Raw genomic sequence first — 57,671 nt, 5'->3', positions numbered from 1 at the left:
TCTTGCTCCATCTGACGAAGTTCTTTCGCCAGTTGATCCATATGCGTAGTATGCCCAGAAATTGCCTGATCGATCTCGACCATTTGGCCTTCCAGCTCTTCCGCTTGACGGTTTCGGCCGAGCAGGTTGGAGCTGTTCTTTTTCAGAGCGCCCCCTGTCATGGAGCCGCCTGCGTTGACAATATCCCCTTCGAGCGTGACCACGCGATAGCGATAGCTTAACGTGCGGGCAACCCGGTTGGCCTGCTCAAGCGTTTCTGTGACGATGACATTGCCAAGCATCGACTCCAGAATCGGGCGATACGTCTCTTCAAAGGAAACGAGTTCACTTGCGATCCCTACGACGCCTGACTCTTTTGCCAGCTGTCGTTTGTCCTCAGCCGAGAGCTGACGAGGCCGAATGACATCCAATGGCAAAAACGTCGCTCGACCTGCATTGTGCTTTTTCAAGTGGGCAATGGCAGCACGTCCGGCACTTTCATTGTCCACCACAACGTTTTGCAGGGCACCTCCGAGCGCAACCTCCAATGCTGTTTCGTACTGCTGTGGTACGACGACCAGCTCAGCTACTGCACCATGAATCCCTGCAAAGCCGCGTTCGCGTGCCTTCAAGATTTCTTTTACCCCTTGTTGAAACCCGGCGAACTCCGATTGCATTTCTTTCAATAGATCCAGACGGGATTTGGCTGCTTCCTTCTTTTGCTCCCAGCCGCGCAGCTCGCGACGTGCCGTCTCCAAACGGGCTTGTCCCTCGCGAACTTTGTCCATCAACGACTTGTAGCCTGCGACAGTCTCTTGAATCGTCTGATCGATTGTCTCCAGCTGTTCTTTAAAAGCGGAGAGCTTGGACAGACGCTGCTGCTCTTCCTGATCCAGCTGCTCTTTTCCTGCAAGCTGACGGTCGAGGCGCGCTTGGCTCGTTTGCACCAGCTGCTGCTGATGGCGCATTTCATTGCGAAGATTGGCCATTTCATTCAGCTTTTCGAAATAATCGCCTTTCAAGCGCTCTACGTCGTCGGTCAGCGATTGGACCATGGAGAAAAACTGTCCCTCTGCCTCTTGCAGAGAGCTATTGGCTTCTGTCATACGGCGGCTGGCTTCCTGTGCGCGTTCCTGTTCCTCCGCCAGCTCCGCTTCCACGGCGTGCTGCTTTTCCGTGATCCGGTGCATTTGCTCCATCGTCTGCTGCCGGTTGGCATTCAGGTTGCGCATCCGCTCCCGCAATACTTCACGTTGGCCTTCTACCTTCTCCGCTTCTTCGCTTACCGTCAAAAGCACTTGCTGCAGCTCTTCGATAGACTGATCAATTTGCGTCACGTGAAAGCGAGCTTGCTCAAGCTCTGCTTCCTGCTGCGATGCCGCTGTAGATTGACCGACCAGCTGCTCCTGCAGCTCCTGCACACGTTGGGTAGCTGCTTCCCATTTGGCATGGGCCGCTTCGATTTGTTGCACGTAGAGGGCTACCTCGTGCTCCACCAGCTTGCGATGAAGCTCTTTGTACGTCCGGGCTGTCTCGGCTTGCTCCTGCAAAGGTCCGATTTGCTCGGAAATTTCACTGACTATGTCATGAATACGGACGAGGTTTTGCTCGGTTTCATCCAGCTTCTTTTCCGCTTCACGCTTTCTCGTTTTATACTTCACGATTCCGGCCGCTTCTTCAAAAATACCGCGTCGGTCTTCGGATTTTGTACTGAGGATTTCCTCGATCTTCCCTTGCCCGATAATCGAATACGCTTCTTTTCCCAAGCCGGTATCCATGAACAGCTCCATAATGTCCTTCAGACGGCAGGATCTGTTGTTTATGTAATACTCACTGTCGCCGGAGCGATATACTCTGCGGGTCACCGACACCTCGGAGTACTCTACATCGAGGGAACGGTCCGTATTATCCAACGTAAGGGTCACTTCGGCAAAATTGACGGGCTTGCGCGTGTCACTGCCGGCAAAAATGATATCCTCCATCTTTGCTCCGCGAAGCGACTTGGCACTCTGCTCACCCAACACCCAACGGATAGAGTCAGAGACATTGCTTTTTCCGCTACCATTTGGGCCAACTACCGCCGTTACTCCAGGTACAAATTCCAGCTCCGTCCGGTCGGCAAAGGACTTAAACCCTGCCAGTTCCAGGCGTTTTAAATACATACTGACGGTCCTCCTTCACAGCCTCTTTCGAATGAAGGCATGAAACAAGTCCTCCCTTTCATGAAGGCAAGCGACTTGCTCGAAAAGAAGCTCCTGCAAACAGACAGGAGCTTACCTACAATCAGCTACTTCGTCATATCGACATAAGTGTACCATAGAAGAGTTCGTCTCGCAGTAATTTCCCATTGTTTACAGGGGGGGAATAGAGAAAGCCGCACCACCCGATTCGAGTTGGTGCAGCCTTCTGTTCACAGCGTATTATTTATCTCCCAGCTTAACCAATGCACGTGCAGCAGCTTGCTGTTCCGCTTCCTTCTTGGAGCGTCCCGAGCCAACTCCCAACGAACGATTGTTTAACAGTACCTCTGATACAAACTCTCTGTTATGAGCCGGTCCTTTTTCTTCTACGATGCGATATTGGATGTCTCCCAGATTGTCTTGTTGAACAAATTCCTGCAACTGGCTCTTGAAGTCGGTTACCTGGGCAAACTCTCCCTTATCTACCCGAGGATAGACGTATTTCTCCATAAAGGTAAATACTGCATCCACGCCTTGATCCAAATAAAGGGCGCCAACAAATGCTTCAAATACGTCCGCTAGCAAGGCAGGTCGCTGACGTCCACCCGTCAACTCTTCCCCTTTTCCCAGCAGAACGAGATCGCCGAAATTCAGCAGTTCAGCAAACTTCACCAGAGACGGTTCACAGACAATGGCAGCACGAAGCTTTGTCATTTCCCCTTCACTCATCTTGGGGAACGTCTTGTATAAAAACTGGGAAACGGTCAGCTCGAGGACTGCATCTCCCAAAAACTCCAGCCGTTCATTGTCTTGTATCCGCTTTCCGCGTTGCTCGTTCACGTAGGAAGAATGGGTGAATGCCTGCCGCAGCACGCTCTCATCGTGAAAGCGTACGCCTATTCTCTCTTGCAGCTCTGCGAAACTCATCACCCTCACCACCATTCCAGGAGACTTCCTACTCATTCTATCAGTAGGACTCATTTATGCTTCGTATCGTTTCAAGACCACTGTCGCGTTGTGGCCACCGAACCCAAACGTGTTGGAAACTGCCACATTGACATTTGCTTTTCGTGCGTGATTTGGCACGTAATCCAGATCACATTCCGGATCCTGATTTTCCAGGTTGATGGTAGGCGGCAAAATCTGATCGCGCAGGGCAAACGCAGACGCGATCGCTTCGATCCCGCCAGTCGCGCCAAGCAAGTGACCCGTCATGGATTTGGTCGAGCTGACAGCCAGCTTGTAGGCATGCTCTCCAAATACGGCTTTGATCGCTTGCGTCTCCGCGATGTCGCCTTGGTCCGTGGACGTACCGTGCGCATTGATGTAATCGACTTCTGTCGGATCGATGCCTGCGTCCTTCAACGCATTCGTCATGCAACGGGCTGCGCCCTCACCACCAGGAGATGGGGATGTAATATGATGCGCGTCTGCACTCATGCCATACCCGATGACTTCAGCGAGGATCGTTGCTCCGCGCTTTTTCGCGTGCTCCAGCTCTTCGAGGATCACCACACCTGCGCCCTCGCCCATGACAAAACCATCACGGTCTACGTCAAACGGACGGCTTGCTTTTTGCGGCTCGTCGTTGCGGGTCGACATGGCTTTCGCCGAGCAAAAACCAGCAAACGCCATTGGACGTACGGTTGCTTCTGCTCCACCTGCAATCATCACATCGGCATGGTCAAACTGGATCAAGCGAAGTGCATCGCCAATCGCGTTCGTACCGGTCGCACACGCGGTAATGGCGCTAGAAGTTGGGCCTTTCGCACCGTATTGGATGGAAACGGCACCCGATGCCATGTTGGCAATCAACATAGGAATGAAGAAAGGACTTACGCGACGTGGACCTTTTTCCAGCAGTACGGAATGCTGCTCCTCCCACGTGGACAGACCCCCAATACCGGATCCGATGTATACACCCACTCGCTCTGCATTTTCAGCTGTGATCTCCAGCTTGGCATCTTCAATCGCCATTTTTGCAGCAGCTAATCCGAATTGAACGAATCGGTCTGTACGTCGAACTTCTTTTTTATCCATGTATAGCTCAGGGTTAAAATCTTTCACTTCCCCCGCGATTTGCGTTGGATAGTCAGAGGCGTCAAATGCAGTCAGGCGATCAATCCCTGATTTCCCTTCCAACAAACTGTTCCAGAAGGTCTGCGCATCGTTCCCCACTGGGGAGATGACTCCGACGCCAGTAATCACCACTCTTCGTTTCATTAACGATCACCTCTATATGAAAGTCAGCATTCTGCTACTATTTTACTTCAAGTGATGGTTTGTTCTTTCCACAAAACCGTTGCAGTTATGTACAGTTGGTAATGAAGGAGAAGTCCCGTACGCTTACGGGACTTCCAACTGATGGATCTACTTGTGAGATTCTATGTATTTAACAACCTCACCTACAGAAGTGATCTTTTCAGCATCTTCGTCAGAAATCTCTAAATCAAACTCATCTTCGAGTTCCATTACGAGTTCTACCACATCCAGGGAGTCAGCGCCCAGGTCTTCTTTGAAAGAAGCTTCCAAAGTAATCTTGGACTCATCTACACCCAGACGATCGACGATGATTTTCTTCACACGTTCCAATGTATCTGCCATCTTGCTTCACCCCCTCTCCCGTATTATAGTGGATGAGCTTCCAAAAAACCAGTTCAGAGATAACAGCTGCCATCTGCGATAAACCTCGTCTGAAAGTCACCCCAAATGCTTATGGCTACATGTACATACCGCCGTCTACATGAAGGGTTTGGCCCGTCATATAGTTGGCCGCATCGGATGCCAGGAACAGGACGACGGAAGCGATGTCGTCTGTCTGCCCCAATCTTCCCAAAGGAATCTGCCCCATCATGGATGCTTTCACGTCTTCAGAAAGGACAGAAGTCATTTCGGTATCGATAAAACCTGGTGCTACCGCATTCACTGTGATGCCGCGGGTAGCCAGCTCACGTGCAGCTGTCTTCGTCAAACCGATCACGCCTGCTTTTGCCGCGACGTAGTTTGCCTGACCAGGATTGCCGAGAACGCCCACGACGGAGGTGATGTTGATAATTTTACCGGAGCGCTGCTTCATCATGGGACGAGTAGCCGCTTTCAGGCAATTGAACACGCCCTTCAGGTTGGTGGCAATCACGTCGTCCCACTCGTCTTCCTTCATGCGCATCAAGAGATTGTCGCGTGTAATCCCCGCGTTGTTTACGAGAATATCAATCGCTCCGAAATGATCCAGAGCCGCTTTGAACATTTCATTGACTTCTTCTGTCTGCGAAACGTTAGCGCGTACCATGATGGCATCGCGGCCTTTTTCTTTGATCAAAGCGACCGTTTCTGCTGCAGCTGCCTCGCTGCCTGCGTAGTTTACTACCACATTGGCACCGGCTTCAGCCAGCTTCAACGCGATGGCACGACCAATCCCGCGAGATGCTCCTGTAACCAAAGCTGTTTTTCCTGCTAGCATCATAACCCTCCGTTCAAAAGCTCCGTCAACGATTCCATATCCTGCACGGAGATAATTTTCGTATCGGCTGGAGCAATCTTTTTCACCAAGCCTGCCAAAACTTTACCCGGTCCAATTTCCACAAAGGTCGTCACGCCTTGCTCTACCATCCACTGCACGGAGTCTTCCCACAGAACAGGAGCAGAAACCTGCTTCACGAGACTGTCTACGATCGACGCAGCTTCTGTTACTGGACGTGCAGATACATTGGCAACCACGGGAATTTTTGCATCGGCCACAGAGACCTCTGCTAGTACCGCGTGCAGTTTGTCAGCAGCTGGCTGCATCAGGCTGGAGTGGAAAGGACCACTCACGTTGAGCGGAAGAACGCGTTTGGCTCCCGCTTCTTTTGCTTTCTCGCCAGCAAGCTTGACACCCTCCGCAGAACCGGAGATCACGATCTGTCCCGCGCAGTTCATATTTGCCAGCTGTACGGGATGACCCGATGCCGTCACTTCTTCACATACAGCAGAAAGAGCAGCACGATCCATGTTCAGTACGGCAGACATGGCCCCCTGTCCAGCAGGAACGGCTTCCTCCATGAATTGACCGCGAGCGCGAACGGTTTTGACTGCATCCGAAAAGCGGAGCGCATTTGCCGCCACCAGCGCGGAGTATTCACCCAGGCTGTGACCTGCAACAAAGTCAGGCTGAAAATCGGGCTGCTTTTCCTGAAAAGCTGCCAAAACGGCAACGCTCATCGTCAAAATCGCCGGCTGTGTATTTGCCGTCAAACGCAGCTCCTCTTCCGGACCTTCAAAGCATAGCCCAGACAAGGAAAATCCGAGTGCCTCATCTGCTTGCTGAAAAACGCTGCGAGCTGCTTCCGATTGTTCAGACAGTGCCTGGCCCATGCCTACGAACTGCGAGCCTTGCCCCGGAAAAACAAACGCTACCTTCCCCATTACTTCTCGCTCCCTTCAGCAGGGGTTGTGGACCATTTCAACAAGGTTGCTCCCCATGTCAAACCGCCACCAAACCCAACCAGAACCAAGTGGTCGCCTTCTTTTACGCGACCTGTTTGAACTGCTTCATCCAAAGCAACTGGAATAGAAGCCGAAGACATGTTTCCGAAGCGATCCAGGTTGATGACTACTTTATCCTCACTCAAGCCGAAGCGCTGTACTGCAGAGTCAATGATGCGTTTGTTGGCTTGATGCGGCACCAACAGATCGATGTCGTCCTTCGTCAAGCCTGCTTTCGTCAAGACAGCCTCTGTCGCAGAATTCATGACACGCACAGCAAATTTGAATACCTCTCCACCCGCCATCGACAAGTAGTGCAGGTTGTTTTCAACGGATTCACTGGAGGCAGGAATACGAGATCCGCCAGCTGGCTGGCAAAGCAGTGGGCCTCCCGATCCATCAGCACCAAGCTCAAAGGATTGGAAGCCATAGCCGTCTTGTACTTCCCCGATTACAGCTGCGCCCGCCCCGTCTCCGAAGAGCACGCAGGTATTGCGGTCTTTGTAGTTCGTAATTTTGGAAAGGCTCTCGACACCCACAACGAGAACGTATTTATAAAGTCCATTGGAGATAAACTGGGTCGCTGTCGTAACGCCGTACAAAAAGCCTGTGCAAGCTGCGGACAAATCCATCGCTGCCGCACGTTTCGCACCCAGCTTTTCTTGCAAAATGCACGCAGTCGAAGGGAACATCGTGTCCGGAGTTACCGTTGCCACGATAATCAGGTCCAGCTGTTCCGGGCTTAGCTTCGCTCTTTCCAATGCCTTCTTCGCTGCTTCATAGGCAAGGTCGGAAGAAGCTTGATCTGCAGAGCTGATGCGGCGTTCGCGAATACCGGTGCGAGAGACGATCCATTCGTCTGACGTATCCACCATTTTTTCCAGATCAAAGTTGGACAACACCCGATCAGGGGTGTATGAACCTGTTGCCAAAATACCTACTGAACGTTTGCCATTCATCTGCCTCACTCGCTTTCTCCCGTCATATTTTTCTGTAGTTCCTTCTGAATAATTTCGTTTACATCTTGCTTGACGAAGGTAGCTGCACTAGCGATTGCATTCTTCACGGCTTTGGCATCCGAGGAACCGTGAGCCTTGATCACAGGGCTGCGCAAACCGAGCAGCGGTGCTCCTCCGTATTCCGCATAATCCATCCGTTTCCGAAAGCGCATCAATCCTGGCTTCAGAATTGCCGCACCTACCTTATTAATCAGGCTGGAAGTAAACTCCTGCTTGAGCTGTGAAAAGATTGTAGCAGCCGCTCCCTCGACAGCTTTCAGCAAAACGTTCCCTACAAATCCATCGCAGACAAGGACATCGCACGCCCCTTCCAGGACATCGCGAGCCTCCACATTCCCTACAAAGTTCAAGTCGGCATCGGTCAGCAGAGGGAAGACGGCTTTTGTCAGTTCATTTCCTTTGCCTTCTTCGGTCCCTACGTTGAGCAAGCCAACGGTCGGTTTTTCAAAGCCTAGAACGCGCTCCGCGTACAAGCTCCCCATCACTGCGTATTGCAGCAAATGATGAGGTTTTGCGTCCATGTTGGCTCCTACGTCCAGCGTAAGAGTGACACGGCCTTTGATATTCGGAATAAAAGTAGCAAGAGCTGGACGCTCGATTCCTTCCATGCGACCTGCATACAAAAGTCCGGCCGTCATAAGTGCGCCCGTATTACCTGCTGAGATTGCAGCGTCGACCAGATTTTCACGAGCCATCTGCACTGCCACGACAAGGGAAGAGTTTTTCTTCCTGCGTACGGCCTTTACCGGCTCATCATCTGGATCGATCACTTCCGTAGTTGGTACAATCTCTATGTTTGCCGGTATTTCTCCCGACAGCTGGCTCCGAATGCCTTGTTCATCCCCCACCAATACAATCGTTAGAGATGGGTTTTCCTTGACGGCAGCCAATGCTCCCTGCACCGTACTGCGCGGTGCGTTGTCGCCGCCCATCGCATCCACTGCAATTCGCAACCGTGACTCCTCCTTAGTTCTCAACCATAACGTTTACATGATCGCTGACATTCCAACTACGCGAAACGTTGCCGTGAAGACCAGCTCTCCTTGAACTTTCGTCTCCACACGCACTTTGCACTCATCGCCGTTGCGACTGCGCACCTGTGCCTTGGCAACCAGCTTCTCCCCCGCCCGCACAGGACGTACGAAGCGAATCCTCGCCGTTGCTGTCAGCGCCACATCCGCATTGATCACTGCCACTGCCAATGAGTTGGCTTGGGCAAATATGTAGTGTCCACGGGCTATTTGCGTCCGTGAAAAAACATGCTCTTCCTTGATCTCCAAAACAGAAATAGCCTGGGAATCAAGCTGCAAGTCGATAATTTCTCCGATGACTTCCTCGATCCCAAGTGACTTCACCGGGTCCAAGCTTTTTTCAGCCACTGATTTGATGCGTTCTCGCAGCTCGGGTATGCCTAGCTCCAAACGATCTAAGCGTATTGTTTGAATACTGACGTGAAATAACTCTGCCAGATCCTCATCTGTCGCAAAAGGATTATCTTGCAAGGACTGCACCAAACGAGTCTGGCGATCTTTTTTCGGCAAGCGGGCGATGCTCGACACCCCCCCAGCAATTTTCAAATCCACGACACATAATTGCGATCAGTTTTTAATACCTGGTACCAAACAAAGTATACGGGAGGTTTCCTCGAATTACAAGCAAAGATGACGAAAATGGCCCCATGGTCGTAAGCGGCAAGTACCTTAACCTTTCCAGAAAAATAGAGAAAGCCCTTCTTTTTCGAAGGGCTTTCCTGATAAATCCACTCGCTGTCACGCTGACCAAACCCATCACGCCAGTCGAGTGAAGTTTACCCGCTTATTCTTGTGTGTCCTCTGCTAGGAGCAGCTCTACTTCATGCTGAGCCAACGCTTCTGCCATCTCCGCATTCGGCTTTTGGTCCGTCACGATGATGTCCAGCTGATGTAGCCCCGCTACTCGGTACAGCATGGATTTGCCAAATTTCGAATGATCGGCTAGCACGATAATCTGGTCTGCCCGTTTCATCATTTCCCTGATCAAATGCCCGGACTCTTCTGAAGGGGAAACCAGGCCATTCGGAGAGATTCCGCATGCGCCAATCAGGAGCTTATCGACATGGTAATCAGCTAAATTTTCAATCGTCCGCGAGCCATACGCATACTGGTCTTCTGGATGGACATCGCCTCCGAGCAGCTTTACCTGTATACCGGCCTTTCCTGCGAAGCCAGCCGCGGCTGCGAGTGAGCTCGTAATGATGACGTGATCAGTGGTTTTCCAATAGTCCATTGTCAGCAAAACAGTCGTAGACGCATCCAGCATCAAGAAGTCGCCGTCCTTGATCAGCTCTGCTGCACGTTCCGCAATTCGCCGCTTTCCCGTCAGATCGAGCTGCATGCGTTCTTGATACGAGTAGCTTTTCTTGCTGAGGGTTGGCAAAATGGCTCCGCCTCGCGTACGAAGAATTTCCCCTTGCTCCTCGAGCTTCACGATATCTCGCCTCGCGGTATCCCGGGATACTCCGAACTGCTCCACAACATCCTGGACGCTGATCCGCTGATGGTCTTGTAAATACTGCAGGATGGCTGCCAGCCGCTCCTCTTGATACATCCACATTTCACTCCATCCATGTGCGAAGGTCTTCCTTCGACTTCATTTTAAGTGATTCCGGGTATATACGCAAGTCAATTTAAGTATTTATAAGTAAACATAAGTATTCAAAGTGAATGTAACCTTCGTTTTTGCGCATAAAAAAAGCAAGGTGATTTCTCACCTTGCTTTTGAGCAGCGGATCTTACTTCGCTACTTTCACACCTTTGTAGTGACCGCAGCTTGGGCAAACGCGATGCGCAAGCTTGTATTCGCTGCAATTATCGCATTTGATCATGCCTGGAATCTCTAATTTGAAGTGCGTACGACGCATTCTTTTACGGGTTTTGGAAGTTCTCCGTTGAGGTACTGCCATCTTCCTTACACCTCCTTCAACTGACAAATGCTAAGAAGCTCTATTTGGGTGGACAGTATAGGCAAGATGCTTATGCTATCCTTCAAAAATGAGACGTTCCAATCGAATGGATTGGCGTCCCATCTTGAAAACAATAGGAACGACTACTTGTTGCTGTCCTTGAACAAATCAGCGAGCCCTGCGAGTCGCGGGTCGATCCGTTCGTTCTTGCAGCTGCAGGCTACCTCGTTGCGATTGACACCGCACGACGGGCAAAGCCCTTTGCAATCTTCCTCACAAAGTGGGAAGGTCGGCATGGCGAGTAGAAAATCCTCTTGGAGGAGCGCGTCCAACTCGATTTCATCGCCTTCCAAGGGAAGAATGTCACTATCCTCATCCTCCTGAAGAATGGGATCATCTTCAGGTGCAAAGGTTTCGGAAAATGTCACTTTCGCATGGTGTGTAAAAGGAGTGAGACAGCGGGCACAAACAAAATCCACGTCTGCTTTCAAATCACCTTTTACGTAATAGAGATTGCCCAGCTGAACAGCTTCGCCCTTTGCTTCCACCGGAGAGATTCCTCTGATTTCGTCATGGCGATTTTTCAGCTCTGTCGCATCCAGCGTCAACTGAAACGGCAACGGCTCTCCTTTTCGATGCTCTAACTCTGTCAACTTAATATTCATAGCTTTCACCTCATGCACAACAAGGATGATTATAGACCCTGCCCAAAGCTTTGTCAACCATTTTCCCTTGACAGCTTTGTTCGTCAGGAAGGTTTCTTCGGCTGCTCATTTAGGTAAGCAACCGCGTCATTTACAGTCTTAACCGGCACGATTCGCATTTTGGTCCCAATGCGTTTGGCTGTTGCCAAAGCCTCTTCGTAATTCGAATCGGCGCCTGGCGTGTCCTGTGGGGCGAAAAAGATGTCTGCGCCTGCCTTGTCCGCCGCGACAACCTTGTGATTGATCCCGCCTATCCTGCCTACCGTGCCGTCCAAAGCAATCGTACCCGTTCCGGCAATCTTGTAGCCTTTCGTCATGTCGGCATCGGTCTTCAGCTGGTCGTAAATCTCCAGCGTCATCATCAATCCAGCAGATGGACCACCGATCCCTTGAGACGCAATGTTGACCTTTTTCGGGATCACGATATTTTGTTTGTTGTCCGGACGAACGCCGATTCCCACCGATTTTGATTCAGGCAGTGTTACCAAGGTTAACATCGTTTTGGCTTCTTGTCCATCTCTTACATAAGCAAGTAAGACCGTATCTCCAGCTTTCTTTTTAGAAAGGATCTGGAGCAGGTCTTTGGCCTCTGGAGTCGGCACACCATCTACGGAGGTGATCACATCGCCGATTTTCAGTTCCTTTTTCGCTGGGTATCCATCGATGGTGCCCATAACCCAGACGCCCTGCTTTTCCACTTTGACATCATAGCCCGCCAATTTGAATGCAACGGCTTCCGCCAGCTTTTGCGAATTGTCCATGACGGCCTGCTCGCGCTTGACGAAATCCTCGTTGCTCTCTCCCTGACTGACCACAAGTTCCTTTTGCATCAGCTCCGCATCCGGGGAAACCTGTGCGTATACGTACCAAGCGAGATTGGCTTCTCCCATGCGTACGGTGGTTAACATGAACGTGCCCGTTTCATCTTTCTTGCCGCCTTCTACCTCAATCATCGGCGCCAGGTCAATGGCTGATCCAGGGCGCGTGATGTAATAATTTGTTGGGACAAAAAAAGAGAGGCCCAGCGCAACTGAAGCCAGAGCAAGTACCCAGCTGAAGCCCTTAGTACCCTTTGCCCTTCTCTGATTGGAGATAAGCCGATCCTCACTCATTCTACTGCCTCCCAATTCTCGATCATTTCCTGAATGCGCTGAACGTGTTCGCGTCCCGCTTGTTCACCCAGCTCAATAATTTCTTCAACGCCCGTATAGGCAATACTGCTATAGTGTCCAACATCCGGTCGGATTACGAGATCAGCTGCCAGAATCCTGTGCCGGAGGATTTCCCGCTCCATGACGTCAATCGTCTGTGCGATTACATCAAAAATCGTAGAAACTTTCATCGGGGTGTCCACTTGCGCTACGTCCACAGCAATGACGATATCTGCCCCCATCTCCTTGATGACAGTAACCGGCACGCGGTCGATCACGCCGCCATCCACGAGCAGCCGATTTCCTACTCTCTCCGGGACAAAAATACCCGGTATGGAAATGCTCGCCCGCACTGCCTGGTCAATAGGTCCCTCGCGGAAAACGACGCGCTCCCCCGATTCAATATCCGTGGCCACAATGGCAAGCGGCTTGTTCAATTCCTCGATTCGCTTTCCGTGGGTAAGCAAGCGAATCAGCTGTTTGATCTTTTCTCCAGATACAAAGCCGAGACTCGGAACGGTTAAGTCAAGCCAATGCTTGCGCTTTAAATTCAAAGCAAGCTTTCCCATCATATGAGGCTCGATCCCATTCGCATACACGGCTGCGATCAAGCTGCCCATGCTGCTTCCCGCAAGCATATCGACATGGATTCCATGACTCTCCAATGCTTTGAGCACACCGATATGAGCAAACCCGCGCGCTCCTCCTGACCCCAAAGCTACACCGATTACCGGTTTACGTTTCGCTGCCATGATCACATTCCCCCTGTAGAAAGCGTATGTGGGGAGTCACAGGTCCAATCACACTCGAAGTCGGATGTCCGAGCATAGTTTGTCAGTTCGTGACGTAGACATGTACTATTCTTGTATTCGGCTCAGGAGGAATCCATGTCACGCCACTCTCCGATTCTCACCCTGTTGTTCGCCCTATCGACGATTGCCCTCGTGCTCACGCTGGTTGCCTATTCGCAAATCTCTTTTGAGGCTGCTGTCCGCGGCTTGAAGATATGGTGGGAAGTGGTCTTCCCCTCTACCCTGCCATTCATTGTCCTCTCGGAGATTTTAATGGGTCTCGGTGTCGTACATTTTGTCGGGGTCTTGCTGGAGCCTTTGATGCGCCCACTGTTTAACGTACCCGGCACTGGTGGATTCGTGCTTGCCATGGGGTTCTCCTCTGGCTATCCCGTCGCGGCCAAACTAACCACTCGTTTACGTCAGCAAGGGAGCTTGACCCAAGCGGAAGGAGAGAGACTCGTATCCTTTACCACCACTGGCGACCCCCTCTTCGTCATGGGTGCTGTAGCCATCGGGTTCTTTCACAGTGAGCAAATGGGGCTGATTCTCGCCTTCACCCATTACGTGTCGGCACTTATCATGGGACTGTTCTACCGCTTTCACGCACCCTTTGCCACAGTCAGCAAGCCATTGGAAAAGACCAATCTGCCTCTCCCTCTTCGCGCCCTGCAAGCCATGCATCGGGCACGCGTACGAGATGCGCGTCCATTCGGAAAGCTGATGGGTGACGCCGTCCAATCTGCGTTGAACACGCTGTTTATGATCGGCGGTTTCATCATTGTCTTTTCGGTTTTGATCCAGCTTTTTTCAGCCATTCACCTGACACAAGTGATCAGCACACTACTCTCTGTCTTCCTCGGGCCATTCGGCTTTCCCCCTGCCTTCTCTCATGCAATCGTAGCCGGATTGTTCGAGGTGACATTGGGCGCCCAGGCAGCCAGCGTCGTCCCCGAAGGCGTCTCCATGGTCTGGAAGGCAGCCATCGCAAGCGCTGTTCTGTCCTGGGGCGGCCTGAGTGTACATGCGCAGGTAGCCAGCATTTTAAGCGAAACGGATATTCGAGTTGCTCCTTATTTGCTTGCACGCTCGCTCCATGCCCTGCTGGCTGCTATCCTGACCTTTATCGTCTGGGAGCCACTCAGCACCAGCGCTTGGTTTGCGGATAAGAGCCTTCCCGTCTTTCTTCCCACTTCATCCGGGATCCCGGTATTTAGCTGGTGGGAGACATTCTGGCACTCTGGCCTGCTCGCTTTAGGAGTCGGCGCTTTCTTGCTCTTTGTCAGCGGGTTGGTTCGCCAGCTGCGAAGCGGTCGAGCCCGGTAAGCCTTAGCCGTTCATCTTGGCCAGCAAAGCCTGCTCGACAAGCGGAGGAACCAAGTCTTTCACGCTGGCCTTATAGCTCGCTACCTCTTTTACAATACTGGAGCTCAGATACGAATATTGATGGCTGGTCATCATGAAAAACGTCTCCACATTTTCGTTCAGCTTTTTATTCATGGAAGCGACCTGCATTTCGTATTCAAAATCAGAGACAGCGCGCAATCCCCGGATAATCACCTGGGCGTTGCGCTTTTTCATGTAATCGATCAACAGCCCGTCGAACGAGTCCACTTCGACATTGTCCATCTCTGCCGTCACTTGGCGCAATAGATCCACCCGTTCCTCCACACTGAACAGGGACTTTTTCTTTGCGTTGATCAGTACCGCCACAATCACCTTGTCAAAAACCTTTGCCCCACGTGTAATTATATCGAGATGCCCATAGGTAACAGGATCAAAACTTCCGGAACAAACGGCAATGTTCATAGTCCATCATCCTTCCTCAAACTTCGTTGCTTCCTCTACGGGATCATCGGTTTCACTGCGATCACCCTCGTAATAATACAAGGTGACTGCCGTCTCTCCATAGGTAGAGGCACGATCCAAAACACATGCGCCAATCTCTTCCGGAAGCTCGACTCCGATGTCATGCTCAGCAACAATCCAGGCTCCGTCAGCCAAAAGTCCAAGCTCTTGAAACAAGCGAATTTCCTCTGCGATTTTCTGGTGAGCGTACGGAGGATCAAGAAACACCAAATCGAACGCTTTCTTGCGTGCTGCCAGCGTACGGATGGCTCTATCTGCATCGATACGATACAGCTCGGCTTGTCCTTCCAGCCTGCACGTTGCGAGGTTCTGTTTCACAACAGCAAAGGCTTTGGAATCCCTCTCCACAAAAACGGCACGCTCCATGCCCCTGCTCAATGCCTCAATCCCAAGTCCGCCCGTTCCTGCGTAAAGGTCCAATGCCCAGCCTCCATCGAAATAAGGGCCAATCATGTTAAAAATGGATTCTTTTACTTTGTCCGTTGTAGGGCGGGTCCCTTTTCCGGGAACTGCCGCGAGCCTACGTCCTTTGTGTTCACCTGCGATGACGCGCATTTTTTTCACCTGTCAGTCCATGAATGATGTAGATTACTTGTGCTTTTCTCAAGAATGATTTCATACTAACACAACTCAAAGAACGCGTAAAATTGCAAGTGGTAAATTTATGCTTACTTGGATGTATACCCTGCAAACATTTGGGAAAAGCTTATGGATAGCGACGCAACGTTGTCGCTGACAACCGCGGAGAAGACTTACGTTTCCCCATAAGCTCTTCCTCCGGTTTCTCCTCTCCCATAATTGAAAGGCGGTTCACTTTGGCGCACGGCGTGTCTGATAGGAGCATTCCGTGCCATCTCTCCCCATGCGGGAGGAGTTGAACAGCTGCCTCGTCGCCTCGTGGTGATGGGGTATTTTTTTTGCTTTCGGACAAAATACTCCTTAGGATGTACCGCCATCCAACGAACCTTTCCGCGTAAGGGAGTGAGCTATCTTGGCAGAAAAGCAACCATCCAAGCAAAAGCTGAAAGCATCCGAGGCCCAATCCATTGCAGATCGTACTGGGGCAGGCGTGGAACAAGCGAGGCAAATGCAATCCGCTGCTGATCAATCGGATATTATCAAGCATGGACAATAGTCCCGTAATTGGCATAAGCCAGCTGCTCTCCGCTGGCTTTTCGTATGCGCGAATGACTGCATTTCCCTCTGCTCACTGCTGCACGTTAGCAAATACTATTCTTATGGCGCAGACTGGAGGAATGCTATGCATACCGTTTGGAAAGGATCCATCAGCTTTGGCTTGGTAAACATACCTGTCCGCATGTTCACGGCAACCGAAGAGCGTGACATTCGCTTTCGGCAGCTGCATAAGGATTGCAACACCCCCATCAAATACGCCAAGATGTGTCCCCACTGCGAACGGGAAATCGAACCGAGCGAGATTGTTCGGGGCTATGAATACGAGAAGGGTCACTTTGTCATTATCGATGACGCTGACCTGGAAGCCATCACGCCCGAAACACGCCGTGCCATTGAAATTCTCGATTTCGTCGACTTAACGGAGATCGACCCCATTTACTTTGATAAAAGCTACTTCCTGTCCCCGCAAGAGACGGGTGACAAAGCTTACGCCCTACTCCGTGCAGCGATGGAGCAAACGGGCAAGATCGCCATCGCGCAAGTCACCATGCGCAACCGTCAAAGCCTGGCGGTCATCCGGCTGTACGAGCATTGCATCATGCTGGAGACGATATATTACCCCGATGAGGTGCGACCTGTCCATCAAGTCCCTGCCCTTCCCGATACGGGTATCGCTCTAGCTGAGAATGAATTAAAAATGGCAACTGAGCTGATTAACAACATGAGCGTTCCCTTTGATCCGAGCAAGTACACCGATGAATATCGATCCGAGCTGCAAGCGATGATCGAGAAAAAGCTCGAGGGACAGGAAATCGCGACCTCACCGGCCGTTCCTCGCACGAATGTCATCGACTTGATGCAGGCTCTAAAGGAAAGCCTCGAGGTTACCGCCAGCAATGGAGGAGGCCCCATTAAACTGGAGGCTGAGCCCACACCGGAAAAAGCGCAGCAAAAAACCGGGCGGAAACGAACAGCGACGAACACCAGGGAAGCCGCCACACCAATCAAACAGGCAGCCGGAGAAAGCCCAGCCCCTGGTTCGACTACGAAGACGTTGCGTCGGAAAAAAACGACGGTATGACTGCCATCTGCACAAAAAAACCTGTCCTCCTACGGACAGGTTTTTTGGCTATCTCTGTACGAGCTTTTGCTGCACGATCGGCTCAATGTGGATGTGAACGGTATTGATCTTGTGGACCTTTTTCATACGCTCCTCGATCTTCTCCGTAATGGAATGGCTCTCTACGACATTCAAGTCCGGATCGACGTGGATCACGACATCGACAAGCACACTGCTTCCCAAGTAACGGGCCTTAATGTCCCCGACGTCTTCAACCCCGGTAATCCCGGAGATTGTCTCGCGCAGTTGTTCCAGCAGATCCTGATCGAAGCCGTCCGTCAACCGGTGTGTACAGTCCCGGAAGATGTCCCAAGCCGTTTTCAGGATGATCAGCCCAACAACAAACGCCGCCAAAGGATCCAGCCAGTTCAGATGAAATTGGGCACCTGCTACACCGACGAATGTCCCAATGCTGACCAACGCGTCCGAGCGATTATCGGCGGCGGCCGCCATCAGCGCCTGGCTGTTCGTTCTCTCAGCCAATGACCGGTTGTAACGATAAACACCAAACATAATGACCGCTGTGAAAAGAGCTGTCCAGCCCGCCAGCATGCTAGGAGCGGAGTGATTCGGGTCGAGGAAGGTGGGAACCGCGTCCGTAACCACCTGGATCCCAACGAATAGCATAATAAATGATGCGACAAGTGCGGAAATCGTCTCTGCCCGGAAATGGCCATAGGGATGATCCTGGTCAGGTGGTTTGCGGGCAATTTTCAAGCCAATCAGTACCGCAATGGATGCCACGACATCGGTTGAGTTGTTCAACCCGTCAGCCATCAAAGCTTCGGAGCTAGCCATGACCGCAATCGCTATCTTTAAAACGGAGCAAAAAATATAGGCAAAAATACTGACCCACGCCCCGCGTTCCCCTTGTTTAATATTCGAATACACATCCACACGCCATCACCTCTAAAATCTCTGTTGTCGACTACATCGGATAGGAATAAGAAGAACAAGTACACTTGCTAGCTTTTTCCGAACTTCATCGTATCAGACGCACTTCGTGTGGGTCTACAGAAACAGTTTTAGTCCGAGTCACGACTATAGGGAGGGGGAAAATGTGTTGCGCAGCCGCAATCTTTTTTTCCCTGTTCACACTTGCGCAAGCATCCAAAAACAGGTATGCTGTCCTTGCAACCAAAAACCAAAATGAATAACAGCACGGGAGCTTGGGAGTTACCAGGCTGAGAGGATGGCTATTGTGCCATCGACCGTTGAACCTGAACTGGGTAATGCCAGCGGAGGAATTGTCATAAACGACACGATCAGATATCGTGTATCTTTAGGATACCCGTATCTTTTCTTCTCTCGCGTCTGGCGTCGCATGCACTCATGCGGCGCTTTTTCGTGGCGCAGGGATTCTTTCCGCCTCCCGGGTTCGCGCTGTTTGCAACCATGACAAGGAGGTTTTATTATGTCCAGAACCAGCAAATCCCCCTTCTCCATCTCCCCCGTATCCGCTTTTCCTGGAAGCCGCAAAATGTATTTGCAAGGCAGCACCCCTGACATTCTCGTTCCCATGAGGGAGATTTCCCAGCATCCCACAAAAGGGATCCACACAGAAACTCCCAATCCGCCCATCCCTGTCTATGACACCAGTGGTCCTTACACAGCTGATGATTATATTCCGGACATCCAAAAAGGACTCCCGCCGATCCGTGCCGCTTGGGTTCAATCCCGCCAGGATACGGAAGCTTATCAGGGACGTCCTCTGCCGCTATTGGACGACAGCTACAATCACGACAGCTCCCCCCGGGAGAAACAGCTGCCCCTGCGTGCTCGTCCGGGCCGTGTCGTCACACAGCTTCGATACGCGAAGGAAGGGATTGTAACACCCGAAATGGAGTTCGTGGCCCTTCGTGAAGGAGTCGATCCCGAGTTTGTCCGAGAAGAGATTGCCCACGGTCGTGCCATTCTTCCCGTCAACATCAATCACCCTGAAAGTGAACCCATGATCATCGGCCGCAGCTTTCATGTGAAGGTGAATGCAAACATCGGCACCTCCGCAGTCACTTCTTCCATCGGAGAGGAAGTGGAAAAAATGATTTGGGCAGTTCGCTGGGGTGCTGATACGATCATGGATCTGTCAACCGGCTCTCACATTCATACGACCCGTGAATGGATCATCCGCAACTGCCCGGTGCCAGTCGGCACGGTTCCGATCTATCAGGCACTGGAGAAGGTAAAGGGAAAGGCGGAGGATCTTACCTGGGAGATCTATCGGGATACCTTGATCGAACAGGCCGAGCAAGGGGTGGACTACTTTACGATCCACGCCGGGGCGCTGCTGCGCTATATCCCTCTTACTGCCAAGCGTGTAACCGGCATCGTTTCTCGAGGGGGCTCCATCCTCGCTGCCTGGTGCCTCGCTCACCATGAAGAGAATTTCCTCTATACGCACTTTGAAGAAATTTGCGAGATCTTGCAGGCATACGATATCGCTGTGTCCTTAGGAGACGGGCTGCGCCCAGGCTCCATCGCCGACGCGAATGACGAGGCGCAGTTTGCAGAGCTGGAAACCTTAGGAGAGCTGACTCGAATCGCATGGAAATACGATGTTCAAGTGATGATTGAAGGCCCCGGCCACGTCCCTATGCATCAAATCAAGGAGAACATGGAAAAGCAGCTGACGCTATGCCACGAAGCTCCCTTCTACACATTAGGGCCTTTGACGACAGATATAGCACCTGGCTATGACCACATCACATCAGCTATCGGCGCTGCCATGATCGGTTGGTTTGGTACAGCCATGCTGTGCTACGTCACCCCGAAAGAACATCTGGGGCTGCCAAACAAGGAGGACGTGCGAAACGGGCTGATCGCGTACAAAATCGCCGCCCACGCTGCTGATCTGGCGAAGGGACATCCGCGAGCCAAAGAGCGAGATGACGCCTTGTCCAAGGCCCGCTTTGAATTTCGCTGGGTCGATCAGTTCAACCTCTCTCTCGACCCTGAGCGTGCCAGGGAGTACCATGATGAGACGCTTCCCTTTGAGGGGGCGAAATCTGCTCATTTTTGCTCAATGTGCGGTCCCAAATTTTGCAGCATGAAAATTACGCAGGACATCCGGGCCTATGCGCAAGAAAAGCAACTGAAGGAGGAAAACGCACTGGAAATCGGGATGAAGGAAAAAGCCGAGCAGTTTCGCTCCCAAGGAAATCGGCTGTACACCTAGCACCCAAAAAGGAGGTACGTTTCTATGGATCAGGCTATCCAGCTCCGCGATGAAATCCAGCGTTTGCAGGAGCTCACCCGTGAGTACCAGCGTAAGCTCCTTGCTTTGCAAAAAAATTGTGCCCACCAGTTTCAGGAGACACCACTGTCCCGCACCTGCGTGAAGTGTCTTTTGACGGAGAGTCTCTACTATTAATAGGGAATAAAAAAGACAGCAAAAAGACCGAAGAGCAGCTCTCTTCGGTCTTATCGTTACCTTGCTTTGTCCATCACTCGTTCATAAACCGAACGCTTTTGCTTCCCAGCTCACCTAGCCGCCACAACGCGATGCTGCGATAGCCTTCACCGGATACGATCTCTGCCCATGTCTGGAGAGTGGTTTCATCCGCGTACCAGACCGTATGCTTTTGTTTGTTCTGGTCGACATACTGGAAGTGGATACTGCCGCTGGCGTTATCTCTTCGCGGCATTTCCAGACTGGATTTCGCGAGCTCGGCAGCCTGCTTTTCCGTGACAGCAGCAGCCTCTCCATTTTCAGCCCAGTCAAAGCCACCCGCTGACAAGGCAATCACTTTTTCGCCCGGAACCACCTTCATCCGAGTCGTAAGCTCCGTAATAAAGGAGCGGTCTGCCTTTGGTCCAGGATCGCTTTGCAAGCCGTGCAGATTGTAGGCCATCATAACATAGACCGGCCCCTCTGGCAGCGAAAGAGTTTCAATCGGCGTCCGTGGTTCCAGTACGATCCGCAGCGTTTTATCCTGCTCCTGCAGCCGCTGATAAAGCTCCTTGAAAAACGCTAGCAGATTTCCCCAATCCTTTTCCTCGATGCGCTCGTAGTCGATTTCTACCCCATGAAACTGATACTCTTCCACGGCTTTCATGATCTGGTCGATGTGCTTGCCCCGACTTTCCTCGGTCGCCATCAGCCTTGTGACAAGCGCTGGGTCCTTTTGAATATCGGTACCATCCTTGCGCTTCTGGTCATTGACGATCGTCAAATCGACATGCACGAGACTGCTTCTTCGCGAGATCTCTTGGACTTTTGGCAGTCCTTTTTGAAAGGATTCCGTGAAAAACAGGTTGTCCGCCTCATCAAAGTAAGCAGCAAACATTTGTACATTCGTCAGTCCATTTGTCATGCCCTGCAGATCATCCGCACCAGCCTTCCACTGCCAATCCACAACCCAGGCACTTTTCTTCAATGGCACCTCTGCCGCAGACACCGATTTCTCTGCATCGGATACGCCACCGATCCCACAGCCAGTCACAACCGCTGTGAATAGGCTCATATAAAGGAAGCGAACGATCCAAAGCTTCTTTCTAGCCAATCTTCTCAACTTGCCTGCGCCCCCTTCTCCACCCGATTAGAACGTTTCCATCACCCAGTCCACTGTGGTGGTAAAGGCGTCTTTCAATCTGTTAACCGCTTTTTCCATCCCTGTGTAAGAATTGCGGAACAAAATTTGCTCTTGGTCACTTGCGCCATTTTGTATCGAGGAAATCTTCACATCTGTAAAGACCCCATCGTAAATATCGTCTTGCTTGTTCTTTTCACTGTACGCGGACCCCAATGCTACTCCCCCGCTGGCAATCGCGCTGTCTATCGCTAGTTGATTGACTTTGACCGCATTGTCCACCGAAACGCTCAGCTTGTCCCCTTGGATCACGATATCCATCTGTCGTGTGTTTTGAATGTTGACGGGATATCCTTCGTCTTCTTCAGGAGCCCCCGCTTCCGTTTGCGATTTTGTATAGACCGTCGCTTTGTCGTACGCCAAATCCTCTGGCTGCCACAGCACTTCACTCAGCTTCGTGGAAAAAAGCTCTACAGGCTCCTGACCCGCTTTTTTCTGCTCGACGATCAATGTATTATCATGCAATGTCACACGAACAAACGAGCCTTTTTCTCGGTCATCACGAAGGTAGATCGACTGCTTCCCGACGACATTCCCTTCCAGCTTCGCAGAAATGCGCAAATCCTGGCTGCCAGAAGAATTATCCAAGAACAGTCGTCCTTCTTCCGCTGGGGGGGAAGTCAGCACAATCTTGTTTCCCTTGAATTCCTCCGCGCCGCTCTCCAATCGCCACTGCTGTGCCAATTGCTCGTCACCATGAACGAACTTCATTTTCTGCTGGGTATCCCTTTGGATTTTCATCAGAAGGTGGTTCGTGTACCAGTACGGATCAGGCTGGAGCCTTGTCAGATCGTAAAGGCTGTCCTTGTTGGAATTGTACGCGGTCCCTTCCCGGTTGAAGTGCATCGCAAAGGTCTTGCGAATATTGGCATCATTGACATCGGAAACAAGCCGGTTCATCCCACCATACAGGGTATTGGCGTGCATGATCATATACACTTCCGGGACAAATCCCAATGTATCCGTATAAATCTCCCTCATTTGATCGTAATCCTGTGTGATCCGGGCCTCCATCATCGAACGATCCTCAATCGGAATCATATTGCTGTCACGAATGAAGTCCATGAGATAGTGGTTGTAGTACTCCACATGATTTTTGGTCGGCAATTCGTTTTCATCTCGGACACCTATGAAGTTACCTTGTCGATCAAAAATATTGATATAGGTCAGGCGATAGCCATTCGTACCCAGCTCCCAGAAGCCGCTTTCCTGCATGTTCAGCAAGTCCTTGGGTTGCAGAAACTTGTTGTCGCTGTTGCCCATCTTGTTGGCATATGACAGGGCTGTCGCTTTGTAATTGTACTTCTCCAAAAGTGGCTGTGCAAACAGATGCGAGTCGTTGCGCCCATCTTCAAAGGACAGGAACAAAGCCTTTTCGGGAAGCGGCTTTTTCTCGTTGTAAAAATCAAGGATATCCTGCTGGGATATCGTCACGTATCCTTGGTTTCGCAGCGCCTGCAGCTGTTCATCCAGATGGTCTTTGGCAATGAGCTTTGGCGTTCCAGATCGACCGACACCGAAATAGGAAATGGCGATAAAGCCTTTGTCATTCTGCCAGGTGCGATGGTCTGCTTCCGTATAGCTTTTTGTATCAAACACGGCCTGATAAAGCAAAATGCCCACGGCCAGCAAAATCACGAATTGGACAATCGTACGTTTCACCTTTCTGCGATTTTTCTGGTGATAGTCAAGGGCGGATTCCCGTTTTCTTCTCATCTTCTCTGGCACCCTCATTCCTTGAATCTAACCGTGCGACGGCTAAAAGGGCAATCCCATTCCCTTTTTCTTTCTTTGTTTGCGCGCTTCTTTTCTTTGCCGTGCCTCGATATCTTGTGGTGTCTCCCGCGTCCCCCAGGTCGACTTCCAAAAGGTCACCCATGCGACTGGCATCTGCCACAGCAATACAAATTCATAGAAGATGCAAAAGACCAATCCGAATACCCATAGCTTGCTTCGACGATACAGCAGGTGCGCCAGACTCATCAGCAAAGCCATGAGGAACAGCCCCATGAGAAACGTGCCGGGAAATACGCGATGTACGATCGGCACATAGACGAGGTTGTACAAGACAATGACCGGTGCGGCAATCGGCACGATCAGACCAATGTAGAAGAACAAGGCCATAAAGGGCTCCTTCTTCCAAATAAACATGCTCGCGCGCAGGGATTCCCGCAGCCAGGATCGCTTCCAACGCATTTGCTGCTTTAAAAACACGCCCATGTCAGAAGGAACAATCGTCGAGCAAATCGCTGCATCCTGGTACGAGGTCCGATGGGTTTTCAAAATAAAGTTGGTCATACTGCGGTCATCCCCGAAAGTCGCTGGCTGCCCGAGAAACTTTTGTGTAAGCCATGCCTCGGAATGCTGCATCACCAAATCCTTTCGATAGCACGAAAGGGGACCAGACAAGCAGGTTACACTGTCAAACCACGCCTCTGCTGCCTTCATAATGCGAAAGGCTATGTAGTAACGCACCGTTTGCAGCTTGGTGACGGCATTCGTGAATTTGTTCTCCACGTCTGTACGGCCAGCGACCCCTCCCATTTTCGGATCCTGAAAAGGCTGTACCAGATGACGAATGGCAGTTGGCTCCAAGAAACTATCTGAATCGACGAATACGACTAAGTCATGCTTCGCCATTTCCACTCCTTTGACGAGGGCGACCCGCTTCCCGCCATTTTCTGGGAGCACAAACATGCGCACACGTTCTTTGGTCATAAAGCGCTCTGCCTCACTGTGGATCAGCGAAATGACCTTTTCGATCTGCTCAACGGATCGATCCGTGGAACGGTCATCGACTACGATCACTTCCAATTTGTCGATGGGATAGTTCTGGTTTACACAGCTTAATATTGTACGATGAATCCATTGCTCTTCATTAAAACATGGAATGATAATGGATACGCCTGGCGTAAAGTCGTGATTAACAGGGACATCCCGATATAAGGCGCCGAAAAAATAGCGCGTCAGCAAAAAAGCCGCAGCAATCAAGCTATACAAATACAGCAAAATATTGTACTTAAAATAAATAATGCTCTCTGCTCTCATCAGCATGATAAAGAGTGACGCTACCAGCAGCATCGCACTCGAGGTATAAATGGCATAGCCCCAGCGCTTTTTTTGAAAGTATTCGGTAAGCGGCTTGGCAAACTCAAAAGCCACCAGCCACTTTACTTGACCGTCTTCTTCGTCGAAAAACGCGCGGACGACTTTTCCATCCAGCTGTACGGATGATTCAAATCCTTCCGGCATCGTGCCAGGAGGAATGTTGCAGTGAATACTCACCACTTGCCCCACGCGAAGCCGCTCCTCTGAAGCGGGACCGAATTCCACGAGTATCCCCGTGGAAGAAATATCGATGGCTTTGCCTTTGATCGCATCCTTTTTTTGACTGCGGCGCGTGTAGACCAACACAGGAAAGTTTGCCACGTATCGCAAGCTGAGAAGACGCAGCTTGTCCAAGTATTCGGGATCTGCTTCATTCACACTGGCTGCCGTGCTTTCTTTGACTCCTCTTCGGTCCGATATACTTCGAATTTTTTCCGGATCAGGAACATTGGATAGAAGTCTTCGGTCCGAACGTGAAACCGTTAAAACCTCTTCCACCTTCTTCTTTTTCTTCTTCCCTATCACTGTCGCCCTCTCCAATCCCTCTTACAAGCTCCAGTAATGATACCCTCTGTTCTCGAAAGCGTCTCTGGAATAGATGCCTTTGACATCAATCATCACTTTTTTCTTCTTGCTTCCAAAGATTCGTGCGTAATCCTCGATTTGCAGGTTTTCGAATATCGTGTGCGGCACAGCTACTACCACGACATCCATATCGCAAAGGGCATCCAGAGCAGACAGCTCAATCCCATATTCTTTGTAAGCGAGCATTGGATCGACTAACGGATCGACGACAAGCGTTGCCATCCCGTATTCCTGCAGCTCATCAATGATGTCGGTCACTTTCGTGTTGCGAATGTCCGCGCAGTTTTCCTTATATGCCAGTCCCAAAATGCCGATCTTCACATTTTCAAAGTCCAGCTTCAAACGGACGACCGTCTTGATGATCTGCTCCGCAATGTATTTACCCATCCCGTCGTTGATATGCCTGCCGGCGAGGATGATTTTCGAGCGATACCCGCTGTCCTCTGCCTTGTAGGTCAAGTAATAGGGATCGATACCGATGCAATGACCGCCAACCAGCCCAGGTGTGAACTTGAGGAAGTTCCACTTCGTGCCAGCTGCTTCCAAGACTGCCTTGGTGTTGATTCCCATCTGATGAAACAGCATCGCGAGCTCATTCATAAAGGCGATATTGATATCCCGCTGGGCATTTTCAATGACCTTGGCCGCTTCCGCCACTTTAATGGTCTCCGCACGATACACTCCTGCTTCTACTGCGAGACTGTACACTTTTGCTACCGTATCTGTCGTCTCTTCATCGATTCCGGAAACGATTTTCATGATGTTTTCGAAGCGATGCACCTGATCGCCCGGATTGATTCGTTCCGGGGAATAGCCTACTTTGAAGTCGCTTCCGCATTTCATACCGGAGATGCTCTCCAGAATGGGGATACATACCTCTTCCGTCACACCTGGATAGACTGTCGATTCAAAAACGACGACAGACCCCTTCGGCATTTGTCTTGCCACGGTACGAGTCGCTTCCTGCACGTAGTACAGATCGGGGATGTTGCCGCTTTTGATGGGGGTAGGAACAGCGACAATGAAAAACCGTGCACGTGCAAGCTTCGTCTCGTCATGCGTAAAGTCAATCGTACTCGCACGCAGCCGCTCTTCCTCTATGCTCCCATCGGTACAGATTCCCTGCTCTAAAGCTTGGATCTTCTGCTGATTCACATCAAAGCCGATGACATCCACTTTTTGCGCCAGTGCTACTGCCACCGGCAATCCCACGTACCCGAGACCCAATACCGCAATTTTCTCTTGGCGGTCTACAATTGCTTCATACAGCTTCATCCCGAACCCTTCTTTCTTGCCTGTTCGATTATGGACCAAACATTTCGCTCATTTTCACGAAGGTGTAGCCTCTGCTTCTCAGCTTTTCGATCACGATGGGCAGAGCTTCGATCGTGTGAATGTCATCTAACAAATGCAGCAATATGACACTTCCGTTTTGCGTTTGCTCCAAAATCGCTTGGACGATCTCATCTGGCGTCTTGGTCTTCAAATAATCGGAAGGATCAACGTCAAAATCGGTCACGGTATGATATCCCGTCGCACCGATCACCCGCAGTGTATTTTCGTCAAACACACCGGTTGGGGGCCGAAAATACATCGTGGGCTTCTCTTGAATAGCTTCCGTAATAATTTGATGAGCTTTTACGATTTCTTGCTGCAGCTGCTCAGGGGAAACTTTTGTAACAACCGGATGCGAATAGCTGTGATTCGCTACATCATGTCCGGCTTCCGCGATGGCCCTAGCCAAATTGGGGTTTTTCTCTACTCCGTCCGCCCGCAGGAAAAAAGTCGCCTGCACATGATACTTGTCCAGAATGTCCAGGATTTTTGTTATCGTCTGATCCGTTCCCCAATCGTCAAAGGACAGCGCCACTTGCTTTTTATTCGTCTCTTGCTTGGTAAATACTCTGTATGTGGCGTGACGATAGTCCGTGTTCACTTTCGCTGCATCAAAGCCAGCAATCTCTTGCAGCGGTTTACGCTCGCCTCCACTCTCGATCAGCTTCTGCAGCGGAACGAACTGGTAGCCGACATCTTCCGCCAATCGAGCGAGGAGAGCAATATTTTCCAGAAGCTGCTTATTTTCTTCCGTATCCATCGCAATAATCCCACCGCGGTTGATGTACTTGCGTAGGTAATGAATTTTTTGCGACTCCGATTCGGATTGCCAGTTGTGCAGGAAAAGACTGGATGAGATCACGGCACTTTGCCCGTTTTCCGAGGCTGCCAATCGGATGTCATCCGTAAACTCTCCCGATTTGGTACGGACATAACGCGTTGTGATCCCCAGCTTTTTTTGAATAACCTCTTTGCCAAGCTTGATTTCAGAATCGATCTGCTCATAGGGCAGCTTGGTCAGATCCAGCTGATTTAACGTGTTGTTTTCGATTTCATGGCCACGTGAAGCGATCTCTCTCGCCAGCTCGGGTTCTTCCGCCACTCTCATCCCTGGCAAAAAGAAGGTAGCCTTCAGATGATACTTGTCCAATTCATCCAGAAGCCGCTTCATCGTTGCACGATCCGCCATGCCATTGAAAGTCAGCGAGAGATCTCTCCCGGTTGTATACACATAAGGGATGGCTTTACTCTCTTCACCAGTGAATCGAATCGCCTTTTGTGCAACTCTGGCTTTTGGAGCGTTATAGCCAATCGTTTGTGCGTCTGACGTACATCCTGCCAGGATCACCGACAAACTCATCGTCCATACGAGCCAGAGCAAGAGCCTTCTCCTTATTTTCCCGGTTCGTTCTATCATTTTTTTCCCCTCTTCGAAACCGTTATCCGATCATTTCCGAACTTACCTTCCCCATACTACTCGCTGTCGTATGTGTTGTACTACTGACAAATCCATACAAGCCTGCTGCTGCCGAGATCCCTTATCTATTTGCAAATATTGTATAGGAGAAAACACCTACGTGTACAGACTTATTTCGACAAATTTCTCAACAAAAACGCCATTCAATTAGGTCTTTAGTACCGGAAATTAAATATTATTCGACATTATCTTCCAACAAAAAAGGCGAGACCCCAAATCGGACTCTTCGCCTCTTTTTCCTACCGAATAGATTTTGTCTGCAGCGGCATTCCTTCTTTATAATAGAGAGAAGGAGACAACAGCATAAAAAAGATATGGGTATTCTCAAAGCCATGGGGCTTGAGAACGTCATGGATCATTCTGGCGATCGCATCATGCTTTTTCTGTTCCCGCTCAAACATAAGAATTTCTACCGAAAGCGGGCTGTTCGTAATTTGCTCCACCTGAAGCAACTCGATTTTTACTTTTTCCTTCGCGATTTCTGCAATGCGGGCAAACTCCTCGACAATCTCAGGAGACACGCCTTGCAGCCACTCCTTTTCGAACCCTTTAAATCGAAGAAACGGCAAGACAATTCCTTCTTTCCCTGGACATGATCGCAAGCATGTCCATAAAATAATTTCTATAGTAATTATAAACATCATTCTCTTTATGGATCAAATAAAAATCTGTGAATACAGCCAACTGGACAATAAGGAGGGCTATATCAGAGAATCGGATCCGACGTCAAAAGGTGTGGTGGACGTACCACAGAGACGGGAGTGATTCAGCCAGATATAGCCCAAGGATTACTGTTAGTATAACCCGAGAATCAATACTTAATCAATTAAAAAGTTTCGTAAAATTCCAATCTTTTCAAACCATTTCCTCACTCTTTTAGAGACGCTTTGACCAGCGCCATCGTCGTCATCACCATCCCTGTGATAAAAAAGGATAGCGTCCAAGCAAGGCTCAGCCATACAAACGAAAGCAGTGTGGATGAAATCGTAATCAGTAACCAATTGTATGCCTCTACGTATTTCCCCATATGCTAACATCCCTTTTTCATGATTCTCGCACCTCACAGGATATTCTTTCGATTAGGCACGCTCTGCCTGCCAGAAGTATTCAGCAAATACGTCTGCAAAAGCCTCGACCGTCTGATAGCATTCTTCCAATGTATTTCCCGTACCGCCCACTTCGATCAACAAGCTGCCAGAAGATACATGCTGGTTGTACTCTCCGTTTCCTTCATTTTCCCCTTTGTCGTCTACTCCCCGTGTAATGCCAGGATACTTCTTGTTTAGCAGCTCTGTCAGCTCATTGGCTATCTTGAGATTTTCCTTGTAGTTCGGATTTCCTTTTCCGATCACAATCATCATTCGCGCATAGGTTTTTCCTTTGATCGTTGCCGTAGTTCTTTCCCGCGGAGAGTCGTCGCGATGCAGATCGAAGAAGTAATGCAGCTTCCGGTTCTTTTCTGCTGCAGCCGTAATGGCCTTCAAAGATTGCGCGTACGAGTACGGGTAGCTTTTGTTCTGATCAAGCAGCTCCTGATAAATGTCTCTGTCCAGAAACTCTGCTTTGATTCCGCGATCATTCAGAAGCTCGGCCAAACGCTTGCTTACTAATGAAATGTTTTTCGTTTTATGGTCTACCGAAAGGGTGCCAGGAAGTGGACTCGTCACGTTTAGCCATGACTCTCGGTTGTGCGTGTTATATACGAGGACCTCCCTTACCTGTTCCTTGGTTTCTTTCGTCGATGCTGCCTGCTCCTTTTGATCCGTCGGTGCCGATTGCTCAGGCTGCTTCGGTACAGCTGGGGTGTCAGAAGCCGCAACGCTCTGCACAGGAGCCGCTGATTCCATTCTCATTGCGAGCTCGTGGTCGTTCCATTCCTTTCTTTGTGCTGCCTGTTCATAGGCAAGTATTCCCGGCAGCTCCTTGCCAAAGAGGCTCAGAGGGTCCCCCGGCATCAAACCCGTTACGGACTGAATCAATCGGTCGGTAAGCGGCGGCTTTTTCTGCTTGCTGCTCGCTTGTACGGTATGTGTCAAATACGGAATCACGGTCCCCATGCCTTCTAGAAGCACATCGCCAGATAGCTTCGATACCACGAGCTGAAGCATCGGTACTTGAGCGGTTTTGGGAAAAAGGTTATAGGAAAGCAACCCTGTCAAATTGAACAACAGGGCCGTAATCAGTGCAAGGATGACAAATAGACGGTGCAGATGCCCAACCATCTTTGCTCCCCCTTCTTGCGGATAAGCCGTCTCTCCCTAAGGTATGCTGCAAATGTACGAGCTAGCACCCGGGTATGCGTGTATCACAGGTTTATGCGCTTTGCACCGGTGAGATAATGAAGGCATGAATAACACGGCTTGATTTCTTTCAAGCTCAAAATGCGGAGGTCCCATGAAAATTGAACCCATCACTCCTTTTGAACCAATCCTTACCGAATCCCTTCCGACTGGGGACAACTGGGTTGCACAAATTAAGTGGGACGGAGTGCGAATGCTGACTTATTTCGACGGCAACGAAGTACGTCTCATCAACCGCAAATTGAATGATCGCACGCTGCAATACCCGGAATTTCTGGATCTGTCCCGCTATTGTCATGCAACATCGGTCATCCTTGACGGGGAAATCATTGCTTTTGACAGCAACAAGCCCTCTTTTCACGAGATAATGAAACGGGACCGTATACGCAAGAAGCAAAGCATCCCCCTCGCCGTGAATCAAACACCTGTGACCTATATGTTCTTTGACGTCCTCTTTCTCAACGGCAGCTGGGTGACAGAAAAGCCGCTGCGCGAAAGACAAGAGCTCCTGGAGCAGATCATTACGCCCCTTTCGAATGTGCAGGTTGTCCAAAATTTTCAAGATGCTCATGGATTGTATGAAGTGATGAAGCAGCATCAGATGGAAGGCATCGTATGTAAAGATCTGAGCAGTTCCTATCTTATGAAAGGGAAAGATAAGCGCTGGCAAAAAAAGAAGATCTTCCATGATCTTCTGGCAGTCGTAGGCGGCGTAACACTTCGAGATGGCATCGTAAATGCTGTACTTCTCGGGCTCTATGATGAATCAGGAAACTTCATCTATATCGGCCATGCGGGAGGGGGAAAATTAACGAACCAAGATTGGCGAGCTTTGACGGAAACCATAAAACCACTCGTAACTACCGAAAGACCATTTCATAATCAACCAGAACGGGGAAAGGATGCGATATGGATCAAGCCAAAGCTCGTCATGAAAGTTCAGTTTATGGAGTGGACTACTGGGCTCACCATGCGGCACCCTACGATTCAAGCGATTGTGAATGCATCATTGCTTGATTGCACGTTTTCTCAAAATGGATGATTCGGCAAAACCAAGCTCTATGGTACCTCGCTGCATATGCCTGTATAGAGCTGGAATGACAAAAGGCATTTCGTATTGATATGATTTATTTTTCTGATTAGCTCATCCCTTGTGGATTGATACAGGCATGTAAACCCGCGAGATGTTTTGCCCGCATCTCGAACAAACGGAAAGGGAATTCGGAGGATGCCATACGCTGCTAAAAGATCAGCCGGATACGCAGCGTACCCCCGAAAGGCAACCACGATTTGTTCGCTTGACTCCGCTACAAACCCGATCACGACTTCAGCCCAGAAGGACTACAGCGTGCTTTTCCCACGGCGCTTTCTCAGCAAAAAGAGGAAGTCTGATCAGACCCCCTCCATAGATTTAAAACACGCGGGGACAGGTTGTATCTCCACCATGCCCGTTAACAATCTACTGCCTGAAAGCTCCCGAAGCTTTTTTTCTCGCCGTCTTTTGTTTGCCGTGATTCAGCGCCTGCATCTCTGCGTAGCTGGCCAGCAGAGCGATAAAAAACAACACGGTGAAGCTAATTCCCGTGACGATCCCCCCCAGCTCAGACTTATCGAGGAAAAATTGCCCCGCCAAAATCGTCAGGACACAGCCTAGCATGGCGATCGCTCCTACCCACACCGTGTAGCGAAAGAAGCGGTACAGCTTCGTTCCCTCCGGTATACTCACCTGCTCCTTCATTTTCCGATTCATCCGCGACTTTATGTAAAAGATCGTGATCAGGGGAAGCTGCAGGATCAAAACGACCAAAGGCAAGCTGTAGCTCAGGAACATATCGAGATCAGGTATTCTTTGAAAAAATAGGAGGGACGTGACCGCAATCATCCAGCCCGCCGGAAAGTTATAGATCGGATAATGCGTTTGTCCCCCAAAAGAACCGATTCCGACCAGAAAGGCCAAATACGCCACGACGACCTTAATGGCAAAGGCCGGAAACCACAGACTGAACATCACAATTTCGACGCGGTCCAAAAAATCAGTCACATGAATTTGCTGCACGAGGATAAACATGGGGAAATTCAGCCGGCTTGCAATCGTGTACCCCATCACCCCGAGCAAAATCAGCAACAGCATCGTGGCCGTGAAGCCCACAATGAGTATGCCGTGCTTCATGGCTGAGAAAAACAAGCGAGGATGCGTCGATGCATGCAAAAAGGCACCAAACAAAAAGATATCGCCGTAGATGCCGACCGGTAGTATATTGCTGACAAGCAGACGATCCATACTGATGCTGAGAATCGGTTCGAGTCGTTCTAAGCTGTACTCATTTCCCAGCAACACATACATGCACATCGATAAAAGAAAGAAAGCAGGGAAATACATCTCATTGACCCGCGCCGCAATCTCTAAGCTCGTTTTGCCATAGTACATAATCAGCAAGACAAGAACGATCAGCGTTATCTCGATCGGCGTCTGCGGCAGCAGGGTTGCATTAAAAAATTTGCTTGCCCCCTTTATATCGAGACAGATGACCAGCCAAATATAAAGCAGGATCACGATGTTTACGAGCCCGCCAAACCACTTGCCAAAAATGATAAACACAATTTCGAACATGTTTTTCCCTGGATATGCCCGGGTCATCTCAGCGAGGACAAAGGCAACCAGTATCGCATATCCGACAGGAATGATTTGCGAAAACCAGGCATCCATCTTCGCCACTCCAGCCAGTGAGTGAAAAAAAGAAATCAGCATGCCAGTCAGAAGCACATTCCCGACCAGCCATGCTGTTTGCCTATGATTTATCACTTGTTTATGAATCATTGGGGTCCCTCCTCTACAGCAGTTGATCCACCCACATCTTGATGTGCGGAGACAGGATGTTCAACAAATGCCCTACAGGAAGCAGCTGCGTTTGTTGAAACTGCAAGATGACGAATAGAAAAATGGTTAGGCCGTACAACGTAAACAGAACTGCTTGCTGTTTTCCGGGCATTCGCTTGCGAGTCCATAGAAAACTGATCAGCTTGCCGATAAAGATAGTGCAGTAAAACAACAGAAAGAGTCGGTTCATTACGGATCTTCCTTCGTGATATTGGTGGTGGTCTGCCCTACATTAGAGACTTGTACATGACTTTCGATTGAGCTGGTGATATGCGGCAGCTCATCATTCCAATGATCCCGATACTTGCTTTTCCATTCGTTCGGGTAGTTCCTCGCCAAGATAATTCCCAATCCGATCGTATCGGAGCGTGTCTCCTTCGTTTTATTGATGATCTTTTGAATGCTTTCCGTAATATCCTTTTCCAGCTTTTTCTCGATCATCAGGTTCACTTTTCGCTTTGACAAGTCATAGGTACTCATGTTTTCTACGACGGCAACCGTTGTAAAGACCCTGATCTTAAAATGAATTCTGCCATTTTTGATGGAGGGCTCAATATTTGCCTTCCCTTTTTGGAAGTAAACGCTGAAGCGCTGTTCACTTCCCAGTTCCAGCAGGGTAGAAAAGGCTTCAAAGCTACGCTGAAACCAGTGCAAGCCACCAACCTCTTGAAAGGTGTATTTTCCAACGAGCTTATCCCCTCGGAAAATACCGATTCCCGTGGCTCCGATTTCTTTGGTTTTCCCTTTTGGCTGGGAATCCATAGCCTCAAAGATCGGCAAAAAGGCATCGACTCCTGGTGTATTCAGCATTTGCGAGATATCTTTGATTGTCACGGGAATGGTGACGGCCTTTACCATTTCGCGAATCGCCTCACCGGAAAAGCGTTCGAACTGCGGCTGGGCTTCCAGCAGGCTAATCGCCTTTCCCTTTGTCATCACGATATAGGCAGTCAATCGATTTTCGGGAAAACGGGAGATGATGTCCAACGGCTCGCTGAAGCCCTCTTTCGCCAATTGCTCACCGATGATCACAACGCGATGGTGTGCGTAGAACAAATGCCTCGACATTCTCGCCTGGAGCTTGTTGTTGGCGACACGGATCGTCTCTCCCACCGCCGAGTCCACGTAGTAGGATTTGTCTCCGCTAGTGCCACCTCCGCCACCTGAAGGTCCTCCCAGACTGCTGACCAAAGGAACCTGGACTGACAACCGATACAAGCCGTTCGGTTCTTTATCGATCGCCATTGCGATAACGAGGGCGATATCGTTCACTTCCCGCCGATCCCAACAGCCAGCAACAGTTAGCATGGAGAGTATCACTGCGAAAACGAGCGCCATACGTTTCACGAGTTCCCCTCCTCGTTTGAATGCTTGTTTCCTTGAACCCCCTCTTGTCCTTTGTCTCTCTCGATTCCACCAGCAAAGCCAGCATCCATCCTGCGAGCGTTTTGGATTCCCATAAAGCTCGGCCGTTTCTGGAGTTCGGCCCACGGCGATCGTATCAGAACGTCTTTTAGATCACCGACAGACAACGGAGCAAGAGGAGATAGATACGGTACTCCAAACGATCGCAGGTTCGCCATATGCCCGATTATTATGAGCAGCACCACCAAAATACCGTAAATACCGAGGATGGAAGCAGCGAGCATGATCGGAAAGCGGAGCATGCGCAAGGCGATGGCTGCATTGAAATGAGGGATCGTAAAAGAAGCGATCCCTGTGATGGAAACGACAATGACCATCGGGGCGGAAACGATTCCTGCCTGCACGGCTGCTTGGCCCACAACAAGCGCGCCTAAAATGCTTACAGCCTGACCCACGGTCTTCGGCAAGCGAATACCTGCTTCGCGCAGCGCTTCAAAGGCAATCTCCATCAAGAGGGCTTCCACAATCGCTGGAAAGGGAATGGCTTCACGAGCTGCCGCAATGCTGAGCAGCAAGGTCGTCGGTATCATTTGCTGATGAAAGGTAGTGATCGCTACATAAACTCCTGGCGTAAGCAGCGAGATGAACACAAACAGGTACCTCAGCCAGCGAACCAGCGTTGCCATTTGAAACCGCTCGTAGTAGTCTTCGTTCGCCTGCAGCATCATCCAGAACGTCGCAGGTGCCAACAGTACCATCGGGGTCCCGTCTACGAAAATAGCCACTCGCCCTTCCAGCAAGGCCCCGGCAACCGTGTCCGGCCGCTCGGAGTATTTGACCTGCGGAAATGGCGAGTACATACTGTCCTGAATCAATTCCTCAATATATCCACTTTCCAAGACAGCATCGATGTCAATCTTCGCAATACGCGAGGAGACCTCTTCCACAAGCTGCGGATCCGTGATCCCTTCTAAAAAAGCTACAACGATATTCGTATTGGATTCTCGGCCAACGACAATGGACTTCATTTTCAGCCGTGGCGTCTTGAGTTTTCGCCTCAGCATCGATGTATTGGTACGAATGTTTTCGATGAAGCCTTCGCGTGGTCCACGAATGACAGCTTCGCCTTCCGGTTCGTTTACGGACCGTTTTTCAGCACCCCGAATTCCTAGCGTAAGCGCCTCTGCGTTTCCATCCACCAATATGCCGGTGTCTCCGCTAAGAACTGCCTGCAGCAGCTTCTTGTAATCGTCTACCTTGGCGATTTGTGAGACAGGAAGCAAGTCTTCCTCGATGACCTCTATACTGTCATCGCCATCCTCGAGGATCATTAAAGCTTTCAATGCCTGGTTTACTTCTTTTGTATCAATCAAACCATCCACGAATATAGCAATGGCGTGCACGCTGTTTTTTTGTTTGAATTCCCGGATGACGAAATCAGAGCAATCCGAGAACAAATGCTTGAGAAAGGTTACGTTGTCTTCTAATGCAGGAAAAAGCGGAATGCCTTCCAGCTCGGTCAAACTGCAGGCATCGATCGTGTCAATGAGTTCTTGTGTCCGGTCTTTTTCTTTACGAGGAAACTTCATCACTTTCACCAACCAATGCCAAGATATCCGTATTATGGTTACCTTTGCTAGTTTGTATGTACGGAGGCAGGTATTTCCTCGAATATTGCTCGATCAACTGGAGAAAGTAGGGGCAACGTAACTGGGAAGAAGGGATCCAAATGGGGGTTGCTGCCAAAGAATACGAGCTAACACTGGATGGTCACACCATGATGATCACCAATCCTTACAAACCGTTGTGGCCAGACGCCAATGTGACCAAGCTGGACTACATTCGTTATTTACTGCAAGTTTCACAGCCTCTTCTCGCCTATGCCAAAGATCGTCTGTTGACTGTCATCCGTTATCCGCATGGAATCGGGGACAAGCACTTTTATCAAAAAAACGCCCCTGACTACTCTCCTGATTGGATCGCCACCCGTCTGTGGGAAAATACGCGGTATGTACTCTGCAACAATCAAGCTACCTTGATCTGGATGGCGAACCAGGCAGCACTCGAGTGGCATGTCTCCTTTCATCGAGCGCAGGATGAGATCCCGACCGAGCTGGTCTTTGATCTGGATCCATCCACAGAAGATTTTTCGGTCGTCATCGAGTCCGCCCTGCTGTTAAAGGCGCTGCTCGATGAACTGCATCTCCCCTCTACACCGAAAACCTCTGGTGCGAGCGGCCTGCAAATCTATGTGCCGATCGAGCTTCGTTATTCGTTTGAGCAAACGCGCGAGGTAGGACAGTTTCTTGCCTCTTATTTGGTCAGCAAGCATCCAAATTTGGTTACCGTAGAGAGATTGGTGAAAAATCGAGGGAGCAAGCTATACATCGATTACTTGCAGCATTGGCGAGGCAAAACACTCCCGGCTCCGTATTCGACACGAGCAAGAGCAGGTGCAACTGTCTCGACGCCCCTTTTGTGGGAGGAGGTAGCCCACATTCACCCGACTGATTTCACCGTTCACAACGTCCCGCAGCGGCTTCAAACCAAGGGCGATTTGTTTGCTGCCGTGTCTTCTCCTTCCCGACGAGCAAGCCTTGATCCGATCCTCTCCTTTTTGCAGTCGAGGTGATGGTGAATTTTGAATCCTTGCTTCGGTTTATGCTATACTGTGCAGAGACGTTTAGAGGCAAGGAGGAACATTCATGATTGATCCGATAGCAATTGCCATCGGGCCCTTAAAGATTCACTGGTACGGCATCATTATGGGACTTGCTTTTTTTCTGGGCACTTACCTCGCTCGGCACAATTCCAAACGTTCAGGAATCGATCCCGATCACGTCTTGAATATGGTCGTATGGATCATCCCGGCAGCGATTATCTGTGCCCGCCTCTACTATGTAATCTTTGAATGGGATCAATATAAGGGCAACCTGATGGACATCATCGCCGTCTGGAAAGGTGGTCTCGCCATTCACGGAGGTCTGATCGGCGGAGTTTTGGCCGGCAGCTGGTATATCCGTAAGCACAACCTGCCTTTCCTCAAGCTCGCTGATGTGATGATGCCCAGTGTGATTTTAGGTCAAGCGATTGGGCGGTGGGGAAACTTTATTAACCAGGAAGCGCATGGCGGTCCTGCCACAGCCGAGTTTATGGCGAAGTTCCCCGCGTTTATCCGTGATCAGATGTATATCGGAGGACAGTACTATCACCCGACATTCTTATACGAATCGTTGTGGAATTTGGTCGTCTTCGCTATTCTTTTGCTCATGCTGTACCGTTTCAAAAAATTCGACGGGCAGATTCTGTTCAGCTACATGATTCTGTATTCGATCGGCCGCTTCTTTATTGAAGGCATGCGTACGGACAGTCTGCTCATTGCTGACACACTGCGTGTCGCTCAGCTTGTCAGCCTGAGTCTGATCGCCATCGGTTTGATTCTCTTGCTCGTGTTTGCACGCAAAAGCAAGCAATCCCGGGAATCGCACAACACCGCTGAATAATGAATGAAGAGTCCCTATCCTTGGTGGTAGGGGCTTTTTTCATAGGGGTTTGTCTGAATACTCATAATGCTGGATAAACTAAGAGAGAGGAAAGAAACGTAAACAGGAGGACGTGCAATGGATGATGAGATGCTGGAAGATTATCTGGATCGCGCGGTTCGCATCCACTTTGCTCCGGGAATGATCGGCGCCGGACTTTCTCCCTATGTAGATGGAAAGCTGTACGACTACAATCCGTCTGGCATCCTACTGGAGGAAAGTGATGGTTCGCTGGACTACATCCCTTTTTCATCGATACGACTCGTGCAAATTCGTCCAAAGCCAGGACTCTGGGCGCGGTTGACCGGCTCCGCCTAAGCTTGTGCGTGCGGTGGCAGGTGTGTACGTAACAGCGATCGAAAAAAAGACACCCTATTCTCGGCTTGTCCGATGTCAGGTGTCTTTTTTATGTATCTAGCCTTTATTTACAGAAAGACGTCAAAAACGACATAACAGGCTGCTGCGAGCAAAGCAGTAACAGGCAGCGTGATCACCCATGTTACCAGGATTCGTCCTGCCAATCCCCACTTCACTGCGTTCAGCTTCTGGGAGGCACCTACCCCGAGGATCGAGGAGGTAATCACATGTGTGGTACTTACAGGAAGCTTGAGCATGGTAAAGATGGTGATAATCAAAGCGGAAGACAGGTCAGCTGAGAAACCGCTGATTGGCTTGATTTTCATAATCTTGCCGCCCATCGTCTTGATGATCCGCCATCCACCAACAGAAGTGCCGAGCGCCATTGCCAGCGCCGCAGACAGCTTTACCCACAGCGGAATGGTGAACTCTCCTGGCGCTTGATGCAAAAATCCTCCGGAAAGCAGCGCGAGCGTGATAACCCCCATCGTTTTCTGAGCGTCGTTCGCGCCATGGCTGAAAGACTGCCAGGAAGCCGATAGTACCTGCAAAAAGCGGAAAGAGCGATTCGTTTTATGGTAGGCGGTATTCGCTACCAGTCTGGATACGATCTTGATGACAATGAAACCGATGACAAAAGCGACGATCGGAGAAATGATCAGCGCTTTGACGATATCCAGGAACCCTTCCATGTTGATGGAACCGAATCCTGCAGCACCTACCGCAGCACCGGCGACTCCGCCGATAATTGCATGAGAGGAAGAACTCGGAATTCCGAACCACCACGTGATCAAATTCCACAGAATGGCGGCGGTAAGTGCTGCAAGAACGACGACCAATCCGTTTTCGAGCTTGAATGGGTCTGTAATCTTACCACCAATCGTTTTCGCGACCCCTGTATAGGTAAGCGCACCCACCAGGTTGAAAATAGAGGCAATAATGATGGCAGTCCGTGGACTCAATGCTCTTGTGGATACGGAAGTAGCAATCGCGTTGGCTGTGTCATGAAAGCCATTAATAAAGTCAAAGCTTAGCGCCATGATGACGACGAGAACGAGAATAATCACCTCTGGCGAAAGATCAGGCATTCTTTAACACGATCCCTTCTACCAGGTTGGACACATCCTCTGCAAAGTCCGCACAGTCTTCCAGCTTGTCATAGATCTCTTTCAGCTTGATCGCTTCAATCGGATTGGCATCAGGGGCATTGAGAAGATCGGAAACCATCTTGCGGTAGTTGGAGTCAGACTCATGCTCCAGGTCTTTGATTTCCCGTGCGATTTTACTTACCACCTGATGGTCCAGCTTGCGAAGCGTGCGAATCAGTTCAATCAGTTTTGCAGAGCATTTTACGAGAATATTAGCTTGGGCGAGAACGCGTGGGTCTGGTTGACGAACCTGATAGAGATACATACGATCTGCCACACCATCGATATAATCAATCATCGAGTCCATTGTGTGTGCCAATTGATGGATATCTTCGCGCTCAAGCGGAGTGATAAAAGTGGAGTTCAGCTCGTTCATGATGCGGCGAACGATTTCATCCCCTTCTTTTTCAACAGCTTTGATTGCCTTTACTTTCGCTTCTAGATCTTGATAGTTGCCTATCATCTCGTAGAAGAGATGAGTTCCTTTGTGGACCGTGGCAATCTGCTGTTCGAACAGGTCGAAGAAGACATACTTGTTTGATTTAAACATACTTTCTGTAGTCACTCCTTTGGAAAAATCACACCTAGACGATTATATCGAACATTATTGTGGACGTAAATTTAAAAACAAGGGAAAGTGTGTGTTTTTTTCTTTAAATAAATATTAAGTTTTTGTAAATCTCCTTTACATTTCAAAAGAAAACACTCGCTCCGCAAGAAACAGGTACGAGTGTTAGTGTAGCCATACGCTATCTAGTTTAATTCGTTGCGGCCAGCATACAGTCTTTCTGTTTCTTCGCCTCATACATTAACGTGTCCGCTTTTTCGGTCAGCTGCATGGCATCAGCGGCATGCAAAGGGAATGACGCTACACCGATGCTGACAGTTACGCCCCCCATCTCTTCACGGGCCGCTTTTTGAATGCGCTCCCCGATAGCCATCCCTCTTTTGGTATCGGTATGGGGAAGAAGCACGACAAACTCCTCTCCTCCCCAACGCCCGACGGCATCCTCGCTTCGTACACATGACTTCAGCAACGAGGCAAAGCTGCACAACAGCTTGTCGCCTTCCAAGTGGCCATAGCGATCATTGTATTTTTTAAAATTGTCCAAATCAATAAACAATAAAGTTACTGGGGAATGTACTCGCCTCGCCGTATCGATCTCCTGCTTCAATCTCGCAACAAATCGCCGATTGACTAGAACACCCGTCAACGAGTCATGATAGGCCATTTGCCGCAGCATCTGGATATATCGTCCTATTTGATAGCCGATTGCTAGCTGAACGATAGATGCACTTGCTACACTCACGATACTTTTCTCCTCCATAGGCAATCCAAACGCCACCAGCCAAACTCCAATCATCAGACAGGATACTCCTAAGCCGACCCAGCGAAAATCCAAAAATAATCCCCCTCCGGTCCATGCAGCAAAAAACCACGACCGACATGATGCATAAGACCCACTTACCAAATAAAACATAGGACTTAATTCATATTGTTAGGAATATTTTACCTATGTTTTTTGTTTAGTTCAAGAAAAAAAGTCCCGCTTGCTGGACCCATTTTTTCTTGATGGGACAGCTGAAAACTCTGATCTGGCGCGCGATTTCCCCATTCACTTGTATTCCACCATGTTTTCTTTCTATTCATACCTGCTATAACGCATGAATTGGAACGAACTGGAAAGGGGAAACTGATAGATACCTACTATTAGACGGGAGTGAACCATTCGATGCCCCGTATTGAATCCGTCGCTACAGCCGTTCCCCCCTACGAGATCACACAGGAAGATTCGATGAATTTGGCTCGCCGCTTCTTTCACGATGCTTTCCCGGACATCGACAGGCTTCTTGGGGTTTTCGGAAACAGCCAAATTAAAAAACGCCACCTTTGCATGCCTGTAGATTGGTATGAAGACGATCGCCATTTTGCCGAGAAAAACAAGCTCTATGTAGAAAATGCCGAATCACTCGCCACGATTGCCGCTCACAAATGCTTGGAGAAAGCCAATCTCTCCCCTGCCTCTATCGACTGCCTGATGTTCGTCTCCAGTACCGGCATCGCTACTCCGAGTCTCGATTCACGCTTGGTGAACAGGCTGGGGCTGCGCTCAGATGTCACCAGAGTGCCTCTATGGGGCTTAGGCTGCGCAGGTGGTGCCATGGGTCTCTCTCGTGCCTTCGAATACGCCCGCGCCTACCCGCAGCGCCGTGTGCTGCTCATAAGCGTCGAATTGTGCGGTCTGACCTTCATCAGGCAAGATATGTCCAAAAGCAATCTGGTTGCAACTTGCCTGTTTGGAGATGGGGCCGCCGCTGCTCTGGTCGAAGGGGATGAGGTACAGCTTGCAGACGCTGGCTCTCCACGCCTTCGTTTTTGTGGCGCGCGGACGACTACTTGGCCTGATACTCTGGATGTGATGGGCTGGGAGCTGACCGAGCCTGGCTTGAAGGTTGTTTTTTCCCGGGACATTCCGAGTATCATCCGCCAAACGATGAAGGAAAACGTGGACAGCTTTCTCTCGCCTCATGGCACTTCTGTTGATCGTCTACGTCATTTTATTTTCCACCCGGGTGGTGCCAAGGTCCTTACAGCCTACCAGCGCTCGCTGGGAATCCCGCCGGAAGCCACTCGTTTGTCCGCAGAGGTCCTCTCCGACTTTGGGAACATGTCCTCTCCGACCGTCCTTTTCGTCTTGGAAAAAAGTATGGAGCAAACGTGGGAGACGGGGGATCTAGGTCTGTTGGCTGCCCTTGGTCCGGGATTCAGCTCCGAGATGCTCTTGCTGGAAGCGAGGTGAGCGTATGCTATTTTTCTGGCTCACTCTGACCATTTTGGTGCTGCAGCGTGCGTGCGAACTCCTTTTCGCAGCGAGAAACGCACGGATCATTCGTTCTCTCGGGGGATATGAAGTCGGTGCGGAGCATTACCGCTATCTCGTGACTCTGCACGTTCTCTTTATCGCAAGTCTCATTTGCGAGGTTCAGCTTTCACCCGCACCGTTTACGCTTCCCAGCTGGTGGCCCATGACGTTTGCTGTTTTTTTGGCAGCGCAGCTTCTTCGCTACTGGTGCATGTGGAGCCTCGGAAGCCGGTGGAACACCCGCATTTTGATTTTGCCCGACACGCCTCCTGTGCGCCGCGGACCTTATCGGTATCTCCGTCATCCCAACTACCTCGTCGTCGCGATCGAGCTTGTCAGCCTGCCAATCAGCTTCGGTGCCTACTTCACCGCTCTGACTTTTTCGCTCCTGAACGCCTGGCTGCTTCTGCGCATCCGAATTCCTATGGAAGAGAAGGCTGTCCACCGTACTGAGGATTGATCGCTAAGAAACCCTTTACCGAGGCTTATTCATGGAGGGGCGACCACGTTTTAGCGGAAAGTTTTCATGCGTTCCAGAATTCATAAGTATTACGCTTATAAATTCTTATACGTTCAAAAAAAGCCTCCGTCATACGAATGTGACGGAGACTTTTTTCTTTCAGATAGGTTTACCTTTGCACGTCTGGAGGTAGAAGATAGAGTACTCTACTTTTCCCCGTGAGGTGACACTCGTGAACCGAACAAGCATATTTGAACCTCTGGAGACGAAACGCATGATCGTTCGAGAATTTTTTGACTTGATCGATACCATACCCAACCGGGATGATTCGGAGACCATCCAAAAATTTCTTCGGTATCTACAAGGGGTTCTACGGATTAAACAGGTGGTGCCTCCGGCCGTAGAAATCATGACCATCGTCAAAGCGTGCAAGCCCATCCTGTATCATGCCGCCAGAAGGAGCGTCCTTACATCCAGCAATCTCTACATGCTCTTTCAGGTAGACATGGATCTGGAGCTGGCGAACGAGCGTATCCGTAAATATACGCAGTGATGATGCCCTGCGCCGAAATCTTTATGCCTTTAGATTCTCTGGATTCAAGCACTCCAGTTCAGGAATGACAAAAATGCCGTCTTTCCGGATCAGCACTCCGTCAAACCAGATTTCTCCTCCCCCCCACTCGGGGCGTTGGATGGATACCATGTCCCAGTGTACGGAGGATTTGTTGCCGTTGTAGGCCTCGTCGTAGCATTGGCCTGGAGTGAAGTGGAAGCTTCCGTCTATTTTCTCGTCGAACAGGATGTCTTTCATCGGATTGCGGATAAATGGGTTTACCCCAATAGCAAATTCACCAATGAAACGTGCGCCTTCGTCGGTATCGAGAATCTCGTTAATCCGCTTGGTATCGTTCGCCGTAGCTTCCACAATTTTGCCGTTTTCAAAAGTCAGCTTTACATTTTCAAACACAAAGCCATGATAAGGTGTTGGCGCATTGTGTGTAATCGTACCGTTTACGGAGTCCTTCACCGGAGCCGTGTACACTTCTCCATCCGGAATGTTGCGCAGACCCGCACATTTCACAGCAGGAATATCTTTGATGGAGAAAGTCAGATCGGTGCCTGGTCCTACCAGACGCACTTGATCGGTGCGATTCATCAGTTCGACCAAGCTGTCCATGGCTTTGTCCATTTTTCCGTAGTCCAGATTGCACACCTGGAAGTAGAAGTCTTCAAAAGCAGCAGTCGACATATTGGCCAGCTGCGCCATCGATGGGTTCGGATAGCGAAGAACTACCCATTTTGTGTGTGGGACCCGGACGTTCATAACCGGCAATTCATACAAGCGGGAATACAAGCCCAGCTTGTCGCCAGGAACATCCGCCATTTCGTTGATATTGCTGCCCGCGCGAATTCCTATGTAACCGTCCATTTTTTCCATCAGCTTCACTTCATGTTCAGCCATGACAGCTAGCTGCTCTTCGTTGCAGTGCATCGCCAGCTCACGGCTCACAGCCGGGTTGATCAATTGAACGTATGGATTTCCTTTTGCCTTGTAGATTTCCCGCACGAGTGCTGCGACCAAATCTGGTGTTTCGCCTTTGGAGTTGATGAGAATGTTTTCTCCTGGCTGTACACGAACAGAATAATTGACGAGGTTATAAGCCAGCTGCTCAAGACGTGGGTCTCTCATAAATCAAACACCCTTTCCCAATTTTCTGATTCCACTTGTATTTTTAACGATAAATGCAGATAAGTCAATAAAATATATTTTATTAGCAATTGTTACGTAAGCCTCTGGGAAGAAAAGATGGCCAGCTCGCCACACCCAAGCTGGCCTATTTTTTCCTACCTCGTACTTCCTCTGTCTTCGATCGTGCCCATCTTATACATATCGCTGACTTGTTCTTGCGTCTCGGCCATTCCCTCATGAATCTGGTTTTCGTGATCTGCTGCCTCATTCTGATTCCATGCATTCGTGTTGCTCGATTGGTGTTTGTCCATTCGCCGCTCCTCCTCATCGTTCGATTCCGACTTAGTGTGTACTGGAATCTCCCTGATTACCCGGCGCAATGTACAACGCAAAGACGCCTTGCTCGATTAACAAGCAAAGCGTCCGATTCACAAATGATTTTCTTTATTTATCGTTGTCAGACTCAGGTGCAGTCAGGCTCCAACCATTGCCACTGCCTGTGTTTTGGAAAGAATCGGCGTTGATAATGATGCTTTGATCCTCGGCAGGAGCTACTACCCAGCCAGCAGCTGTCGGGATGGTTGTACCAGCTTCTGGATTTACGATGACATATTCGTCTTCTACAGGGGCAGCTACCCAACCAGCAGCTGGTGCGTCAACAGGCGCTTGTTTGCCTTGAATAACGTATTCGTTTTCTACAGGGGAAACGACCCAGCTCGTTCCTACACCATTTCCCTGTGCGCCGTTTACGATCACATACTCGTCCTCTTTCGGCATCGCTACCCAGCCTGCAGAGCTTGATGTGACTTGTCCTTGTACAGGAATCACGGATTGACCTTCGACCGGTCTTACTTCCCAGCCGCCTTGTGGAACTTGAGTAGCGCTTGGAGCTTGTACCGCAGCCGGAGTCGGCGCTGCTACTGGAGCTACTGGAGCTTCGGCAGGCTCCTGCGCACAGGCTGCCTGTGCGAACAATGCTGCTCCCAAAACCATGGTACCCATCATTACTGTGCTGCTTTTTCTCATCTTGTGTACACTCCCCGTTGGTGTCGTACACAACATCGTCCACTGAAATGTCCCCCACCCGCTAACCTGACGGCTTGCTACAAACACTGTTTCATTTTCACCAGAAAATGTGTAAACTGTTTTATTTCTTCGTCGCTCAGGTTTTCCAACAGCTTACCTAGTAGCACACGACGACGAGCCAAGAGTTTTTCCATCAAAGGAATAGCCCTATCTGATAGAGCCACCCATACTACTCGTCGGTCCTGTTCGTCCCTGATTCGATCAACATAACCGGCCTTCACCAGTCTATTGAGCGCAATCGTTGTAGCGCTATTGGACTGCTTAAGTATACTCGCCAGCTCGGATACCGTGCTTCGTCCCCGTTGATGAAGCACCCGCAGCAAAATAAATTGCTTGGGGCTGATCTGCTCCTCTTCCTCTAGCCACTGGCTGAGAAAATAGCGAGCCATCTCGACAAATACTCGATCCAATTCTTCAATTCTACTGGCGCGGGACATTTCGCTCACATCATCACCTATTTTCAGAAATTTTTAACGATACTTTTACTATAAAACTATATAGTGTAAGTACGCGAAGAGCAAGGGCTACTCTTCAAAAAAATTTTCTGAATAGGAATGAACGCGAACCGTAACAATGTGTTTACGACTTAAATGATTTACAGCTTAATGTGTTTACAAAACAATATTTTTACTGTAAAACTGATTACACCATCATCTTACCTCATACAGGAAAATCTGACAATACAGGAAAATGGCAAAATCGTGACAGCACCTCCCGCACTTTTTCCTTCCAAGCATTTCCTTGAATCTTCTTCCGCTTTCAAACGTAAAGCATGTATAATGAAAGGGCATGATTGGCTATCTGCACACATCAACCCGAAAACCACTTACATAGGAGATCAGATCTATGGAACAAACGAATAGTGCGACAAAATGGAAAGTGGAATTGTTTGATTGGCTAAAATCATTCTTATTGATTGGTGGTTTGACCGTATTTATTTACGTGTTTATCATGGCGCCATACGTGGTGCAAGGCCGCTCCATGGAAAGTACCTTGCATGACCGCGAGCGAGTCATCGTCAACAAAGCTGTCTACTATCTGAAAGACCCTCAGCCAGGTGATATTGTGATTATTCACCCGGATGCGAGCGGCGATAACTGGATCAAGCGCGTTGTGGCAGTCGCGGGTGATACCGTGGAAGCAAAGGATGACCAACTGTACGTGAATGGCCAGCCCCTCAGTGAAGAGTATTTGACCAACAACAAGCTGAAAGCCTCAGCTGCTGGTGTTACACTGACAGAAGACTTTGGCCCGATCAAGATCCCAGACGGCAGCGTGTTCGTGATGGGAGACAATCGCAACAACAGTATGGATAGCCGCGTCATCGGTCCTGTCAAACTGGATCATGTCGTAGGACGAGCTGAAGTGGTTTACTGGCCGCTCGCAGACGTTCGCCTTCCTCGTTAACCCATCGAATACGACAAAGACAAAGGCCGCTCCTCGTGAGCGGCCTTTTCCCATTCGGGGATGCTACTGTTTTTGAGCTGTTTCTGCTTGCTGAAAATAATCCTCCAGCGTAATGCCCTTGCTCATAATTTCTTCGGCGATATCTGTCCCTACGTAGCGCAGGTGCCAAGGCTCATATGCATATCCCGTAATGTCTTCTTTTCCTTGCACGTAGCGGATAATAAACCCTGCCTTTGCGCAGTTCGCTGCAAGCCATTGCCCTTCAGGCGTGGAAGCAAAAGACTCCTCCAGCCTGGTCTGAGCGTCAGCTCCCGATACGTCCATAGCAAGACCCGTCTGATGCTCGCTTTTTCCTGGAACAGCACTGTATGCTGCCGCATGCTCTGCTCCCTGTGTTTGGACATACGTATCAAAAAGCGACTTCTGTGTTCGATAAGAACGGTAGCCCGAAACCGCGTAGAGCTCAATCCCCTGCTCTTTCGCCAAGGCAAACAGCTTTTCCAGCGCACCTGCTGCTTCTGCACGCATCATACGTTTTTCGACTTTTTCATCGAAAGGAAATGGGACATTCGGTTCTACGAGATCAGATGGGATATAGTCAGCTGGCAATGCCCGCTTTTTGTTTACCACCACTGTAAGCTCAGCCGGATTGGTCACCGTAGGTACGCCATCCACCATTTGAATGGTCTCTTCCAAAGAAGGCTGTTTCTTTTTGACCACGTTTGTTTCTTCTTCTTGCTGTGGCTTTTGCCCGGATACTTCCGTAGAAGCTTGTGTTTTTTCTCCTGAAAACAATTGACCAAGTGATGGTGCTTCACACCCACCTAGAAGTGCGGCTGATAATGCTGCGACGATAGCAAGACCAGTAGTGCGATTTCTGTTCATGACCTGTCCTCCCGATTGTACAGACACATACGTTCTGCTCTACCTTACCACGGAGTTAGACAGAAAAAAAGCGCAGATCGTCACACTTTTTGTTTCGAAATCGTTGTGGAAAGAGTCTGAATCAAATCAGGGAGCCAGTCATTTAGCTGCCAGAAGGCAAAGCCAGCCTGCTCCGCCTTTTGATTATCCATAAAGAAGGAAGCTGGAAAGGCGAACGGCGAAAAATCAGCGGCATCCTTTTCTTTTACAAGTTGAACGGGTTTCCCGACAATATCAGATATATTTTCCATCAAGCTTTGCTGACGAATCGTTCCATGTGAGCAAGCATTTACCGGACCAGTCAGGCTGGAGCTGCCGAGCCACTGTAAAAACTGAGCGGCCTCCTTTGCATGGATGAAGCACATGACGGCCTCGGGATTTGCGATCCCAATCGGACGCTCTTCTAGAATGTGCTCGACGTGAAAATGGAGTCGTCTGGTGTAGTCATCCTCCGCCAAAACGATAGGGAACCGGACTGCTGCAACCGGAAACGATGCCTCTTGGAAAAAGACTGCCTCCGCTTGACGCTTCCCTTCCTGATAGGTAACCTTGTCTCGCGGTAATAGCCGGATCTCGTAACTTTTGGGATCAAATGCCTCTTCTTTCAAAAAATCCTCGGAAAAATCGTAGACGGATAAGGTCGAGGTGAGCACGTATTTGCCTACTTTGCCTGCAAAAACGTCGCACGCATCCTTGGCGTTTTGGGAGGAGTAGCAAATGTTGTCGTAAACGATATCCCATTCCTGCTCGCCTGCTATAGCCAGTGAGTCCTTCTCATCGCGATCGAGCGTCAGACGTTTGACCTGCGGGGGGAGGTCGACTTCCGTAAGCCCTCTTGTTGCAACGGTTACATCAGCTCCTGCTGCCACGAGCAATTGAACGAGTCTTTTGCCGAAAAAGCGTGTTCCACCCAGTACGAGAACTTTTGTCATGTCAAATTCCTCCCTAGTCTATTGTTTCAGCAAATGGAGCGTTCTTTCTTCCGCATTCCATTCCACCTGATACCCCAAAGCTTCCGCGACCTTTTTCACTGGCAAAAATCCTTTCCCGTCAATGGCAACTGCCTTTTGCCTAAATTCAGCGAACTCTGCATTCAGCCCAAGCAGCAGCTTATCCGCCTGAACATAGGCTACACCGTCCACCATCCGTTTTTGATCTGCTTTGTACGGATACACGACGCCGTTTATTTGAAGGACAAAGGCACCCACTGGCTCCTCCTGAGGAGCTTCCTGCTCCGCTGTTTTAAAGGCAACTGCATCCACTCCCAAAATAGTCCCTTCTCGGGTATCATCTGCGCCACCGTACATTTTCCCCGTCTCCAGGTCGTACAGGATGGCCTGAACATTTCCGATGTTGGACGATTGTGGTTCAAATGCGTGTCCCATCGCCATCAGCTGGAGAATGACGTCCTGGTCCAAGCCTGCCTCCCAGGTTACGGACGGGTAGCTGCTCGTGAAGATCCGCGGAGCCAAGATAGCATCCTGTATGGACATTCCGTGGTCGATCACATTCAAGAGCGTTTGGGAAACGGAAGCGATAATGGTCGATCCACCTGGTGAACCCAGCGCCAAAAACGGCTTGCCATCCTTCAGCACGATGGTGGGAGTCATGCTTGACCGCGGACGCTTACCGGGCTCGACCTGATTGACTCCACCGGGAACAGCATCAAAATCGGTGAGCTCATTATTCAGCATAAAGCCGTAGCCCGGAACCATGATCCCGCTTCCGAACACATCCTCGATCGTCGTCGTATAGGAAACGAGATTGCCCCACTGATCCATCACGGAAAAATGAGTGGTTTGCTTTACCAAAGAGGCATCGCGCAGATTCATAGCCGCGACAGGCTTTTTGCCAGGATCGTACTTCCAAGCGTCTCCGGCCTGTACATCCGTATTTGCCATGTCCTCGCGAATCGCCTTTCTCCGCTCTTCGATGTATCTGTCGTCGATCAGCCCCTGCTTGGGAACGGGATAAACATCTTCATCAGCCATGTACGCTGCGCGGTCGGCATAGGCGAGATGATTCGCCTCGATCAAGTGATGCAAATAAGGGACAGAGCCAAACCCATCCTTTTGATTGTCGTAGCCTTCCATCAGCTTCAGGATTTGCAGCATCGTCAAGCCCCCAGAGCTGGGCGGCCCCATCGTGACGACCTCGTATCCACGGAACGTGCCGCGAACCGGCTCTCTTTCCTTGACGCGATAAGCTTGCAAATCCTGCGCAGTCATGACTCCTCCTGTCTCCTCCACCTCCTTGACAAGTGCCTGGGCAATTTCCCCTTTGTAAAACACGCTCGTACCTTTGTCATGAATCAGCTGGAGCGTCTTCGCCAAATCTGGCTGTACCAGGAGGTCCCCCTCTTTTAGCGGCTCTCCACCCGGCGCAAATACCTTTGCTGCAGTCTCGTGCTTTTTCAATTTATCTAGCGAATTCTCGATGCTGTCAGCGGTCACCCAGTTGACAGGTACACCCTCTGAAGCGAGTTCGATCGCGGGTTCGATCACATCCGCAAGTTCCATCGTCCCGTAACTTTCCAATGCTTTTTCCACCCCGAGCAGCGTTCCCGGGATTCCTACCGCCAGTCCGTTCGTGTGTCTCTCCTCAAAGGGGACAGGCTTCCCGTCTGCCTGCAGGAACATGTCGGGTCTGACTTTTGCTGGAGCAACCTCCCGACTGTCAATTACCGTTACCTTGTTTTGCTCTTTGAGGTAAATCATCATGAAGCCGCCGCCGCCAAGTCCTGACATGTACGGCTCTGCTACGTTTAACGCCAGCTGGATCGCCGCCGCTGCGTCCACCGCATTGCCGCCCTGAGCCAAAATGTCTTTGCCTACTTGAGCTGCCGCTGGGTGAGATACGGCTACAATTCCTTTCGTAGCACCGTCTACCCCTTCAGGCACACCTGGCACTTTTGCCTGGGCCGGTAATGTAAACGCTACCACCGTCAGAAGCGATAGGGCTGTCAACTTCGCCTTCTTCATGTGATCCCCCCTGACAATTTTTTCTTCTTCTATTAATATTATAATTTTCTGCATTTTTATTGGTCAACATGTCTATGGTCCTTTCTGAAAAAAACACCCGATTCAAGTGTATCCATGTCTCGGATTCACCTAATCGGGTGTACGTACAGCGCTATTTACGGCATGATGACCAGATTGCTGACCACAGCGCGTTCTTTGCCTCCTGATGGCTTGTTCATCAGTTTGCCTTTGTAATAGAAAGCGCTGGAGCCGCCGCCATCCAGATTGTAGGCATCGACGACATGGAACTCCTGCAGCTTTCTTTGTGCTTCCTCGAGCGTGACGCCATTGCTCCAGCCTTCTCTTCTACCGTCGATCACGATGACCAGCAAATCCCCGTTGTCAAAGTGACCAATCAGCGTACGTGGCTGGCGCGCATTTGCCCAGTCGCGAGGAATCGCCAGGCGTTTGCCATCCTGAAGGAGCCGCGGCAGGAAGCTCGCCCCTTGCAAAATCCCCTGCTGCGAAATTTGCTGCTGAGTCGTAATTTTGGTTCCGACGAGATGGCCTTTGTTGTTAAACCCGACAAAGCTTAGATTGGAATTATTCGAGAACGTCCGAATCTTTCCATCCACAACGGTAATCCCCAGCGGAGTCAAGTACCCGCTCTTGTCGGCCATGAAGCCCCCCGCGTTGACAGCGAGTATCGCACCTGTCCGCTTTCCAGCATGACTGGTCGTTTCCCCTTTGCTTTTTACGGAGTTGTTTGCCAGCACCATTTTCAGGGCTTGGGGATTGTTCAGCCGCACCTTTGCCATATAGCCCCGGTATCCCGCTTCCTCGAGCGAATATACTTTGACCGTCGAATTTTTGCCGAAAGATTGTCCAATCGGATTTCCCAGCATATTCGATAAAATCGTATCCAGTACATCTGCAGACTTTTGGGTTTGCGATTTACTTGCAGCAAGCAGGTTGTCGATATGCTTATTCTGTTTCTCGAGATCCTTCTGTTCCTTCTCGGTTCGATCACGAATATCGTCGATCAACTCTTCCGCATGGCTGATTTGGTCTTTGGTCTCGTCCAGCTTTTCGCGCAGGGCTGTCGCCTGCTCATTTGACTGCTCAACTGGCAGTTTCAATGCTTCCATCTGGAGCTTGTCCACCGGATTGGCCCAGGAAAAAGCAACCAAAAAACCGAGCGCCGGCGCCAGCAAGAACGCGAAAAACTTATTTACTTTACCAAGCACGTGCTGCGTCCTCCAGTTTTTTCAACGAAGCCTTCAGATCGACGAGCTGCTTGTTCAGCTGATCAATCCGATCCTGGAGCGCCTCTTTGGTTTTGTTCGTTCCGCCAATCGTTTCGCCAGTCAGCTGCAGATCTTCCTCGAGATTTGACAAGCCGTCCTGAACAGTCTTCATCTCATCCTGTACTTGTGTCAGCTGTTCTCCAAGCGCGACCATTTGCTTCTGGTTTTCTTCTTGTACTTGTTCGAAACGTTCGTTCACATATTGTTGCTGCTTGTCCAAAGTATGGACAGCAAAGGCGTATCCTGCGTAAGCGAGCCCTACCCAGACCACGATGGTCAAAATGAATGGCCACGGGGATCGATTGGCCTCTGTCTGTGAAGGGGCCATCGCCCGAAACAAGCTCCGAAAAGCTCCTGTCCGTTTCCTTTTCCCCTCCTGCCCTCCGTTTGCGGGGAGCTGCAGTGTGGATGACGTTGTCGATTGAGCATTCAAATATTTATCGCTCATCGGCTACTCCCTCCTTTCTTTGACGAAGAGTAAGCCCCATTATACCATAGAACATTTTTCACCCAGCCTTAGGCGAAATATTAGAAAAATTAAAAACACACTGATCCGAACGCAAAACAGCTCCCTTGGGGACTTCCCTAGGGAGCTTGTCGGATATGCATCATGTTACTCGTTCATCGAAATCATCAACGCAAGACTTCCTGCAATTTTTGATCGAGCACGCGAAAAGCCTGCTGCAAAGCTTCAGCGGGAATGCCTGCGTAATTATCGCCGACGCTCACTTCTATGTAGCTGTTTGCCTCGTCGACGACCAGAATCGATGCGGCGAACCCGATCCCTGTTTCTTCGCAAGCGGAAAGGATTACCGGCTCCGCCTGTTCCTTTGGCAACGGAAAATGAACGTGAAACATGTTGGAAACCGGCTCAGCTGGTACGGTCTTGATACCGTGGCAGCTGTTGTAGAGAGACGCCAGCTCCTTTGCCTGTTCGTAATACGCTGGGAAGCGATCTTTTCTTTTCTCGAAGTAGTAATCCGCACTGAGGATGTACGGATACAAACTGATCAAGTCTCCGCCGTGACGCCGCTTCCAAATCTTTGACTCCTGCGTAAAGGCTTCGTCGCCGGCAAGGATCGAGCCCGCAAGTCCTCCAATCCCTTTGTAAAAAGAGACATATACACTATCAAAAAGGGAGCAGACTTCCGCTGCCGTCTTTTGGTAATATGGGAGAATCTCAAACAGACGAGCACCATCCAGCTGCAATTTGATTCCTTTTTCCCTGCAATAGGCGGAGATCGCAACCAGCTCATCGAATTCTGGCAGCTGTCCTCCGATCTCGCGTTGGGGCAGCTCCAGCAGTAAGCATGCGACCTCTGTATCCATGTTTTGGACGTCTTCCAGTCGAATCACTCTGGTTTTATCCGCGAGCAATACCGATTCGATGCGATGCAGCTTCTTCAGTCCATCCTCTTCGTGTATTTCAAGGTGTGAGAGCGGATGATACGCCACTTTGCTCAAAGACTTTTGATCACACCAGATGCGCAGAGCAATTTGCTGTGCCATCGTCCCGCTCGGGAAAAATACCGCACTTTCCTTGCCCAAGACAGCCGCTATTTTTTTCTCGAACTCCTCGATGATCGCTCCCTTCCCATAAATGTCACTCTCCAGGCTTCCGTCGAGCTCTGCCAATGCATGCTTCAGCACTTGAATATTTCGCGGCCCATGCCCTGGAATCTGATAGCGGCTCTTTTTGAATGCCTCTGCCAATTGCTTTGTTGCGCTCACCCTTATCTTCCCCTTTCCCTTTTGCCAATCTCCGCCTCCACGTCGAGATCGCCTCTCGTGGATCAGCCCTATCATTGACTATACACCTTTTCAGACTATCCTACCTAGTACAAACCTTCTGAACTGCCCGTGTTCCTTGCCCCATTTTTCCGAAGCGGGGTATTTGTCCATTACAGAGCTTCCTATTCGGAATATGATAAAGCATGTTAGAGGGAGGTGACCTGTCATGAGAAAAGGGAAGACTGCCAAAAAAGGGGCACGAGCCCGCAACACTCGTGCTGCTCGTCGCTCGGTTGTAAGCGCACGTCGCCCCCTTCGCGTCCACGTGCGTGCTCCAAAGGTTCATGTCACTACGCCAGCACCTCTGGTTACGGTGGCACCCGCAGCACCTACGGTTCAAGTAGAAGCACCCGCTGTGAATATTCAGGCTCCCAAGCCAATCGTCATTCCCGCACCCATCGTTCATGTAGAGGTCGAACCGGAAGAGTCGGCCGACGAAATCAGTCTGCAAGGGATTCGCAAGGAACTGACCAAGTGCATGAAGAAAAACCAAACCATCGAGCTGCTGTTGACATCAGATTGGGGACCCGAAAACCGGCCCTATCGAGTAGGGAACCTCTTACGCGTCGACGAAGGAGTCCTAGAGCTCCAAACGCTCCCTTCGCTTCATCCAAAGGCAGCAAGAATTCTGATTCCACTCAATCGAATTGCAGCACTCATCCCCGACCTAGTGATCGCAGAGGAAATGGAGACCTCTGAGGAAGAGGGATTCGCAGAGGAAGGCGAGACCATCTCTTTGGAATGGAAGGAGATTGCAAGAGAAGAGAATGATCAGCAGCTCGCATCTGGCTAATGACCCAGGCAAGGGGGATTCGCTGCCATTTCTGGTGAATGTCCCCCTACCATCGCCTCCTCTTTTTGCATGTGTGGACAAGCTGTCTGCTCTTCCTTCATTCAGCTTGTCCGCTTTACGTTAATGAGGGGGTATTTAATACGTCTGCTAGACAGAACCAAGTCAATTGCCCACTTTCCCAATGGATGGTTGAGAAAGCGGGTCATTGACTCTGGATCCTCCCTATTTACGGGATGATCCATTCCACACATCAAGTACTTCTCTGGCTACCCGCTCCCATGTAAATCTTTCCTCTGCGAGCTGCCTTCCTACGCCCCCCATTCTCCGCTGAAGCTCTCTGCTTGAGAGGAGCTTGCTGAGCTGAGTGCTAAAGGATTGCGGATTTTCCGGCTCCTCAACCAAGAGTCCATTTCCACCGATGATGACCTCGGCGTTCCCTCCACGCTTGGTTGTCACAAAAGGCAATCCTGCTGCCATCGCTTCGTAATGAACGCGGGCAAGCGGCTCCTCCCATTGCGATGGGCAAACAAAAATGTCTCCTGCCCAAAACCAGTGATGGATCTGTTCCGCGTTGACAAAACCGGTTGTAATGACGGGAATCGGCGATCGATCGGCCAATGAACGTACATAAGCGACATAGTCACTGATTTTATCCACACCGTACCACGATCCCCCTACCAGTACGAGCGCAATGTTGGAGTGCTGCGAATGAAGCTCGTTCATCGCTCTTACCAAAATGTCTGCTCCCTTTTTCGGGGTAAGTCTCCCCACAAACAGGATCACCTGCCGGTTGCCCAGATTGTGCATCGCCCTGAGCTCCTGCCTAACCTGACGCGCTTGCTGCGATTTTTCCCATGGAACAAACGTCTGCAGGCTGACACCTGAATAGATCGTACGGAGCTTCCCTTCGGCCTCAGGATAAAGCGAGTGAATCACGCGTCCCACGTAATCACTGATGGTGACGATCGTCTCTGTCTCTGCGATCGTTTTGACAGCATCCTGCGGTTCAATTTTTCCAGGGTCAAACATGTCATTGTGCATGCTGAGCATGATTCGCGCATTCGGGCATACTTCCCGGATCAGCGGAACCAGTCTGGGGCGATTGAACACATGGATGATGTCATAGGATTGCGTGCGCAAATACTCTATGACCTGCTCCGCGTACGTCTCAAATACACCCTGGCCGTCCACCCTCACGTATCGAACGTTGCGTACCCTCTCGTCCAGCGGAAGGGAAGGGTCTGTCGTTCCCAACACAGTGACATCATGATGTTGACTGAGAAAATCGACGATACCTGCTATATACGTTTGTATAGCGCCGCCGCGGACTGGAGGGACGGGCAATTTTTCTGTACAGATCATGACTACCTTCATCCGAATTCTCCTTTCCTCGTACGGCTCATCGCACTCCTTTGGTTTTTACCCCTTTTTTCGCATTCGGCTTGCCGCTGACCGCATTGTTCATTTTCTTGCTAGGTGCTGCAACCTTCGTGAAGGAATGTTTACTTTTCGATTGAGCCGCTCTTTTGGTTTTATTTCCTGCTGAAGGAACACCTAGTGCCGCTTTTGGTGTTTGCTTGACTGGTTTTTTCACAGCGGGTTTGACTGCTTTTCTTTTCGTTTTGGGTAAAGCTGCCGGTTTCGCGACTGCTTTACTTGCCAAAGCTCCGCTCTTCTTCCTTGCATTTGGTTTCGCCTTCGCCACAGCGGCAGCTTTTTTCTTGGCGGGGGCAACGGTTTGTTTCGCTTTGTTTGACGGAGCCTTACCAGAAGGCTGGAGCTGTATAACATTCGAAGCTGTCCCTTTTCGACCGCCTGCTTTTTGGGGACTCGGCGCTTTCTCCTTCTCCTCTTTCTTCCTGTTTGAATCTTCCGGTGCCCATTCTCTGGAGTCAACCGCCACGCGTTTTGCTGGCTTCACGACAGATAGGGCTTCCTGTTCCTGCTTTTCCTTTTTGCCTTTTTTGTCTGTAGCCTTGGCCTCTTGCTTTGTCTCTTCCTTTGCCTTTTTCTTTACGACCTTGAAGCTTTCTGCCTTTTTCTCTTTGGAAACCGCCCCAGCCATGCTTTCCGTGTTTTCTTCGGAAACGGCAGAAGCGACACTTTCGCTGCTTTGCTTTTGCTGCGGCTGCAATCCCCAACTCTTTTGATCCCAGGTCTTGGTCTCAGATGGAACTCTTGTTGCTTCCACTGCCACTGGCTTGGGTTCGTAGCTTCCTGGCTTGTATTTGGACATGTCTTTCGCAAGATCTGCCAACGCCTGCGCTTTGGATTGATCTGTAGCCACGACCCGCTGCAGGATCGCTTCCGCTTCGGTATTCAGGAAGGTAATGGGGTCGAAGAACATCTC

General features: G+C 50.1%; 58 protein-coding genes and 1 riboswitch (2 of these 59 cut by a window edge). Of the genes, 14 read left to right on the top strand and 44 right to left on the bottom strand.

All coding sequences use genetic code 11. The features are described 5' to 3' along the window. The 14 genes from smc to EDM59_RS02660 form a co-directional block, all read right to left on the bottom strand. Positions 1 to 2,141: the 5' portion of a chromosome segregation protein SMC gene (smc, locus tag EDM59_RS02725; protein ID WP_122922235.1), read on the bottom strand. Its footprint begins 1,432 nt before the window's first position; the window shows 2,141 of its 3,573 coding nt (coding positions 1-2,141); it begins with the start codon at positions 2,139 to 2,141; the stop codon falls past the left edge of the window. 258 nt (positions 2,142 to 2,399) lie between these two features. Beyond that, positions 2,400 to 3,086 carry a ribonuclease III gene (gene rnc, locus EDM59_RS02720; protein ID WP_281274546.1) on the bottom strand — a complete coding sequence of 229 codons (687 nt, stop codon included), beginning with the start codon at positions 3,084 to 3,086 and terminating at the stop codon, positions 2,400 to 2,402. 54 nt (positions 3,087 to 3,140) lie between these two features. Beyond that, a complete protein-coding gene (gene fabF, locus EDM59_RS02715) occupies positions 3,141 to 4,382 on the bottom strand; it encodes a beta-ketoacyl-ACP synthase II (protein ID WP_092266614.1) in 1,242 nt (413 codons plus the stop codon). Positions 4,383 to 4,529: 147 nt separating this feature from the next. Beyond that, on the bottom strand, positions 4,530 to 4,763 hold the full coding sequence (gene acpP / locus EDM59_RS02710) for an acyl carrier protein (RefSeq protein ID WP_005834336.1): 234 nt from the start codon (positions 4,761 to 4,763) through the stop codon (positions 4,530 to 4,532). Between the two features lie 115 nt (positions 4,764 to 4,878). Beyond that, positions 4,879 to 5,619, bottom strand: coding sequence for a 3-oxoacyl-[acyl-carrier-protein] reductase (gene fabG / locus EDM59_RS02705; protein ID WP_092266613.1), 741 nt, complete (start codon positions 5,617 to 5,619; stop codon positions 4,879 to 4,881). Beyond that, positions 5,619 to 6,563, bottom strand: a complete 945-nt coding sequence (gene fabD, locus EDM59_RS02700; RefSeq protein ID WP_122922234.1) for an ACP S-malonyltransferase — start codon at positions 6,561 to 6,563, stop codon at positions 5,619 to 5,621. The genes fabG and fabD overlap by 1 nt, the downstream gene beginning before the upstream one ends. Further along, the gene (locus EDM59_RS02695; RefSeq protein WP_122923352.1) at positions 6,563 to 7,582 is read right to left on the bottom strand and encodes a beta-ketoacyl-ACP synthase III; all 1,020 of its coding nucleotides are present in this window, start codon (positions 7,580 to 7,582) and stop codon (positions 6,563 to 6,565) included. The genes fabD and EDM59_RS02695 overlap by 1 nt, the downstream gene beginning before the upstream one ends. A gap of 5 nt (positions 7,583 to 7,587) precedes the next feature. Further along, on the bottom strand, positions 7,588 to 8,595 hold the full coding sequence (plsX, locus tag EDM59_RS02690; protein ID WP_122922233.1) for a phosphate acyltransferase PlsX: 1,008 nt from the start codon (positions 8,593 to 8,595) through the stop codon (positions 7,588 to 7,590). A gap of 33 nt (positions 8,596 to 8,628) precedes the next feature. After that, the gene (gene fapR, locus EDM59_RS02685; RefSeq protein WP_122922232.1) at positions 8,629 to 9,201 is read right to left on the bottom strand and encodes a transcription factor FapR; all 573 of its coding nucleotides are present in this window, start codon (positions 9,199 to 9,201) and stop codon (positions 8,629 to 8,631) included. A 256-nt stretch (positions 9,202 to 9,457) separates the two neighbouring features. Then, the gene (locus EDM59_RS02680; protein WP_122922231.1) at positions 9,458 to 10,228 is read right to left on the bottom strand and encodes a DeoR/GlpR family DNA-binding transcription regulator; all 771 of its coding nucleotides are present in this window, start codon (positions 10,226 to 10,228) and stop codon (positions 9,458 to 9,460) included. Between the two features lie 184 nt (positions 10,229 to 10,412). Next, positions 10,413 to 10,583, bottom strand: a complete 171-nt coding sequence (gene rpmF / locus EDM59_RS02675; RefSeq protein ID WP_005834357.1) for a 50S ribosomal protein L32 — start codon at positions 10,581 to 10,583, stop codon at positions 10,413 to 10,415. Positions 10,584 to 10,726: 143 nt separating this feature from the next. Then, complete coding sequence (locus tag EDM59_RS02670) at positions 10,727 to 11,248, bottom strand: YceD family protein (RefSeq protein WP_122922230.1); 522 nt, start codon at positions 11,246 to 11,248, stop codon at positions 10,727 to 10,729. Positions 11,249 to 11,331: 83 nt separating this feature from the next. Next, positions 11,332 to 12,399, bottom strand: a complete 1,068-nt coding sequence (locus EDM59_RS02665; RefSeq protein WP_122922229.1) for a SepM family pheromone-processing serine protease — start codon at positions 12,397 to 12,399, stop codon at positions 11,332 to 11,334. Continuing rightward, on the bottom strand, positions 12,396 to 13,190 hold the full coding sequence (locus EDM59_RS02660) for a patatin-like phospholipase family protein (protein WP_122922228.1): 795 nt from the start codon (positions 13,188 to 13,190) through the stop codon (positions 12,396 to 12,398). Before EDM59_RS02660 ends, EDM59_RS02665 begins: the two co-directional genes overlap by 4 nt. A 135-nt stretch (positions 13,191 to 13,325) precedes the next feature. Between EDM59_RS02660 and ylbJ the strand changes: the two genes are divergently transcribed. Continuing rightward, positions 13,326 to 14,555 carry a sporulation integral membrane protein YlbJ gene (ylbJ, locus tag EDM59_RS02655; RefSeq protein WP_122922227.1) on the top strand — a complete coding sequence of 410 codons (1,230 nt, stop codon included), beginning with the start codon at positions 13,326 to 13,328 and terminating at the stop codon, positions 14,553 to 14,555. 3 nt (positions 14,556 to 14,558) lie between these two features. Here the strand turns inward: ylbJ and coaD are convergent, their stop codons facing one another. Further along, a complete protein-coding gene (gene coaD / locus EDM59_RS02650; protein ID WP_122922226.1) occupies positions 14,559 to 15,038 on the bottom strand; it encodes a pantetheine-phosphate adenylyltransferase in 480 nt (159 codons plus the stop codon). 6 nt (positions 15,039 to 15,044) lie between these two features. Continuing rightward, a complete protein-coding gene (rsmD, locus tag EDM59_RS02645; RefSeq protein ID WP_122922225.1) occupies positions 15,045 to 15,653 on the bottom strand; it encodes a 16S rRNA (guanine(966)-N(2))-methyltransferase RsmD in 609 nt (202 codons plus the stop codon). Positions 15,654 to 16,089: 436 nt separating this feature from the next. On the opposite strand from rsmD, the gene EDM59_RS30915 reads away from it, so the two are divergent. Further along, complete coding sequence (locus tag EDM59_RS30915; protein WP_183192784.1) at positions 16,090 to 16,233, top strand: hypothetical protein; 144 nt, start codon at positions 16,090 to 16,092, stop codon at positions 16,231 to 16,233. 126 nt (positions 16,234 to 16,359) lie between these two features. After that, complete coding sequence (ku, locus tag EDM59_RS02640; protein WP_122922224.1) at positions 16,360 to 17,316, top strand: non-homologous end joining protein Ku; 957 nt, start codon at positions 16,360 to 16,362, stop codon at positions 17,314 to 17,316. A gap of 48 nt (positions 17,317 to 17,364) precedes the next feature. Here ku and EDM59_RS02635 read toward each other — a convergent pair whose 3' ends face one another. Beyond that, a complete protein-coding gene (locus EDM59_RS02635; protein ID WP_122922223.1) occupies positions 17,365 to 18,252 on the bottom strand; it encodes a cation diffusion facilitator family transporter in 888 nt (295 codons plus the stop codon). Between the two features lie 254 nt (positions 18,253 to 18,506). Next, positions 18,507 to 18,618, top strand: a riboswitch (TPP riboswitch). 151 nt (positions 18,619 to 18,769) lie between these two features. Between EDM59_RS02635 and thiC the strand changes: the two genes are divergently transcribed. Next, positions 18,770 to 20,530, top strand: coding sequence for a phosphomethylpyrimidine synthase ThiC (gene thiC / locus EDM59_RS02630; protein WP_122922222.1), 1,761 nt, complete (start codon positions 18,770 to 18,772; stop codon positions 20,528 to 20,530). Between the two features lie 24 nt (positions 20,531 to 20,554). Further along, positions 20,555 to 20,725: a hypothetical protein gene (locus EDM59_RS30910; RefSeq protein WP_183192783.1), complete on the top strand. Its 171-nt coding sequence runs from the start codon at positions 20,555 to 20,557 to the stop codon at positions 20,723 to 20,725. 73 nt (positions 20,726 to 20,798) lie between these two features. Here the strand turns inward: EDM59_RS30910 and EDM59_RS02625 are convergent, their stop codons facing one another. The 8 genes from EDM59_RS02625 to spoIIP all read right to left on the bottom strand — a co-directional run bounded on the left by EDM59_RS02625 (position 20,799) and on the right by spoIIP (position 30,671). After that, entirely contained in the window at positions 20,799 to 21,866 is a 1,068-nt protein-coding gene (locus EDM59_RS02625) for a glycosyl hydrolase family 18 protein (protein ID WP_122922221.1), read from the bottom strand. A gap of 27 nt (positions 21,867 to 21,893) precedes the next feature. After that, positions 21,894 to 23,660, bottom strand: coding sequence for a polysaccharide deacetylase family protein (locus tag EDM59_RS02620; protein ID WP_122922220.1), 1,767 nt, complete (start codon positions 23,658 to 23,660; stop codon positions 21,894 to 21,896). Between the two features lie 42 nt (positions 23,661 to 23,702). Next, on the bottom strand, positions 23,703 to 25,577 hold the full coding sequence (locus EDM59_RS02615) for a glycosyltransferase family 2 protein (protein WP_183192782.1): 1,875 nt from the start codon (positions 25,575 to 25,577) through the stop codon (positions 23,703 to 23,705). Between the two features lie 21 nt (positions 25,578 to 25,598). Further along, complete coding sequence (locus EDM59_RS02610) at positions 25,599 to 26,912, bottom strand: nucleotide sugar dehydrogenase (protein WP_122922218.1); 1,314 nt, start codon at positions 26,910 to 26,912, stop codon at positions 25,599 to 25,601. A gap of 28 nt (positions 26,913 to 26,940) precedes the next feature. Continuing rightward, the gene (locus EDM59_RS02605; RefSeq protein ID WP_122922217.1) at positions 26,941 to 28,389 is read right to left on the bottom strand and encodes a polysaccharide deacetylase family protein; all 1,449 of its coding nucleotides are present in this window, start codon (positions 28,387 to 28,389) and stop codon (positions 26,941 to 26,943) included. 299 nt (positions 28,390 to 28,688) lie between these two features. Then, complete coding sequence (locus EDM59_RS02600) at positions 28,689 to 29,018, bottom strand: DUF1904 family protein (RefSeq protein WP_122922216.1); 330 nt, start codon at positions 29,016 to 29,018, stop codon at positions 28,689 to 28,691. Between the two features lie 299 nt (positions 29,019 to 29,317). Next, positions 29,318 to 29,476: a hypothetical protein gene (locus EDM59_RS30905; protein WP_183192781.1), complete on the bottom strand. Its 159-nt coding sequence runs from the start codon at positions 29,474 to 29,476 to the stop codon at positions 29,318 to 29,320. Between the two features lie 52 nt (positions 29,477 to 29,528). Beyond that, positions 29,529 to 30,671, bottom strand: a complete 1,143-nt coding sequence (gene spoIIP, locus EDM59_RS02595) for a stage II sporulation protein P (RefSeq protein ID WP_122922215.1) — start codon at positions 30,669 to 30,671, stop codon at positions 29,529 to 29,531. Between the two features lie 172 nt (positions 30,672 to 30,843). Here spoIIP and EDM59_RS02590 point away from each other — a divergent pair, with 172 nt between their 5' ends. Then, positions 30,844 to 31,791, top strand: a complete 948-nt coding sequence (locus EDM59_RS02590) for an ATP-dependent DNA ligase (protein WP_122922214.1) — start codon at positions 30,844 to 30,846, stop codon at positions 31,789 to 31,791. Positions 31,792 to 32,208: 417 nt separating this feature from the next. Here EDM59_RS02590 and EDM59_RS02580 read toward each other — a convergent pair whose 3' ends face one another. The 4 genes from EDM59_RS02580 to EDM59_RS02565 are packed head-to-tail and all read right to left on the bottom strand — an operon-like array spanning position 32,209 to position 36,581. After that, positions 32,209 to 33,567 (bottom strand): GerAB/ArcD/ProY family transporter, encoded by a 1,359-nt coding sequence (locus tag EDM59_RS02580; protein WP_122922213.1) that lies wholly within the window; start codon positions 33,565 to 33,567, stop codon positions 32,209 to 32,211. A 13-nt stretch (positions 33,568 to 33,580) separates the two neighbouring features. After that, positions 33,581 to 33,817 (bottom strand): hypothetical protein, encoded by a 237-nt coding sequence (locus EDM59_RS02575; protein ID WP_122922212.1) that lies wholly within the window; start codon positions 33,815 to 33,817, stop codon positions 33,581 to 33,583. Further along, positions 33,817 to 34,965, bottom strand: a complete 1,149-nt coding sequence (locus EDM59_RS02570; RefSeq protein WP_122923351.1) for a Ger(x)C family spore germination protein — start codon at positions 34,963 to 34,965, stop codon at positions 33,817 to 33,819. Before EDM59_RS02570 ends, EDM59_RS02575 begins: the two co-directional genes overlap by 1 nt. Positions 34,966 to 34,970: 5 nt before the next feature. Further along, positions 34,971 to 36,581, bottom strand: coding sequence for a spore germination protein (locus EDM59_RS02565; RefSeq protein WP_122922211.1), 1,611 nt, complete (start codon positions 36,579 to 36,581; stop codon positions 34,971 to 34,973). Between the two features lie 140 nt (positions 36,582 to 36,721). Here EDM59_RS02565 and ligD point away from each other — a divergent pair, with 140 nt between their 5' ends. The 3 genes from ligD (at position 36,722) to EDM59_RS02550 (ending at position 38,852) form a co-directional block, all read left to right on the top strand. Then, on the top strand, positions 36,722 to 37,624 hold the full coding sequence (gene ligD / locus EDM59_RS02560; protein WP_122922210.1) for a non-homologous end-joining DNA ligase: 903 nt from the start codon (positions 36,722 to 36,724) through the stop codon (positions 37,622 to 37,624). Between the two features lie 73 nt (positions 37,625 to 37,697). Next, entirely contained in the window at positions 37,698 to 38,495 is a 798-nt protein-coding gene (gene lgt / locus EDM59_RS02555; protein ID WP_122922209.1) for a prolipoprotein diacylglyceryl transferase, read from the top strand. Between the two features lie 117 nt (positions 38,496 to 38,612). After that, a complete protein-coding gene (locus tag EDM59_RS02550) occupies positions 38,613 to 38,852 on the top strand; it encodes a hypothetical protein (RefSeq protein ID WP_122922208.1) in 240 nt (79 codons plus the stop codon). A gap of 107 nt (positions 38,853 to 38,959) precedes the next feature. Here EDM59_RS02550 and EDM59_RS02545 read toward each other — a convergent pair whose 3' ends face one another. The 3 genes from EDM59_RS02545 to EDM59_RS02535 all read right to left on the bottom strand — a co-directional run bounded on the left by EDM59_RS02545 (position 38,960) and on the right by EDM59_RS02535 (position 41,442). Then, on the bottom strand, positions 38,960 to 39,979 hold the full coding sequence (locus EDM59_RS02545; protein ID WP_122922207.1) for an inorganic phosphate transporter: 1,020 nt from the start codon (positions 39,977 to 39,979) through the stop codon (positions 38,960 to 38,962). Further along, a complete protein-coding gene (locus EDM59_RS02540) occupies positions 39,972 to 40,589 on the bottom strand; it encodes a DUF47 domain-containing protein (RefSeq protein WP_092266584.1) in 618 nt (205 codons plus the stop codon). Before EDM59_RS02540 ends, EDM59_RS02545 begins: the two co-directional genes overlap by 8 nt. Positions 40,590 to 40,797: 208 nt before the next feature. Then, positions 40,798 to 41,442, bottom strand: coding sequence for a GGDEF domain-containing protein (locus EDM59_RS02535; RefSeq protein ID WP_122922206.1), 645 nt, complete (start codon positions 41,440 to 41,442; stop codon positions 40,798 to 40,800). A gap of 330 nt (positions 41,443 to 41,772) precedes the next feature. Between EDM59_RS02535 and EDM59_RS02530 the strand changes: the two genes are divergently transcribed. The 3 genes from EDM59_RS02530 to EDM59_RS02520 all read left to right on the top strand — a co-directional run bounded on the left by EDM59_RS02530 (position 41,773) and on the right by EDM59_RS02520 (position 43,916). After that, positions 41,773 to 42,840: a type III polyketide synthase gene (locus tag EDM59_RS02530; protein ID WP_122922205.1), complete on the top strand. Its 1,068-nt coding sequence runs from the start codon at positions 41,773 to 41,775 to the stop codon at positions 42,838 to 42,840. Positions 42,841 to 42,844: 4 nt separating this feature from the next. Then, positions 42,845 to 43,363: an isoprenylcysteine carboxyl methyltransferase family protein gene (locus EDM59_RS02525; protein ID WP_122922204.1), complete on the top strand. Its 519-nt coding sequence runs from the start codon at positions 42,845 to 42,847 to the stop codon at positions 43,361 to 43,363. A gap of 274 nt (positions 43,364 to 43,637) precedes the next feature. Then, positions 43,638 to 43,916: a hypothetical protein gene (locus tag EDM59_RS02520; protein ID WP_246010876.1), complete on the top strand. Its 279-nt coding sequence runs from the start codon at positions 43,638 to 43,640 to the stop codon at positions 43,914 to 43,916. A gap of 21 nt (positions 43,917 to 43,937) precedes the next feature. Here EDM59_RS02520 and EDM59_RS02515 read toward each other — a convergent pair whose 3' ends face one another. The 4 genes from EDM59_RS02515 to EDM59_RS02500 form a co-directional block, all read right to left on the bottom strand. Next, positions 43,938 to 45,053, bottom strand: a complete 1,116-nt coding sequence (locus EDM59_RS02515) for an aminopeptidase (protein ID WP_122922203.1) — start codon at positions 45,051 to 45,053, stop codon at positions 43,938 to 43,940. 155 nt (positions 45,054 to 45,208) lie between these two features. After that, the gene (locus tag EDM59_RS02510; RefSeq protein WP_122922202.1) at positions 45,209 to 45,364 is read right to left on the bottom strand and encodes a DUF4025 domain-containing protein; all 156 of its coding nucleotides are present in this window, start codon (positions 45,362 to 45,364) and stop codon (positions 45,209 to 45,211) included. Between the two features lie 133 nt (positions 45,365 to 45,497). Next, entirely contained in the window at positions 45,498 to 46,079 is a 582-nt protein-coding gene (locus EDM59_RS02505) for a hypothetical protein (RefSeq protein WP_122922201.1), read from the bottom strand. Between the two features lie 77 nt (positions 46,080 to 46,156). Then, complete coding sequence (locus EDM59_RS02500; protein WP_122922200.1) at positions 46,157 to 46,585, bottom strand: MarR family winged helix-turn-helix transcriptional regulator; 429 nt, start codon at positions 46,583 to 46,585, stop codon at positions 46,157 to 46,159. A gap of 400 nt (positions 46,586 to 46,985) precedes the next feature. Here EDM59_RS02500 and lepB point away from each other — a divergent pair, with 400 nt between their 5' ends. Further along, complete coding sequence (lepB, locus tag EDM59_RS02495; RefSeq protein ID WP_122922199.1) at positions 46,986 to 47,546, top strand: signal peptidase I; 561 nt, start codon at positions 46,986 to 46,988, stop codon at positions 47,544 to 47,546. A gap of 63 nt (positions 47,547 to 47,609) precedes the next feature. Here the strand turns inward: lepB and EDM59_RS02490 are convergent, their stop codons facing one another. The 6 genes from EDM59_RS02490 to EDM59_RS02465 all read right to left on the bottom strand — a co-directional run bounded on the left by EDM59_RS02490 (position 47,610) and on the right by EDM59_RS02465 (position 54,468). Then, positions 47,610 to 48,431 carry a M15 family metallopeptidase gene (locus EDM59_RS02490; RefSeq protein WP_122922198.1) on the bottom strand — a complete coding sequence of 274 codons (822 nt, stop codon included), beginning with the start codon at positions 48,429 to 48,431 and terminating at the stop codon, positions 47,610 to 47,612. 80 nt (positions 48,432 to 48,511) lie between these two features. Then, positions 48,512 to 49,402, bottom strand: coding sequence for a Rossmann-fold NAD(P)-binding domain-containing protein (locus tag EDM59_RS02485; protein WP_122922197.1), 891 nt, complete (start codon positions 49,400 to 49,402; stop codon positions 48,512 to 48,514). A gap of 18 nt (positions 49,403 to 49,420) precedes the next feature. Further along, entirely contained in the window at positions 49,421 to 51,451 is a 2,031-nt protein-coding gene (ggt, locus tag EDM59_RS02480) for a gamma-glutamyltransferase (RefSeq protein ID WP_122922196.1), read from the bottom strand. Between the two features lie 155 nt (positions 51,452 to 51,606). Beyond that, complete coding sequence (locus EDM59_RS02475) at positions 51,607 to 52,677, bottom strand: phosphodiester glycosidase family protein (RefSeq protein ID WP_122922195.1); 1,071 nt, start codon at positions 52,675 to 52,677, stop codon at positions 51,607 to 51,609. Then, positions 52,667 to 53,185: a hypothetical protein gene (locus EDM59_RS02470; RefSeq protein ID WP_122922194.1), complete on the bottom strand. Its 519-nt coding sequence runs from the start codon at positions 53,183 to 53,185 to the stop codon at positions 52,667 to 52,669. The genes EDM59_RS02475 and EDM59_RS02470 overlap by 11 nt, the downstream gene beginning before the upstream one ends. A 185-nt stretch (positions 53,186 to 53,370) precedes the next feature. Beyond that, positions 53,371 to 54,468 carry a threonine aldolase family protein gene (locus tag EDM59_RS02465; RefSeq protein WP_122922193.1) on the bottom strand — a complete coding sequence of 366 codons (1,098 nt, stop codon included), beginning with the start codon at positions 54,466 to 54,468 and terminating at the stop codon, positions 53,371 to 53,373. 226 nt (positions 54,469 to 54,694) lie between these two features. On the opposite strand from EDM59_RS02465, the gene EDM59_RS02460 reads away from it, so the two are divergent. Beyond that, a complete protein-coding gene (locus EDM59_RS02460; protein WP_183192780.1) occupies positions 54,695 to 55,321 on the top strand; it encodes a hypothetical protein in 627 nt (208 codons plus the stop codon). 222 nt (positions 55,322 to 55,543) lie between these two features. On the opposite strand, the gene EDM59_RS02455 is transcribed toward EDM59_RS02460, so the two are convergent. Then, positions 55,544 to 56,695 carry a glycosyltransferase family 4 protein gene (locus tag EDM59_RS02455; protein WP_122922192.1) on the bottom strand — a complete coding sequence of 384 codons (1,152 nt, stop codon included), beginning with the start codon at positions 56,693 to 56,695 and terminating at the stop codon, positions 55,544 to 55,546. Between the two features lie 25 nt (positions 56,696 to 56,720). Then, positions 56,721 to 57,671: the final stretch of a CotS family spore coat protein gene (locus tag EDM59_RS02450; protein WP_122922191.1), read on the bottom strand. It continues 978 nt past the right edge of the window; the window shows 951 of its 1,929 coding nt (coding positions 979-1,929); its start codon lies beyond the right edge, outside the window; its stop codon occupies positions 56,721 to 56,723.

It is taken from the genome of Brevibacillus nitrificans (assembly GCF_003710965.1).
GTDB classification, from domain to species: domain Bacteria; phylum Bacillota; class Bacilli; order Brevibacillales; family Brevibacillaceae; genus Brevibacillus; species Brevibacillus centrosporus.
The sequence above is the reverse complement of the archived record's forward strand: the minus strand, read 5'-3'. Positions and strand labels throughout refer to the sequence as shown.

Coding starts and splice junctions, on each gene's coding strand:
- rnc (WP_281274546.1), bottom strand. CDS start 3,086: ATGAGTTTCGCAGAGCTGCAAGAGAGAATAGGCGTACGCTTTCACGAT.
- fabF (WP_092266614.1), bottom strand. CDS start 4,382: ATGAAACGAAGAGTGGTGATTACTGGCGTCGGAGTCATCTCCCCAGTG.
- acpP (WP_005834336.1), bottom strand. CDS start 4,763: ATGGCAGATACATTGGAACGTGTGAAGAAAATCATCGTCGATCGTCTG.
- fabG (WP_092266613.1), bottom strand. CDS start 5,619: ATGCTAGCAGGAAAAACAGCTTTGGTTACAGGAGCATCTCGCGGGATT.
- fabD (WP_122922234.1), bottom strand. CDS start 6,563: ATGGGGAAGGTAGCGTTTGTTTTTCCGGGGCAAGGCTCGCAGTTCGTA.
- EDM59_RS02695 (WP_122923352.1), bottom strand. CDS start 7,582: ATGAATGGCAAACGTTCAGTAGGTATTTTGGCAACAGGTTCATACACC.
- EDM59_RS02680 (WP_122922231.1), bottom strand. CDS start 10,228: ATGTATCAAGAGGAGCGGCTGGCAGCCATCCTGCAGTATTTACAAGAC.
- rpmF (WP_005834357.1), bottom strand. CDS start 10,583: ATGGCAGTACCTCAACGGAGAACTTCCAAAACCCGTAAAAGAATGCGT.
- EDM59_RS02670 (WP_122922230.1), bottom strand. CDS start 11,248: ATGAATATTAAGTTGACAGAGTTAGAGCATCGAAAAGGAGAGCCGTTG.
- EDM59_RS02665 (WP_122922229.1), bottom strand. CDS start 12,399: ATGAGTGAGGATCGGCTTATCTCCAATCAGAGAAGGGCAAAGGGTACT.
- EDM59_RS02660 (WP_122922228.1), bottom strand. CDS start 13,190: ATGGCAGCGAAACGTAAACCGGTAATCGGTGTAGCTTTGGGGTCAGGA.
- ylbJ (WP_122922227.1), top strand. CDS start 13,326: ATGTCACGCCACTCTCCGATTCTCACCCTGTTGTTCGCCCTATCGACG.
- coaD (WP_122922226.1), bottom strand. CDS start 15,038: ATGAACATTGCCGTTTGTTCCGGAAGTTTTGATCCTGTTACCTATGGG.
- rsmD (WP_122922225.1), bottom strand. CDS start 15,653: ATGCGCGTCATCGCAGGTGAACACAAAGGACGTAGGCTCGCGGCAGTT.
- ku (WP_122922224.1), top strand. CDS start 16,360: ATGCATACCGTTTGGAAAGGATCCATCAGCTTTGGCTTGGTAAACATA.
- thiC (WP_122922222.1), top strand. CDS start 18,770: ATGTCCAGAACCAGCAAATCCCCCTTCTCCATCTCCCCCGTATCCGCT.
- EDM59_RS30910 (WP_183192783.1), top strand. CDS start 20,555: ATGGATCAGGCTATCCAGCTCCGCGATGAAATCCAGCGTTTGCAGGAG.
- EDM59_RS02620 (WP_122922220.1), bottom strand. CDS start 23,660: ATGAGAAGAAAACGGGAATCCGCCCTTGACTATCACCAGAAAAATCGC.
- EDM59_RS02610 (WP_122922218.1), bottom strand. CDS start 26,912: ATGAAGCTGTATGAAGCAATTGTAGACCGCCAAGAGAAAATTGCGGTA.
- EDM59_RS02605 (WP_122922217.1), bottom strand. CDS start 28,389: ATGATAGAACGAACCGGGAAAATAAGGAGAAGGCTCTTGCTCTGGCTC.
- EDM59_RS30905 (WP_183192781.1), bottom strand. CDS start 29,476: ATGGGGAAATACGTAGAGGCATACAATTGGTTACTGATTACGATTTCA.
- spoIIP (WP_122922215.1), bottom strand. CDS start 30,671: ATGGTTGGGCATCTGCACCGTCTATTTGTCATCCTTGCACTGATTACG.
- EDM59_RS02590 (WP_122922214.1), top strand. CDS start 30,844: ATGAAAATTGAACCCATCACTCCTTTTGAACCAATCCTTACCGAATCC.
- EDM59_RS02580 (WP_122922213.1), bottom strand. CDS start 33,567: ATGATTCATAAACAAGTGATAAATCATAGGCAAACAGCATGGCTGGTC.
- EDM59_RS02575 (WP_122922212.1), bottom strand. CDS start 33,817: ATGAACCGACTCTTTCTGTTGTTTTACTGCACTATCTTTATCGGCAAG.
- EDM59_RS02570 (WP_122923351.1), bottom strand. CDS start 34,965: ATGGCGCTCGTTTTCGCAGTGATACTCTCCATGCTAACTGTTGCTGGC.
- EDM59_RS02565 (WP_122922211.1), bottom strand. CDS start 36,581: ATGAAGTTTCCTCGTAAAGAAAAAGACCGGACACAAGAACTCATTGAC.
- ligD (WP_122922210.1), top strand. CDS start 36,722: ATGGGGGTTGCTGCCAAAGAATACGAGCTAACACTGGATGGTCACACC.
- lgt (WP_122922209.1), top strand. CDS start 37,698: ATGATTGATCCGATAGCAATTGCCATCGGGCCCTTAAAGATTCACTGG.
- EDM59_RS02550 (WP_122922208.1), top strand. CDS start 38,613: ATGGATGATGAGATGCTGGAAGATTATCTGGATCGCGCGGTTCGCATC.
- EDM59_RS02545 (WP_122922207.1), bottom strand. CDS start 39,979: ATGCCTGATCTTTCGCCAGAGGTGATTATTCTCGTTCTCGTCGTCATC.
- EDM59_RS02540 (WP_092266584.1), bottom strand. CDS start 40,589: ATGTTTAAATCAAACAAGTATGTCTTCTTCGACCTGTTCGAACAGCAG.
- EDM59_RS02530 (WP_122922205.1), top strand. CDS start 41,773: ATGCCCCGTATTGAATCCGTCGCTACAGCCGTTCCCCCCTACGAGATC.
- EDM59_RS02525 (WP_122922204.1), top strand. CDS start 42,845: ATGCTATTTTTCTGGCTCACTCTGACCATTTTGGTGCTGCAGCGTGCG.
- EDM59_RS02520 (WP_246010876.1), top strand. CDS start 43,638: ATGATCGTTCGAGAATTTTTTGACTTGATCGATACCATACCCAACCGG.
- EDM59_RS02515 (WP_122922203.1), bottom strand. CDS start 45,053: ATGAGAGACCCACGTCTTGAGCAGCTGGCTTATAACCTCGTCAATTAT.
- EDM59_RS02510 (WP_122922202.1), bottom strand. CDS start 45,364: ATGGACAAACACCAATCGAGCAACACGAATGCATGGAATCAGAATGAG.
- EDM59_RS02505 (WP_122922201.1), bottom strand. CDS start 46,079: ATGAGAAAAAGCAGCACAGTAATGATGGGTACCATGGTTTTGGGAGCA.
- lepB (WP_122922199.1), top strand. CDS start 46,986: ATGGAACAAACGAATAGTGCGACAAAATGGAAAGTGGAATTGTTTGAT.
- EDM59_RS02490 (WP_122922198.1), bottom strand. CDS start 48,431: ATGAACAGAAATCGCACTACTGGTCTTGCTATCGTCGCAGCATTATCA.
- EDM59_RS02485 (WP_122922197.1), bottom strand. CDS start 49,402: ATGACAAAAGTTCTCGTACTGGGTGGAACACGCTTTTTCGGCAAAAGA.
- ggt (WP_122922196.1), bottom strand. CDS start 51,451: ATGAAGAAGGCGAAGTTGACAGCCCTATCGCTTCTGACGGTGGTAGCG.
- EDM59_RS02470 (WP_122922194.1), bottom strand. CDS start 53,185: ATGAGCGATAAATATTTGAATGCTCAATCGACAACGTCATCCACACTG.
- EDM59_RS02460 (WP_183192780.1), top strand. CDS start 54,695: ATGAGAAAAGGGAAGACTGCCAAAAAAGGGGCACGAGCCCGCAACACT.
- EDM59_RS02455 (WP_122922192.1), bottom strand. CDS start 56,695: ATGAAGGTAGTCATGATCTGTACAGAAAAATTGCCCGTCCCTCCAGTC.